Below are 57671 nucleotides of genomic sequence, written 5' to 3'. Positions count from 1 at the left end.
GCGACCGCCTGTGAGGAAGCAGGTATTGAGTTCATTGGCCCACCGGCCAGCGCCATCAACACCATGGGCGACAAAATTTCCGCCCGCGCCGCCGTTGAAGCCCGCGATGTTCCCACCGTGCCGGGACTGTCTCGCCCAGGGCTTAGCGACGAGGACCTCATTGAGGCAGCCCCATCGATTGGCTTCCCGGTACTGATTAAGCCATCGGCAGGCGGTGGCGGCAAGGGTATGCACCGCGTGGAAAACGCGGCTGACCTACCGGCTGCGCTCGCAACGGCTCGTCGTGAAGCGGCGGGTGCCTTCGGCGATGACTCCCTGTTCATCGAGCACTTTGTCGACACCCCGCGACACATCGAGGTGCAGATTCTCGCGGACAAACACGGCAATGTAATCCACTTGGGCGAGCGTGAGTGCTCGCTGCAGCGACGCCATCAGAAGGTCATCGAGGAAGCTCCGAGCCCGCTGCTGGATGAGGAAACGCGCAGCGCGATTGGTGAAGCGGCCTGTGACGCGGCCCGCTCGGTTGGCTACGTCGGCGCGGGCACGGTGGAGTTCATTGTGCCAGCGAAGGACCCGTCGTCGTTCTTCTTCATGGAGATGAATACGCGTCTGCAGGTTGAGCACCCGGTAACTGAGCAGGTCACCGGCCTGGATCTGGTGGCACTGCAGGTTGACATCGCCTCGGGACGCCCACTGCCGGTTACCCAGAAAGACGTAACACTCACCGGTCACTCGATTGAAGCCCGCGTTTATGCCGAAGATCCGGCAGCGGGATTCCTGCCCACCGGTGGCACGGTCACACGTGTCGTCGAGCCGAGTGGGGCGGGTATCCGTGTGGATTCCGGCATTACCGATGGTTCCGAGGTTTCTTCGCTCTATGACCCGATGTTGATGAAGATCATCTCCCATGGTGAAAACCGTGAGCAGGCGCTCGAGCGGCTGGACAAGGCTCTGGGCGACACTGTTGTCGCAGGCGTCGGGGTCAACATCGATTTTTGTCGCTACCTGCTGAACGTCCCCGAGGTTCGCGCCGGCGATCTTGACACCGGTTTGCTCGACCGCGTTGCGGAAGGCTTCGCCACCTCCGGAACACCGGACGATGTCTACCTCGCCGCCGCGATGGACTGGCTGACTTCCCGCTTTGAAGAAGCCACCGACTCGCCGTGGCTGACCCCGGATGGCTGGCGCGCCAGTACTCCTGCCGCGCAGCGCATCCGCTTCGGAACGGGGGAGGACTCACGTCTGATCTCGATTGTGGGCACGCCGTCGAGTGCCGACGTCATCGTCGGTGATGTGGTCGCGGGCCTGTCTGCCGAGGCTGAGAACGAAGAGATCGACGTTCCGAAACCGAGAAATTACAAAGTCTCGGTCTACCGCGACGGAGAACATCTGCGCATCGTCCGCGATGGTGTCGCACAGCATTTCCTGGTCGAGACCATCGACCATGCGGGGGCAGTGAACCATGAAGAATACGTTGTCGCCGGTGCTCACGGCACGTGGGTGCTGCCTCGCACTGAGGTAGTCACCACCGGTGCCGAAGCCGATGCCGGTGGCTCGGGAGTCATCCAAGCACCGATGCCCGGCGCGATTATCGCGTTGTCGGTGGAGGAGGGAGCCCGCGTCGAAGTTGGTGATGCTCTGTTGGTCATGGAGGCCATGAAGATGGAGCACACTCTCACCGCCGAAATTGCGGGTGAGGTCAGCTTCACAGTCGCGCCGGGCGATCAGGTCACCGGTGACCAGCAGTTGGCGGTCATCACTGCGGCCGAGGACTAACAGACCACACAAGCACACAGACTGCACAAGCACTCATACACAGCACACACGATTTTTACCAACCAGGTCCCACACCTACAAAACTTCAAGGAGCACGCACCATGTCTGAAAGCACCAAGATTGCAACCGCCATCCTCGACGACGAGTACGTGGAACTGCAGAAGGTAGTTCGCGAATTCGCCAATGAAGTTGTCGATCCGGTTTCCGCCGAGCACGACCGCAACCACACCTTCCCGTACGAGATTGTCTCCCAGATGGGCGAGATGGGCCTGTTCGGTCTGCCATTCCCTGAGGAAGTCGGTGGCATGGGCGGCGACTACCTGTCCTTCGGTATTGCCCTGGAGGAGCTAGCTAAAATCGATCAGTCGGTCGCTATCACCCTGGAAGCTGGCGTTGGTTTGGGCGCCATGCCAATCTTCCACTTCGGCAATGAGAAGCAGAAGGAGACCTACCTGCCCGAGCTGACTGCTGGTAAGAAGCTCGCTGGCTTTGGTCTCACCGAGCCGGATGCAGGTTCCGACGCCGGTGCCACCCGCACCACAGCCCGCGAAGACGGCGATGATTTCATCATCAACGGCGCCAAGCAGTTCATCACTAACTCCGGCACGGATATTACTTCGCTGGTGACCGTCACCGCAGTCACCGGCCAGAAGGAAGATGGCAAGAAGGAGATTTCCACCATCATCGTGCCGAGTGGCACGGAGGGCTTTGTCGCGGAACCGGCTTATGACAAGGTCGGTTGGAATGCCTCCGACACCCACCCACTGACCTTTACCGATGTCCGCGTTCCGCAGGAGAACCTGCTGGGCACCCGTGGTCGCGGCTTCGCTAACTTCCTGTCCATTCTGGCCGAGGGCCGTGTTGCAATCGCAGCGCTTGCCACCGGTGCCGCGCAGGGCTGTGTTGATGAGTCGGTCCGCCACGCCAAGGAGCGCCACTCCATGGGCCGTGCGATTGGTGAGTACCAGGCCGTCTCCTTCAAGATTGCTCGGATGGAAGCGCGTGCGCATGCCGCACGTATGGCGTGGTACGACGCAGCCGCAAAGATGGCTGCGGGCGCAGATTTCCGTCGTGAAGCGTACATCGCCAAGATGATTGCCTCCGAAGCCGCGATGGACAACGCGCGCGACGCGACGCAGATTTTCGGTGGCTACGGGTTCATGAACGAGTACCGCGTGGCACGCCACTACCGCGACTCCAAGATCCTGGAGATCGGCGAGGGCACCACCGAAGTGCAGCTCATGCTGATCGCACGTGGATTGGGGCTGTAAAAATGTCTGACAACAACGCGACCGAAGTCACCCGCGACGTCGTCCAGCGCGGACTGTGGTTCGAAGAGTACGAGGTCGGGGCGCGTTACCTGCACCGTCCGGGGCGCACCGTCACGGAAACCGATGACGTCCTGTTCACGACGCTGACCATGAACACCCAGCCACTGCATCTGGATGCGCACTGGTCGAGCCAGCAGCCGGGATTCGGGGGCGAGCGCTTGGTCAATTCTATGTGGACGCTGTCGACGGTTGTCGGGCTGTCTGTCGGGCAGCTGACGCTCGGCACCATCGTCGCCAACCTCGGCTTCACCGAAGTGGCGTTTCCCGCACCGATGTTCCACGGCGACACTCTGTATGCAGAGACGGTCTGCCGTAACAAACGACTGTCCAAGTCCCGCCCCAACCAGGGCATTGTCGAGCTCGAGCACATCGGACGCAATCAGGACGGCACTGTCGTCTGCCGCGCAGTCCGCTCCACGCTCGTCCAATGCGCACCGACTTCGCTTGACGACGGCTCCGAGAACGCAGCTTCAGCAGGGAAGTGAGTTGCCCATGTCTACGCATAACCCCTGGCAGCCCCTGGGCCCTGCAATTCTGTTTGCGCCGGCAGACAGGCCGGAACGGTTCGCTAAAGCTGCTGACCGTGCCGACATGGTGATCCTGGACCTGGAGGACGGCTGTCGCGCAGAAAACCGGGAGGCGGCCCGCGAGGCTATCGCCTCCTGTGACCTCGATCCGGCCCGCACCATTGTGCGTGTCAATCCACCGGAGGTTGAGGACTACGCAGCGGATATTGACATGTTGCGTGGCACCGCTTTCCGCCAGGTGATGCTGCCCAAGGCTTCCTCGGCGCAGCAAGTGGATGAGTTGGTAGCAGCACTGGGGGAGAAGACCCAGGTCATTGCCCTTATCGAAACTCCGCTTGGGGTCATGCGCGCCGAAGAGCTGGCGCAGGCCGATGGCGTCGTTGCGCTGTTTTGGGGCGCAGAGGACCTGGTGGCGGGATTGGCGGGAACGTCATCACGCTTTAGCGAAGGAGAGGCGGCACTCGCGCCGGGCCGTATCCATGCGGGTAGCTACCGCAGTGTGGCGGTACATACCCGCAGCCACGTTCACCTGGCGGCAGCGGCGCACGGTAAGGCCAGTCTGGACTCCATCTACGCCAATATCTCCGACGCGGATGGGCTAGCTGCGGAGGCAGCAGATGCCGCTGCGCTGGGATTTGCCGCCACCGTCTGTATCCACCCAGGTCAGGTCCCGACAATCCGCCAGGCTTATCGCCCCAGCGACGAGGAGATCGACTGGGCGCGTCGGCTCTTGGCGGAAGCGGAAAAGAACACCGGCGCCTTCAGCTTTGACGGCCAGATGGTGGATGCGCCGCTCTTCCGCCAAGCAGAAGCCATTGCTCGGCGAGCTGCTGTAACCGGTTAGTCCCACGGCCGGTAACGACCACTGATCTATCCCCCTAAAGAACACATTTCCCCTCTCACACTCCGCACTATGCGGAGTCACTTAAACCAAGGAGATCTCCCCCATGACCGCGACTTTGAAGAACCACGCAGAACAGCGCACTGCTGATCCTTCGAAGCTGCCGGAGGGCTTCACCACTGTGCCGGCACCATACGGCAAGGATGTTGTCGATGCCGATGGCAACAAGATGAGCCACGTGTTCGGCGCCGGTGTCGAGCAAGGTGCCGCTCCACTTCGCGATGAAACTCTCGGTGAGAACCTGCGTGCGATTGTGGAGAAATTCCCGTCCCGCGACGCCGTGGTTGACGTCTACGCGGATGTCTCCTTTACCTTTGAACGTTTCTACAACCGAGTTCTGCGTCTGGCCAGTGCTTTCATCCGCGCGGGCTACCGACCGGGAGACCGCATCGGCATTTGGTCCACCAACCGCTGGGAGTGGACCGTGGTGCAGTACGCGTGCCACCACATCGGCCTGGTGCTGGTCAACATCAACCCGGCTTACCGCCAACACGAGCTGAACTACGTGCTGGAAAAGGCAGGTGTGCGTATGGTGTTTGCCGCCCGCCGCTACAAGGACTCCGATTACCGAACCATGCTGATCGAGGCCTCCAAGCAGCGCGGTGTGCGCCTGGACAAGGTCATCTACTTCGGCTCCTCCGAGTGGTACGAGCACATGCACAGCGAAATCGACGACCTGAGCGAGTACACCTCCCAGCTGAAGCCGGATGATCCGATCAACATCCAGTTCACCTCGGGCACGACAGGCTTTCCCAAGGGCGCTACGCTGACGCACCGCAACCTGCTGAACAATGGATACTTCATCGGTGAGCTGTTGGGCTACACCGAGACCGACCGCATCTGTGTGCCGGTGCCGTTCTTCCACACCTTCGGCATGGTGATCGGCACATTTGCGGCCTTCACCCACGGTGCCGCTATTGTCATTCCGGCTCCGTCGTTTAAGGCGCGTGAAACCCTCAAGGCTGTGCACTCGGCCAAGGCCACCAGCCTCTACGGCGTGCCGACGATGTTCATCAATGAGCTTGAAGAAGCCCACGACCAGGAGGAATACGGCTCTCCCTACGACCTGTCGATGCTCCGCACAGGTGTGATGGCAGGTACCTCGTGTCCGTCGAAGACCATGCGTGATGTGATGGACAAGCTCAATATGCGCGAGATTGCCATCTGTTACGGCATGACGGAGACCTCGCCGGTGTCCTTCCAGACCCGCGCGGATTCCCCGCTGGAAAAGCGCGTCAACACCGTCGGCCAGATCATGCCGCACCTGGAAGCCCGCATCATTTGTGAAGAAACCGGCGAGACGTTGCCGCGTGGCGAACAGGGCGAGGTTGTCGTTCGCGGATACTCCGTTATGAAGGAGTACTGGGAGCACCCGGAAAAGACCGCCGAGGCCATCGACGCCGACGGTTGGATGCATACCGGAGACTTGGGTGTGCTTGACGACGAGGGCTACCTGTCCATCACCGGACGTATTAAGGACATGCTCATCCGCGGTGGTGAGAATATCTACCCGCGCGAGATTGAAGAGTTCCTGTTCACCCACCCGGCTGTCGTTGATGCACAGGTCATCGGTGTGCCGGATGACAAGTACGGCGAAGAGATCATGGCATGGGTCATTCTGCACGACGATGTGGAAGACCTCACCGCCGAGGATGTGGCCGCCTTTGCCCACGGCAAGCTATCGCGCCACAAGATTCCGCGCTACGTCCACGTCGTTGAGGAGTTCCCGATGACCGCGTCGGGCAAGGTACGCAAGGTAGAGATGCGTGAGATGGCTCCGCGAATCCTGGGCTGGGTGTAGAACAATGTCAAAAGCAACTGATCAGACCGGCCGCGAGTTTGTCGCAGGCCTCGTCACTGATGGAATGACCCTGGCAGTCGGCGGTTTCGGCCTGTGTGGTGTGCCGTATACCCTCATCGAGGGCGTGCGTGACTCCGGGGCAAAAGACCTCACCATCGTGTCCAACAACATGGGCATTGACGGCACTGGGCTGGGCATTCTGCTGGAGAACAAGCAGGTGGCAAAGGTCGTGGCCTCCTATGTCGGTGAGAACAAGGAGTTTGCCCGCCAGTACCTCGAAGGCGAAATCGAGGTGGAGTTCACCCCACAGGGCACTCTGGCAGAGCGGCTTCGCGCAGGTGGCGCAGGTATTCCCGCGTTCTACACCGCAACCGGCGTCGGCACGCTCGTTGCAGAGGGCAAGCCTCACGCCGACTTCGACGGACAGACCTACGTGCAGGAGCGTGGCATCGTTGCCGACATCGGCCTGGTGCACGCCTACCACGGCGATATTGACGGCAACCTTGTCTATCGCCGGACCGCGCAGAACTTCAACCCGCTGTGCGCAGCATCCGGCAAGGTGACCGTCGCGGAGGTGGAGCACTTGCTTGGCCGCGGTGAGATCGACCCGGATCGGGTGATGACTCCGGGTGTGTATATCCAGCACATCGTTCGCGGTGACGGCCGCGAGAAGCTCATTGAAAAGCGCACAACTCGGCCACGCAATACCGCTTCCAGCCACGATGCCGGTGACGCGGCAGCAGGGGAGGAGATTTAAATGGCACCTGCGAAGACAATTATGGACAAAGGCTGGAGCCGTGACGAGATGGCACAGCAGGCCGCTGAAGAGCTGCGCGATGGCGACTATGTGAATCTGGGTATCGGCATTCCGACACTGGTGGCAAACCATATTCCCGAAGGCGTGCGCGTTCTGCTGCAGAGTGAAAACGGAATTCTGGGAATGGGCGCCTTCCCATACGAAGGTGAAGAGGACGCTGACCTCATCAATGCGGGTAAGCAGACCGTGACATTGGTGCCGGGCGCGGCAATCTTCGACTCCGCCACCAGCTTCGGCATGATTCGCGGCGGTGCCGTGAAAATGGCCGTGTTGGGTGCGATGGAGGTTAGCCAGTGCGGTGACCTGGCCAACTGGATGATTCCGGGAAAGATGGTCAAAGGCATGGGCGGCGCGATGGACTTGGTCGCCGGTACCCCTCGAGTGGTGGTTTTGACCGATCATGTTTCCAAAGATGGCAAACCAAAATTGGTAAAAGCCTGCGAACTGCCCCTCACAGGTGCAAAAGTAGTGAAAAGGATTATTAGCAACCTGGGAAGCTTCGATGTCGCTGATGATCACCTGGTGCTACGCAGGCTGGCACCTGGGGTGACGCTGGCCGATATCGAGGCCAACACCGAAGCCGCATACGTGGTTGACCTCGAGAATTAAATACGCAGCAATCATGGTCAGTCCACACTCATCAGTTTTGACTTAGGAGAAAACCATCCATGAGTAACCTTCCAGCTCCCAGCCCGAATGATGTCGTTATCCTCGCCGGTGCCCGTACCCCGCAGGGCAAGCTGCTCGGCCAGCTGGCACCGCTTACTTCCGTCGAACTCGGCGCACATGCTGTCAAGCACGCTGTCCAGCGTTCCGGCGTTGCCCCGGAAGAGGTTCAGCACGTCGTTCTGGGCCAGGTGATTCTCGCAGGCGCTGGCCAGAACCCGGCCCGACAGGTCGCCATTAAGGCAGGTCTGCCATGGAATACGACCGCTGAGATCGTTAACAAAGTCTGCCTCTCGGGCCTAAACGCTGTCATTCACGCCGCTCGCCTGATTCGTCTCGGTGACGCAGACGTCGTTGTTGCAGGTGGTCAGGAGTCCATGACGCACGCTCCGCACGTTGCACGCGGTGTTCGTCAGGGTAAGTCCTTCGGTGCGCTGAAGCTGGAGGACACCTTGGAGCGCGACGGTCTGGTCGACTCATTCGATGGTGTGTCCATGGGTACGCTTACCGACGGTCCGAACAACGACCTCGGCATTAGCCGCGAGCAGCAGGACGAAGTTGCGGCCGCTTCTCACCAGCGTGCAGCCAAGGCGCAGGAAGACGGTATTTTCGCGCAGGAAATCGCTCCAATCGAGATTCCGCAGCGCAAGGGTGACCCGGTAGTTGTCGACACCGACCAGGGCATTCGCCCGGAGACCACTGTGGAGACCCTGGCTAAGCTGCGTCCGGTCTTCCTGAAAGAAAACGGCACCATCACTGCCGGTAACTCCTCGCCGATTTCCGACGGTGCCGCAGCAGTTGTGCTGGCATCGCGTGCCTACGCAGAGAAGCACGGCCTGGACTACCTCGCAGTTGTGGGCAAGGCCGGCCAGACCGCAGGTCCGGATAACTCCCTGCACGCTCAGCCGGCGGACTCTTTGAAGGAGGCCCTGCGTCGCGCTGAGTGGGACGCGCAGGAGCTTGACTTCATCGAGATTAACGAGGCATTTGGTGCGGTGGCTGTCAAGTCCCTGCGTGAGCTGGACTACCCGCTGGAAAAGACCAACATCCACGGTGGCGCGATTGCCCTCGGCCACCCGATTGGCTGCTCCGGTGCCCGCCTGACTCTGACCGCTGCAATGGAGCTGAACCGTCGCGGTTCGGGTCGCGCTGGTGTGTCCCTGTGTGGTGGCGGCGGCCAGGGCGACGCGCTGCTGCTGTACCGCGACTAATCGCTTAGGTTAAAAACTCAGCAAACCCGCGTTGTGGTTTCCGCTCTATGGACCCCACAACGCGGGTTTTGTTGCCTCCTGGGGGAGCCCCTGCGCGAAGGTGATTCGAGTTTTCAATTAGGTTAGGAGCTATGACAGGCTTTAGCTCCCTCGATGGTGAACAGTCCTTCCCTTGGCTTCCCTCTGGCCCGGCGCTACTCTTCGCCCCGGCTGACCGTCCGGAACGTTTCCAGAAAGCTGCTGAACGATCGGACATGGTCATTATTGACCTGGAGGACGGCGCTGCCGTTGACAATCACGAGCAGGCACGTGCGAACATCATCAACAATCCGCTCGACCCGGAGGCGACTATTCTTCGGATTACCGGTCCTGGGACTCCGACCTTCGCGGAGGATGTCGCCTTTGCCCGTACATGTGACTACGACATCGTCATGGTGCCCAAGATTCGAGGCTCCATCCCCGCAGAGCTCGAAGGGTTGAAGATCATCGCGATGATTGAAACCCCGCAGGCCATGATTAATATCCAGCAGATTGCCACGCACCCGGACGTTGTGGGTCTGTTCTGGGGTGCCGAAGACCTGACCGCCGAACTCGGTGGGGTGTCCTCGCGCCAGAGTGTGGATGAAAATCCTCGTCGCCACTACCGCGATCCGCAGCGATTGGCTCGTGCACTCGTTCAGGTGCATGCAGCTGCAGCGGGTATTGCCGCCATTGACGCCGTTCATACTGACTTTCGCGATGAGCGCGGCCAGTACCTAGAGGCTCTCGATGCCGTGGGCTGTGGTTTCTTGGCTACGGCCTGCATCCACCCGGCGATGGTGCCGCCGGTGCGCAAGGCATATAAGCCGTCGGAAGCAACGCTCGCCCGCGCCCGGAAGATTGTCGATCACGCAGGTACGCACACTGGCGCCTTCCAGCTCGATGGCGAGATGATTGACGCGCCCGTCGTAAAGCAAGCCGTGGCAGCGCTTGCGCGTGCGGGGATTTCGGAGTAACTAGCGGCGGGATTTCGCCAGGTTCTCGGTGACTTTCCGGTCGATGCGGCCGAAGTTGTAGTACGCCGCACAAGCGCCTTCGGGGGAGACCATGCAGGTGCCGATGGGGGTCGCCGGGGTGCAGGCGGTGCCGAAGACCGCGCATTGCCACGGCTTGATGTGGCCGGTGAGCACAGATCCGCATTCGCAGGTCACGGGGTCTGGGATACGGCGCCCCGGCACCTGGAAACGGCGCTCGGCATCGAATGCTGCGTATTCCTCAGAGATGCCGAGGCCGGAGTTTTCAATCCAGCCGAGACCGCGCCACTCGAAGGTGTCGCGGAGGGCAAAGACGCGGTCCATGAGCTTCTGCGCGGTGGTGTTGCCGGAGGAGCGCACAACGCGCGCGTACTGGTTGTCCACCCGCGACCTACCGGCAGCAACGTCGCCGCTGACGAATTGATCCAGCAGCATGACGACGGCCTGGAGTACATCCAATGGCTCAAAACCGGTGACCGCCACTGGCAGATTGAACTCGCGCGGCAGGAACTCAAAAGCGTCCGTGCCGGTGGTAGTAGCCACGTGACCTGGGCCGATGAAACCATCGACTTTGGTTTCGCCGCCGTTGACGATGGCGCGCAGTGGCGGCTCGATGAGCACGTGGTTGGAAAATACGGAGAAGTTTTCCACTCCCTGCCGGCGCGCGGCCTCAATGGTCACGGCTGTCGACGGGGCGGTGGTCTCAAACCCAACGGCGAAGAAAACAACCTGCTTATCGGGGTTATCGGTGGCGATCTTCAGCGCGTCGAGAGGCGAGTAGACAAAACGCACATCGGCGCCGCGCGCACGTGCCTGCATCAGCGACGTTTCGGACCCCGGCACACGCATCATGTCGCCGAAGGTCGTGAAAATGACGTCTTCCTGCTGTGCCAGCCAAATGGCATCGTCGACGCGACCCATGGGGATGACGCAGACGGGGCAGCCGGGGCCGTGGATGAGCTCGATGTTATCGGGCAGAAGGTTTTCTAAACCGTAGCGGTAGATGGTGTGCGTATGCCCGCCGCAAACCTCCATGAGCGCAATGGGATTGTTCAGTTTTTTTGCGTCGCGCTCAATGCGCGCGAGCAGCTTCTTGGCAGCAGCGGGATCACGGAATTCGTCGACATATTTCATGATGTCTTATTGCCCTCAGTTGATTTGTGACGATGAGAAGGATTCCAACTCATCTTCATATGTGTCGCCGCCCAGTTGTTTAATCTGCTGGAGGGAGAGTGTGGCCTCTTCCTCATCGATTTTGCTCATGGCGAAACCGACATGTACGAGAACCCAATCACCTTGTGTGAGGTCCTCATCGACGAGTAAATCGGTGGAAATCATGCGTGCGACACCACCAATTTCAACTGTTGCGCGGGCCGCATCGTGGACTTCTGTAATCACTGCAGGGACACCAAGACACATACGCTTCTCCTCGTTTGCAATACTTTTCGAGACTACCATCAGGGTCAGTGCGCCTCGTATTTGGAGTATGAGTTGCGCAATTTGTCATTGTCCGCCTCGTAGCCGTGCAGTTTAAGGATATGTAGCCATGCAGCCGAAGAATCGTCTGAACACCAACGAAGCCAAGGTAAACACCAATATTGGTCGCGTTCGGGCACGTCCGTTCAGGCTTCTCGACGATTACGTCACCCTGCAGCACGGCTCCGGTGGAAAGGCATCCGCAGCTCTGGTTGAACAGGTCTTTTTCGACGCCTATGGCAATGAAATTCTAGGGCAGGGTGGCGACTCCGGGCTCTTCGCCGCTGATGCCGTCGTCGAAGCTGCGGCAGCTTCTGCACATGGCGGGGCGCGGCTGGCAATGTCCACCGACTCCTATGTTGTCAATCCCATCGAGTTCCCGGGCGGCAACATCGGGGATTTGGCCGTCAACGGCACAATCAACGATCTGGCGGTAGCCGGCGCCAGGCCACTGGCGCTGACCGCATCGTTCATTCTGGAAGAGGGGCTGGAGATTGCGACTCTGCGCCGCATCGTGGCGAGTATGCGCACCGCTGCCGATGCCGCAGGGGTGAGCATCGTTGCCGGCGACACCAAGGTTGTGCCGAAGGGCGCAGGTGACCGGGTCTACATCACCACTGCCGGGGTGGGTGTAGTCCGCGGCGACTACGCCGGTGCCGCTACGGAAGGATCTGTCTACGCAAACATCGAGGCCGGAGACCGCATCCTCGTCTCCGGTCCAATCGCCGATCACGGCATGGCCGTCATGCTCGCCCGCGGCGACTTGGCTCTGGCCGCGCCTATCGAGTCCGATACCCGTGCAGTCAACGGTCTGGTCGAAGCGCTACTTGAAGCTGCACCCGGCACTCGCTGGATGCGCGATGCGACCCGCGGCGGCCTCGGAACGGTCGCCAACGAGCTCGCCCGCGGCACCGGTCTCGGCGTCGTGCTTGACGACGAATCCGTTGCGGTCCGCGAAATGACCCGCGGCGCCTGTGACATGCTCGGCATCGATCCGCTCTATGTCGCCAACGAAGGCACCTTCGTCGCCGTTGTCCCCGCCGAGCAATCCGAGGCAGCGCTCAGTGCACTCCACGCAGCCGGAGCTTCCGAGGCTCGTGATATCGGCTCCATCGAGGACGAGCCCGCCGCTTCCGTGGTGCTGGTGACCGGATTCGGCGGCACCCGCATGGTGGACATGTTGGTCGGCGACCCGCTGCCGCGCATCTGCTAGAAATCCATGCCGGTTGCCGCCAGCAGGCGACCGGCCACCGCTTGGCCAAGACTCAAACCGCCATCGCCCGGCGGCACAATTTGATGCTGCAACAGGGTAAAGCCCTCAGTTGCAACTTCATGCCGCAGCAGCTCCATCAACAGCGCATTATTCGCGCAACCCCCGCTGACGCCGACAACATCGGTGCCGGATTTCTCCGCCGCCTGCACCAACCGCTTGCCGACGAGGCCCGCGACCCCACTGTGAAATACAAAGGCGGCCTGCTCAACGTCAGGCGATGCTACCGCCTCCCGGATGACCTCCTGGAGGTGCTCCGACTTGGTTTCTGAACTGACTGCTCCGAGTGCTTCCGCATGTGACCGCACGTAGCGAGTCGCAGCTGCCTCCAACTCCATGGCCGCTTGCGCCTCGTAGCTGATGGCCCCGCCACCGCGCCAGCGAGGAAGCAGCAGTGCTGCGGCGGCATCGAATATGCGGCCGAGAGAAGAAGTTTGCACTGTGCCTACTCCCGTCGCCAACTGGCTTTTAACCAGGGCTACTTCGCGCTCGTTGGAGAGGTTGCGCAGGAGGTGGTCGTCGTCAAGCTCCCATGCGTGAGTGAGACCGAGGGCGAGCCGCCACGGGTGCGTGACGGCACGATCGCCGCCGACCAACGGGAAAGTGGGGCAGTGCCAGGTGCGTTCCCAGTTTGCGGAACTGCGACTGAGCGTGAGGATCTCGCCGCCCCAGATGGAGCCATCGGTGCCATATCCGGTGCCGTCGAGGGTGGCGACGACGGCGCGGTCCGCGTTCGGGGAGAGGAGGCGGTGTTCAGCGAGTAGGGAAAGCGCGTGTGCAAAGTGGTGCTGAACCGCGAGGAGCTCGATGTCGTGCTCGGCGGCGAAGCGTTCGGCGAAGGCGGTAGTGGCGTAGCCCGGATGAAGATCGCAGACGACAAGCTCCGGGGTCGCATCGCGCATGGAAAGGAGCTGGTCAACTGCCCTCTGGTAGGCCTTTTGGCTGGCCCACGAACCCATGTCGCCAATGTGTGCGGAGACGTGAGCGAGGTCCCCATGCGCGATAGCGAAAGTGTTCTTCAGCTCCCCGCCAGTCGCGAAAATGGTGGGTTGGGAGGTACAACGGACGCTGATGCCGGGGCCAGTGGCGGAGCCAGGGCCAGTGCTCGTGTGGCTACGAGAATCGGTGGCCGTGATTGAAACGGGGATGGGAGCGAAGCCGCGGGACCGGCGCGATGGGGCGGTGCCGATGAACACCGAATCTTCAACGGGTACGTGGATTTCGCGGTCGTGGAGGATGAAAGCGTCGGCGATGTGACCGAGCTTCTTCAACGCGTCGGCATTGTCGGTACACACGGGCTCGCCACTGAGGTTGCCGCTAGTGACCACGAGTGGGCGATCACAAAGCAGCAGGTGAATGCCTGAGTACGGAAGCATAATGCCGAAGCTGTCGAGGCCCGGTGCGATGAGATTGGAAAGCGGCCCCGACCGCTGCTTCGGTGCGATCACAATCGGCGCCTCAGGCGAGTCGAGGAAACGCTTCTCCTGTTCAGTTAACTCAACCAGTTGGGCCGCGGTGTCAACAGTGGGAGCCATTACCGCCAATGGCTTGTCGGGTCGACGCTTGCGCAGCCGCAGTTTCTCGCAGGCAGCGTCATTGGTGGCATCGCAGACCAGGTGAAAACCACCAATACCTTTGACGGCGAGCAGGGCGCCGTCGTCAAGCAGCGCGTGTGCGCGACGAAAGAGAGCGAGAACCTCCTCGCGGGAGGTAGCGGTGGTGGTGTCGCCTGCATCGTGCCAGCTCAGACGCGGGCCACAGTCGAAGCAGCTGATTGGCTGGGCGTGATAGCGGCGGTCGGTGGGATCGGTGTATTCGCGCTCACACGGGGTGCACATCGGAAAGGCCGCCATAGTGGTGCGCGGGCGGTCGTAGGGCAGTTCAGTGATGATGGACAGACGCGGCCCGCAGTTGGTGCAGGAGATGAAAGGGTAGAGGTAGCGCGGGTTGGTAGGGTCGAAAAACTCACGGCGGCAGTCCGGGCACAGTGCAGTGTCAGGCGGAAGCAGCGCGCGGCCGGAGTAGCTGTGGCGAGAGGGCACGATGGTGAACTCGTGCTCATGACCGAGCACCGCGACCGGCTCAGCTGAGTGATTGATGATGCGGGCAAGCGCCGGCAGTTCGGTGAAAAGCTGGCTGCAGAAGGCCGCGAGGGCGTCCGACGTGCCTTCTACCTCGATGAATACGCCCTGCTCATCGTTGCCGCAGAAGCCAACGAGACCCGCGCGCCGGGCGATGGTGGCGACAAAAGGGCGGAATCCGACCCCCTGGACGATTCCTTCGATACGCCAGCGAATGCGTTGAATACTCGTACCCATCCCCGCCCCGGTCGTGCCTGCCTTTTCCATGTGCTCAACTTTACGTAAGCGGCTCGGGTCCGTTCGCACTGCTAGTTTGGAGATTGTGCACGAAGTAGCGTTGAGCATGCAGTTGGCGAAGGTTGTCACGAGAGCAGCCGAAGGTCGAACTGTACGCACTGTGCACCTGCGGATAGGCGCTCTACGGCAGGTTGTTCCAGAAACCCTTTCATATGCGTGGGAATTCGTTAGTCGCGATACCGGTTTGGGGCACGCGAAGTTGGAGATCGACTGGGTACCTGCGGTTGTCGAATGCGCGCACGGGCATCGCGAACAAGTGGGGCCACTCGACGGGCTGCTGTGCCCCACGTGTGGAAAGCCGGGACGCGTAATCTCGGGGGAAGAGTTCACAATCGTCGACATCGACGTCGACACGCACAAGTAGGAAAGACGGTTTTATCATGGGACGTTTCCACCGGCATGACGGCGATGACGCACACCACCATCACCACCATCATCATGACCACGACCACCACCACGGCCATGACCACCACCACGGCCATGACCATGTTCATCTTGCCGACCCCGATGACACTAGCCACGGTGACCACTCGGGTTATGAAACCGGCGTGGAACGCGTGACCATCCTCGAGGACATCTTCAGCGAAAACGATCACCGCGCCGAGCACAATCGCGAGCTGCTCGCCGACCATGGCGTGGAAGCCATCAACCTGATGAGCTCCCCGGGCTCGGGCAAGACCGCATTGCTGGAGAAGACGCTGGCGGCTGCACAGGGCAAGTTGCGCGTCGGCATTATCGAAGGCGATATTGAGACTGCGCTCGACGCCAACCGCCTGGAGGGCTACGGGGCACAGATTTCGCTGCTGAACACGGGCAATGGATTCGGTGGCGAATGTCACTTGGACGCCCCGATGGTCTCCCGCGCACTCGAGGGGCTGGATCTGTCCACGCTCGACCTGGTCATGATTGAAAATGTGGGAAACCTCGTCTGTCCGGCCGAGTTTGAGGTCGGTGAGACTCGCAAGGCAATGGTCTACTCCCTCACAGAGGGGGAGGATAAGCCGGTCAAGTACCCGGTGATGTTCCGCTCTGTGCAGGTAGTGGTTATCAACAAGATGGATCTTGCCCCGTACCTCGACTTCGATATGGAGCTCTTCCGCGCCAATCTGGAGAAGGTCAATCCAGGGGTGAAGGTGATTGAGGTCTCCGCTAAGACCGGGGAGGGCATCGACGAATGGCTCCGTTGGGTCAACCCTGCGCTGGTTGATTAAGCGCGCTGGGGTCGTCGTGAAGCAATGGGGGGCATTACGGCATGCTTGACGACGACCCCGCTACCCCTCGTTTCGCTCCACCTTAGTGGGGGATAGGCGATATCCCGCTGTAATCTGCGGCGGTTTTCACGTTCATTCCCTGTACCTGGAACAATATTTACGCAACATTTATCTTGCATATTATTTTGTTATAACCGCAGCGCAGCACCATTATTCAGGTTGTTCTTAGGTCGCTATACTTGGCCATGTATAGGCAATGGGCCTGGGTAGTTGTAAAACCTCGAAACCAATATTCCTAATAACTAAGCAGAAGGCGCAGCGAAAAATGATTAGTGGCGCGAATTGGCAGGAAGGGACCCTCGGCGAAAACCTCGCTAGAGCTGGTGTCTCACGGCGCAGTTTCATGAAGTTTTGTGGCACTATGGCGGCAATTTTTGCCGCCGGAACTCCAAATGTCGGTGAGGCCGCAGCGCAGTCACTGACTCCCTCGGCGGAGGAAATCGCAGATAAGCTCTCGGCTGTAAAGAAGCCGAAGGTGGCTTGGCTGCAGTTGCAGGAATGTACCGGATGTATGGAATCCGTATTGCGTTCCGGAGGCACTACTGCTGAAGACGTGGTGCTGAATCTGGTTTCAATGGACTACAACGAGCTGCTCATGGCACCGTCCGGGCACGCGGCCGAAAAAGCTTTGGATGACATGAATGCCGAGGATCACATTCTGGTGGTCAATGGCTCGATTCCGACCGGCGAGAACGGTGCTTACTGCACCATTGGTGGTAAGTCGGCAGAACAGGTGCTGCTCGAGGCTGCTGAGAAGGCCACGGCAATCCTGGCCGTTGGTGCCTGCGCAGTCTGGGGTTCTGTCCAGGCTGCTAAGCCGAATCCGACCGGCGCCAAGGGGGTCGATGAGATTATCAAGGACAAACCGGTGATTAACGTCTCCGGTTGTCCGCCGATTGGTGAGGTGATTACGGCCACCCTGACGTACGTACTTACTTATGGCAAGGCTCCGGAGGTCGACGCCGAGGGGCGTCCAAAGTTCGCCTATGACCAGCGTATTCACGACTCCTGTCCGCGTCGCGCGCATTTCGATGCCGGTCAGTTCGTGAAAACGTTCGACGACGAGGGTGCACGCAACGGCTGGTGCCTTTACGAGGTCGGCTGTAAGGGGCCATCCACGTTTAGCCCATGCCCAATCGTGCAGTGGAACCTTAAGTCCGGTTGGCCAATCGGTGCTGGTCACCCGTGCATTGGCTGTACTGAGAAGGACTTCTTCGACCAGTTCACTCCGTTCTACGACAAGTTGCCGGGAATCCCGGGTGTTGGGGTGGAGTCCAGCGTGAACAAGGTCGGCGTTGGGCTGTTGGCTGCCACTGCCGCGGGTGCCGCGGTCCATGGCGGACTCACGCTGGTGAAGGAACTGAAGATAAGGCGCTCCAACGGCGAAGAAAAGGTGTTGGCTGCGTTTGGCGGTGTGGAAGGACGGAAGCCACCGATGGTCGACCTTCCTCCAAACTCACCAGGCGCGCAGAGCGAGACAGCATCCGATTCGAAGGACAACTAAGGGCATAGGACATGGCTACGGAAAAAGTTGTAATCGACCCGATTACCCGAATCGAGGGACACCTTCGCATTGAGCTGGAACGCGAAGGAAACCAGATCAAAACCGCGTGGAGTGAGACTACTCAGTTCCGCGGTATCGAAACCATTGTGAAAAACCGCGATCCTCGCGATGTCTGGGCGTTCGTTGGTCGTATCTGTGGTGTGTGCACCGGTACTCACTCGGTGGCATCCATTGCCGCGGTCGAAGATGCCATCGGTTCGACACCGCCCCCGCAGGCACGTCGTATTCGCGACCTGGTGATTGGCTCGCAGGAGATTCACGACCACGTCGTGCACTTCTACCATCTTCACGGTCTGGACTGGATTGATGTCACGAAGGCTCTCGAGGCAGATCCGAAGAAGACCGTTGAGTTCGCGCAGTCGATCGGCTCGACGTGGAAGGGCAATAACGAAGAAACCTTTGCCCGGGTCAAGGAGACCGTGAAGGGCATTGTGGACTCCGGCCAGCTGTCCATCTTCACCGGCGGCTACTGGGGGCACGAGGACTACCGCTTGCCGCCCGAGGCCAACCTGATGGCAGTGTCGCACTACCTCGACGCCTTGGCTTTCCAGCGCTCTATCATCCGGATTAATACCGTCTTCGGCGGTAAGAATCCGCACCCGAACTTCCTGGTCGGCGGTATGGCGTGCTCCATCGACCCGGAACGCTCGGAGACTGTCAACCAAGTCGGCATTGATCAGATCAAGTCCTGGATTGACGAGATTGTGGAGTTCGTCAATGACTGCTTCTACCCAGATGCAGTTGCCATCATGAGCGTTTACAAGGACTACTTCGACATCGGTCGCTCCTCTGACAGCTTCTTGGCGGTAGGCATGGCTGGCGCCACTTACTCCGGCGACCCGGCTAAGTCCCGTGTCCAGACCGTGCATCCAAACATCAAGCCCGGTGTCATTCTCGATGGTGACTACACCAAGCTCCACCCATTCCAGCCGGAAAAGATCGAGGAATTCATCAACTCCGCCTGGTACACGCAGGAAGCCGGCGATGATGTCGGCCTCAAGCCGTACGACGGCGAAACAACTGTGAACTACACCGGCCCGAAGCCGCCGTATGAGTGGCTGTCGGACAACGAAAAGTACACCTGGTCGAAGGCGCCGCGGTACGACGGTCGCGCTGTTCAAGTTGGCCCAGTTGCACGTGTGCTGTTGGCATACCTGCAGAAGGAGCCGGAGACAATGCGCCTGGTCGACGGGGTCATGGATAAGCTCGACCTGCGCATTGAGCAGATGAACTCCACTGCGGGACGCACCTACGCACGCGCTGTGGAGTCTGTGACCACCGCCAATTACTTGGCAGACCACATCTTCCCGGAGTTCGTTGAGGCCTTGAAGAACGGCGACATCGATGTCTTCGACAACAGCCGTTGGGAGCCGACTTCATGGCCGGAAAAGTGCCAGGGCGTGGGTTTCCTCGAGGTAGCTCGTGGCATGCTCAGCCACTGGGTCAAGATTGAAAATGGCAAGGTGACCAACTACCAAGCCGTGGTTCCCACCACGTGGCTGGCCGGTGGACGTGACCCGAAGGGGCAGCTTGGCCCATACGAGCACGCGCTGGCTGGTGATGGCACACATCCGCTGGTTGATCCCGAGCAGCCGCTTGAACCACTTCGCACGATTCATTCCTTCGATCCATGTATGGCCTGCGCAGTCCACATTTTGGATCCGGCTGGTCAGGAAATGTTTAAGGTGACGACGGCATGACACCCTCAGTGAGTGAAAATCCGGAACTGCGACTAAAAGATTCCAAGGGCAACCCCCTGGTTATTGCGGTTATTGACGCACACACCAGCCACTGGTTGTCGCCATCTGAGGTCATTCAGGCCGCAGCAATTGTCCCGGACGACTCCCGCGATCCTGTCGACCTTGCGCTGAAGGTCAGCTTGCGTCGTCGTCGTGACGATCTTTTCCATCTCGACGGCACGCCACTGATGAAACTGACTCCGGATTCCTACGACCCGGCAACGCCTGATCGCCGTTACTCCATCGCCAAGGTGCATGGCCTCAACATTGCGGATCAGACGGTCGATGTCGCCATCATGCGCGGTGAATTGAATGCGGTCGTCGAGGCATCCACAATGTCCCGTGAGGAAGGCGTTCTACTTCGTCGTAACGCGAACATGCACCATGGTCGCGGGCACCGAAGCATGGGCGTCGCGCTTGCGCCCATTGACAAAGACGGAAATATCATCGGAGAGTTCATCTTCGAAGGATTCGTGGCAATGGGGCTGCGGAAACTCGACGAGGCCATTGCGGAAAACAAAAAGGGTTCCGGTTCGTGGGTCGAGGTTCACCTGTGGGGATGGGCGCTGCGCGTTCAGCATTGGTTGAACCTGGCGCTGATGTTGGTGATGACCTTTACCGGATGGTATATCATGCAGCCCTATTTGACCGAGCGCACCTATGACGGCTCGGCCGCGGGATTCGCGATGGGATATGTCCGTTTCGCGCACTTCTTAGCCGGATTCCTATGGATCGCGGTGGGGCTGTGGCGTGTCATTCTGCTGTTTGTTACCCACGACCGACAAACACGATGGCGTGCGCTATGGCCGATTTATAACAAGCAGGATGTTAAAGACCTCTGGCACACGATGCAGTACTACCTCTTCCTGCGCAAGGAAGGGCCGTTCTACTTCGCACACAATCCGCTGCAGCAGCTGGCGTACACCGGCATTTATGTGATGTGTTTCATTCAGATGCTCACAGGTTTGTCGCTATACGCGATGATGGATCAGTCCAACTGGTTCTTCCAGCTGTTGGCTATGCCCACGCACTGGATTGGCATCGGCTATTTCCGCCTGATTCACACAATCATCATGTACCTGATTTGGCTCTTCGCCATCATTCACGTCTACCTGGTCATCCGCTCCGATACGGTGCACAACCACGGTGGTCTGTCCTCGATGATTGGTGGCTCTGTCTGGCTACCGCGCGGCACGCAACCGGTTGACTCTCCACGCATTGGATAGGAGATCATTGGGTAGCGATAAGACGTCCGACGCAGTCACCGGTGCTGATGCTGGCACCCCGTTGGTGACGGTTCTTGGCATCGGCAACCCCGTCATGGGCGACGACGGCATTGGTCTCGAGCTGCTGAGGCGTCTCGCCCCAGAACTGGAATCTGCAGGCATGGGGCAGACGACGCAGGCCGGAGATTCCGCGCATCTGGTCTGGTCGCCCTCCAGCCTCGATGATCCTGCGAACATCGCCGGGCGAGGGGACGAATGGACGGGTGCGGTTGCCTACATCGATGGCGGTACCTGCGGTATGGAGTTGCTGCCCATCGTGCAGGAGGCCAAGAACTTATTGTTGCTCGACGCTCTCGCTGGTCCGGGGGATCCCGGTACCGTCGTCAAGCTCGTCGGTGACCAGATCCCTCGACTATTGGCGGCAAAGCTGTCCGCGCATCAGGTTGGTTTGCTGGATTTGCTCACCGCGGCGCGCCTGTTGGGGCAGGAGCCTGAGCGCGTCGGTGTGGTGGGAGTGGTCTACGAGTCAGCTGACATGGCGGTGGGGCTCAGCAACACGGCACTTGGCGGCATTGAGGAGGCGACTGAGGTTGCGCGCGAGCTCATTGACAGTTGGCTTGCCGACGAGCGCGACAGCGAGGTCTAACTCTCGCCCTCAGCTTTGACCTCAATACTGGAGATTTCAAACTCGCGGCCGTGCCGTAGATCCGCAGTTGGTGTGCCACAGACAGGGCAGGTTAGAGCATAGAATTCATCAATTTCATGCTCGGCCTCGCAGGTGGGGCAGTAGACCGTCGAGACAATAAGCTCGGCATCTAACTCGGCGCCCTCACACTGCGTCGCGGCACTGGCCACGGGCCATGCGGCGATGAGGGAATCGTAGACGACCCCGGAGCGGTCGCCCACACGCATTGACACCTTTGTCACAGTGCGTCCCGGGCAGACCTCAGCAATCTTTTTCACCACGCTGGTCAACAATCCAAGCTCATGCACAGATACCATTATGGCGAAGCACTCAGCGCGAAGGAGGCGCAGACGGACAATGCCATCGGAATCCGTCCCGGTCACTCAACACATCCAACTTGATGAACTCGTTGACCCATTCGAGGCGCGACTGGATGTCTATCGCGATGACAACGGCGCTATTACACAGGTGTCCTTCGACCTCTCAGGGCTGCCGCGTATCGACGGGATGCTGGTCGGGAAGCGGGCGTTGGATGTGCCAGATATCACCAAGCGGCTATGTGGCCTTTGTCCGGTTGTGCATCACCTTGCAGGCGTGCGAGCGGTGGAGGACCTCTACGGGATTTCCGACATTCCCCGAACTGCACAGTTGATTCGAGAGCTGCTGGCGGCCGGGTCGACCTTGGATAATCTAGCGACCAAGTTTGTGGCCGTCGACCGCGAGGGGGCGCGGGCAATGAAGCGTGCCGGAAAAGCTCTGATGCGTGCAGCGGGGGCACCGTCGCACTTCCCGGATGTCGCAGTCCCCGGAGGCGTGCGCGCGGCAGTGGATAAGACGCTGGTTTCTGAGGCAGAAGGTGCTCTGGAAGCGCTGGCTGAGACGGCGGTAATCAAGGAAGTGGAGCTTCTTGCCGCCCCCGATGCTCCTGATGCTCCTGATGCTTGGACGGATACTTTTGACGGCCTCGACGTCGCAGTTGTCGATGCTGACGGTGAGCTTGCTCCGCTGGGAAATTACCTGGCAGTCGCGCGGCATCACACCGATACCGCGGCGCAGATTTTCCCGGCTGCTGATTGGCCTACACGCGTTCGTGAGTCCCGTCCGGGCGATGCTGCTCCCAGACCGATGTTTGATGCCTCAAAGGAGCTGGTCAAGGATGGCTGTGCAGGCCAGCGGGAAGATTTCTACCGGGTGGGGCCGGTCTCCAGACAGGTTGTCGTCGATAAGCGTGGAATCAGCCCACGCGACGCCCAACGCCAGCTTCTCGCTGACACCGTGGCTTGGGCAAAGCGGGTGCTTGCCGACGGGGAACTGCTCGGCGACCATGTGTGCGATCCGAAGGCTGTGACAGCGATTGAGAATGCTGACTTTGAAGGGCATCGCAGTGGTGTCGGGATGATTGACGGGCCGCGCGGGCTGTTAGTGCATCGCTATACGGCAGGGGCTGACGGCATCATCACGGATTGTCAGATCATGACGCCAACTGCGCAGAATGAGCCCTGGCTGACTCGTATGCTCACCGAGCAGCTGTGCGATGGCGGGGAGACTGCGGGGGTCGAGAAGTCCATCTGGGCCGCTGATCCGTGCCTACCGTGTAGCTCGGCACCCGCGGGAGTGATGACATTCACGATGCAGGAACATGCCGGTGCACCTGCGGGCAATATGACAGCGGATAGCCGTGGTTCGGCGGACGCCCCGACTGAAGTGGAGAGGACGAAGTAACACGATGTGTCTTGGAATTCCTGCCCGGGTTTTGGCAATAGCCGATGGTCCACTGCCGATGGCGACAGTGGATATGGCGGGGCAAAAGCGGCAATGCTCGGCAATGTACGTGCCTGAGCTGGTGGTAGGTGATTGGGTGTTCGTCCAGAACGGGTTCATCATGAACGTGCTGGACGAGCAGGAGGCCAAGGAGTCCTTAGCCGCAATTGAGGAATATAACCTCATCGAACATGTCGCTGAGGTCTCCCCGAAGGGACGGACCTAGTTCACGCAAGTCACGCCGGCGGCGTCGATAGCGGGGCGATCTTCCTGCGGAATTGCCCCGCCCTCCTGGCCGATGACATCGCCATTGGAACCATCTTCTACTTCAGGCGCGGGTTCGGCACCGTCGCCCGAATCAGCGGCCATTCCCTCTGATGTCAATCCCGGGCCTTCGTAGTCACCGGCAATTGTCACTGAGATGTGGTGCGGATCGAGGTATGGATCGTGGACAATCGGTACGCCACCGAGTGCTTCAGAGATGGCCTGAGCTGCCGGATCCTCTGGGTCAGCCGCATTGATCTGGCTGGAGGCAACGCCGGCGAACTCAGCGTTGCCGACCTCTCCCTGGGTGTAGCCCTTTTCCGTTAAGAAGCCTGAGACGCCGCTGGCCAAACCTTCGATGCCTGTGGCGTTGTAAACGCTGACTGTAGTTTCAGCCGCGTTGGGGTCAGCCTTCTTTTCGTCTTCTTCCTTCGTCGGAGCTTCTTCTTCCTTGGTGCCCAGCAGGGTCTCGAAGTACTGGTGAACCTGGCCCTTATCGATTGTGACCACCGACTCGCCATAGTCACCGACACCGTCAATCGAGGTCACCGGGATAGTTTCAAACTTCACGTTGCCACCACTGAGGCCCTGCATCTGGGTGGCAAATCCGGTGACATCCCAGTTGTCGTCGAGCACCACCGAGCGCTGGACGGCATTGCCCAGTTCAGACAGCTTCGCGGGATTAGACAGTGTGCCAGCGCCGAGCAGCTTATTGGTGAACGAGGCCATGAAGACCTGCTGGCGAGTAATTCGGTCGAGGTCACCACGGGGCAGACCGTGGCGCTGGCGGACGAATGAGAGCGCGTCGGCACCCTTCAATGTCTGTGAGCCCGCTGGGAAATCTGCACCCGAGAACTCGTCGTAGACAGCCTCATTCAGACATACATCGACACCGCCGATGGCATCGGTGAGCAGGACGAAGCCGAGCAGGCCAACTTCTGCGTAGTGGTCAACGGTGATACCGCTGAGGTCGCTAATGGTTTCAATTAGAGCTCTACGTCCGGCCTCGGTCGAGCGACGCTCAATGTCTTCCGGCGAGGCCCCGCTTCCTGCGAGTTCCTCTTCCACCATCTGCTTTGTGTTGCCGTAGACACCATTAATCTTTGTGTTGCCTAGTCGATTGGTGTGGACATAGGTATCGCGCGGAATGGAAATAGCCGTCGCTGAAGAACCATCGGCAGGAACACGAATCACAATAATCGTGTCTGTATTTGTGGCTTCTTCGTCGCCGGCACGCAGAAGCTCAACTTCTTCCGGAGTCAGCGGGTTGCCCTGGGCATCGGTGCGGGAGTCGGAGCCGACGAGCAGAATATCGGTTGCGCCGTCCTTCTCGTTGCCCAGCCCGAAGTCGCCACCCGAACCCAAGTTGTCGGTGGTCCTACCAAGTGTCCACCAGCCAACTGCGGAAATAACAAGGATAATGGCCGATAGCAGCACAAGCGCATTGCGTAGCATCGGCGGCCAAGCTTGGGCGGTACTCTCTGCAGAGGACGGTGGCGCTTGAATATCGCGTGCGTGACGCGCGCGTGGCGTGTGGCTGCTCAAACCGGGGCTCCTCTTAAACCGTTTTCGAAAATATAATTTGTGCTGCATGTCTGCGAGGGCATTCCACACATCGTGGAGGGCAGTAAGCAGCTGCAGAAACTACATAAACCTTAACCGTCCAACCGTGTGCGGTTACACCTCAACACAGTGTCAATCCGTATCCGGTTGCACCTCAACACAGTGTCAATCGTATCTACGATAGTGATAAAGAAGAATATGTCTGAAATTTCAGTCTCGCATTTCGCCACCCATGGACCAACCTGCAGCAACTCGCGGCGTCCCATTATCGCCATAACTGGTGCGGCTGGACAGCTGGGTACTGCGCTTCAGCGTGATTCTTTCGCCGCCGATGTTGAGGTGCGCGCTCTCACTCGGGCACAGTTGGATATCACTGATTCGGCTGCTGTGGAGGCAACGCCTCTGCTTGACGACGTCGACATCATCATTAGCGCGGCAGCGGCGACCGATGTCGATGGTGCAGAATCCGATCCCGGTTCAGCGCACCTAATCAATGCACTTGGACCGAAGTACTTGGCGGCTCGGGCGAAAAAGGAAGACGCGTATCTCATTCACATCTCCACCGACTATGTCTTCGGTGATGTAGCAATCGATGAGATGACGGGGCAGCGCCGAGCGCTGCGAGTTGATGATTTCACCGCGCCTCAGACTATGTACGGACGTACCAAGTTAGTTGGGGAGAATAATGTGCGTGATTCGGGGGCGCGTTTCGCTATTTTGCGCACAGCGTGGGTCTGGTCGGGGCCCACGCAGCCGGAGGCCAAGGACTTCGTTTCCACGATGATGCGTCTGGCGGAGACGGCGACTGATGACAAGGGCAACCCGGCAATTATTAAGGTCGTTGACGATCAGCACGGCAACCCCACCTTTGTCGGTGCCCTCGCCGGGGCTATCTGGGAGTTGTCCGAACGCGTGTTGTCCGAACCGAACAGTGCACCGACCGGCACCTTCCATGTCACGGGCAGCGGTCAGGCGACATGGTTCGAAGTGGCTCGCGAAGTATTTCGGCTCACCGGTCACGATCCACAGCGTGTGGTGGCTTGTACCAGCAGTGAGTTCCCGCGTCCGGCCCCGCGTCCGGCCTGGTCCGTGTTGGATGGCTCCGCATGGAGTGAGGTAGGTCTACATTCACTTCCGGAGTGGCAGGACACTTTGCGTGCAGTCCTGACCTAGGGTCTAGGTTTGTGAATGAAACCTCGAATTCCCCGCAACCCTCGCAGCTTCCGCTCGGTGTGGTCACCGTGACCTTTTCGCCCGGTGAGCACCTGAGCAAGCTGGTGGATTCGCTGGGCCCCGCCGCCAGTGCCTCCACGCGTCTGATTATGGCCGACAACGGCTCGACGGATGGTTCCGTGGAGAAGGAAGAAGCTCGGGCCAAGAAGACCGGAGCGGATGTTCAGCTTCTGCGCACTGGCGGCAACATTGGCTATGGCGCGGCAGCTAACCGTGGCATTGCGGAGCTGGGACGGGCTCGCCGTGCCGGTGAGATTAATCCTGATTACGTCATGCTGGTCAATCCTGACGTGGTGTTTGCCCCTGGCGCAATTGATGCTCTGTTGGAATGCGCGCAGCGCAATCCCAAAGCCGGAGCGATTGGTCCGCTGATTCGCGAAGCGGATGGCAGCGTGTACCCGTCGGCACGCGCGGTTCCTAAACTTGTCAGCGGTATCGGACACGCGCTGCTCGCCGATATCTGGCCTACTAACCCGTTCTCACGTCACTACCGGGATGACACGGATATGGATTGTGAGCGATCGGCGGGATGGTTGTCGGGCGCATGCCTGCTGTTGCGGTGGGATGCGTTCGACCAGATTGATGGCTTTGATACCCGCTACTTCATGTACATGGAGGACGTGGATCTGGGTGACCGACTGGGCAAGGCCGGTTGGAGCAATGTTTTCTGTCCCCGTGCAGAGATTCGTCACGCGCAGGGGCATTCTGCCAATAAGCACCCAGAAATTACCGTAAAGGCCCATCACGAGTCGGCATACCGTTTTATGTCAGATCGCCTGCCGGGGCCGGCGCTGGCACCTGTGCGACTGGCATTGCGTTTGGGGCTGTTCCTGCGTGGCAAAGTCATAATCGCGGCCAAAAAGCGTAGGAATTAATTAACTGTTGGAATGATCCATCGAAGAAAGTTACCGATTTCATGACTACCGAAGTTCGTCCGAGTGCTGGGCATGGCTCCGCTTTCCAGCCGGGAACGGATGCTGCACAGCAGGCGGGAGCCACGTTAGCTGAACAGACTGACGCTGTTATTCTGGTCGGCGGGCAAGGTACGCGTTTGCGTCCCCTTACTGTGAATACGCCGAAGCCGATGCTGCCCACGGCAGGGCATCCATTCCTGGAGCATCTGCTTGGCCGCATTCGTGCAGCAGGTATGAAGCACGTGGTATTGGGCACCTCCTACCGAGCTGAAGTATTTGAAGAACACTTCGGCGACGGTTCGGATTTGGGTCTCGAAATTGAATACGTCTTTGAGGCTGAGCCTCTGGGGACCGGTGGCGGTATCCGAAACGTCCTAGACAAGCTGCGCTATGACACCGCGATGATTTTCAACGGCGATGTCCTCGGCGGTACCGACTTGCGCGCGGTGTTGGGTACACACGCGGAGAAGGACGCGGACGTCACGATGCACCTCGTCCGTGTGCCGGATCCACGCGCGTTCGGCTGTGTTCCGACCGATGAGGATGGGCGCGTCCTGGAGTTCCTGGAGAAGACCCAGGATCCGCCAACCGATCAGATTAACGCCGGTATCTACGTGTTCCGCCGCGAGATTATCGAATCGATTCCGGCTGGTCGCCCCATCAGCGTCGAGCGTGAAATCTTCCCAGCGCTGCTTGACCGCGGTATGAACGTCTACGGTCACGTTGATTACGCCTACTGGCGTGACATGGGGACTCCGGGTGACTTCGTCCGCGGCTCCTCCGATTTGGTCCGCGGTATCGCGCCGTCACCACTTCTAGAAGGTAAGCACGGCGAAGCGCTTGTCGACGAATCAGCGTCGGTCGGTGGCGGCGCTCTTCTCTACGGTGGCTCTGTTGTCGGCCGTGGGGCGGAGATTGGTGCGGGCGCTCGGATTGATCAATCGGTGATTTTCGACGGCGCACGCATCGGTGCCGGTGCTGTGATTGAGCGCTCTGTGATTGCCGATGGCGCCGATATTGGCCCGCGAACGGTCATCAGTGATGCCATTATTGGCGAGGGTGCCGTCGTTGGTGCGCGCTGTGAATTGATTAACGGTATCCGTGTGTGGCCGGGCGTCCAGATTCCCGATCACGGAGTACGTTTTTCGACGGATGTCTAGTCTGCAGCCTTCGGCGTGTCAGACTTTTGTCGGCAATATTTGATTAGAGTTGCCGAAGTGTCGCCAAAGTTGCTGGTGAGAGGCATGCGGCGAATGTGATTGAGTTCAGGTGGCAGGTTTAGGGTTCAGGCGCCATCCTTCAACCTGAACTTAATCCCCAACGCGGGGGGAGGTGCTTCAGGGGCAATGAAAAGTATTGGGGCAAATTCTCTATTCGGCTTGACCGATGGTGGGTTACACGTGTGTAATCACAAATGTGTGTTTCGCACACTAAGCCCAATTTAAAGACCCACAGTTTTTAAAGACCCACAGCAACAACCATCAGGAGGCCCTCGGCATGGAAAAGTCCAGCATGTTTGATGGCGGCTCTGCTGTGGATAGTGAGACGAATGCGGGTGACATCGCTGTGAATGATAGCTCCTCTGAAAACCAGCCTCGGCCGTTGACAGAGTGGGCAGATGACCTCTCGGGGTTGTTTGAAGCCGTCGATCAGGACTGGCAGGAGCAGGCTCTGTGTGCCCAGACTGATCCAGAAGCTTTCTTCCCTGAGAAGGGTGGATCCACTCGCGAAGCAAAGCGTATTTGTCGTGCTTGTGGTGTGCGAGATGAATGTCTGGAGTTTGCTCTCGAGCATGATGAGCGCTTCGGTATTTGGGGTGGCCTCTCTGAGCGTGAGCGTCGCCGTTTGAAGCGGCAGATTGGCTAGAACCGCGCGGCTAGTTTTTCGTGTGCACGCAATGCCACAGTCTCCCCTTGGGGTAAACCCCTGGGGGATTTTTCGTTGAACGAGTTTTTCTCTGCTCTCCAAAGAGCTCCTTAGAAGAAAGCTTTCTACAGGAAGTTCTCGTCGAAACTAGGGTCCACCTCAACCGGATCAATGCCCAGATATACCGCTACCAGGCGGGTCAGTACATTTTGCAGCATCTGGTCCAGTTCCACTCGGCCCGAGACACGGCGCTCAATGGGGCGGCGGAACACTACTACGCAGGGGCGGGTGGGGTTGCCTACGCGGTCAATGCCAGCGGGGATAAGCCGTCCCAGTGGTACAGGTCCGTCAGCGACAATCTCTTCCGGGAAGTACATGTCCGGGCGTAGCTGCATGCGAGGAATCGTATCGATGGCGATGTCCAGGTGTGACAGTTGTCGGGACCAGCGCTGATCCAATGGGGCGTAGGCATCAATAACCGCCTGGTCAAAAGCTTCTGAGCGGCTCTTCCAGCGAGGTACTTCCGGCGGCAACAGAGGTCCCCGAGGTCCGCGGCCGCGTCGCAGTGAGCGTCGCAATGAGCGCGGAGTATAAGCCGATGAATTCATATTTGTTGAGCATAATCGGTCGGCTCGTCAACGTGGGTGAGGCCAGCTTCCGGCCATGTCGCAGGTTTACTGGGTAAGGCTGGGGTGTCTGGGGGCGCGTCGGAAAGCGAAAAACGCCCGGGGTGGGAGAAAAACTATCGAAACTTAAAGTTAGGGTCTAGACTTTGATGCCGTGAGTGTTTTTAGACGTTGTTGCCGGCCCGGCTGTGGCAAACCTGCCGTAGCTACGTTGACGTATGCCTACGCGGAGTCGACGGCTGTGGTGGGGCCGCTCGCCGCCGCGTCCGAACCGCATAGCTGGGATCTCTGTGAGAAGCACGCGCGTTCCATCACCGCACCGCTGGGTTGGGAGCTCGTGCGTTACGACGTGCCGACGCCCGCCCAGGACGATGATGATTTGACGGCACTGGCGGAAGCCGTCCGTGAAGCTGGCCGCAACGCGACTGGCCTGGTGCTGCGGGATGAGGTCGACAACCGCCCTCAGACCTACAAGATTGATTCCAGCCGTCACCCGTCGACGCGGAAATCCGCGCGCGGTCACCTGCATGTAGTTCGCGATCCGGAGGATTCGGACGACTAACAGGTCGGGCGCCGTGCCCTAGCTCATGCCATCTTGCCGCGGCATTTCTTTGTGAGAGCCTCTCTGTGGCTAGTATCATTTTTCACAAAACTGATACTTACCCAGAGAGGTTTTTCGTGGGCACTTACAATCGTTCCGATTTGGATGCCGTCATCAAGGCCTATGACGTGCGCGGTGTTGTCGGTGAGGGCATCGACGCGGACCTTGTCGGAGCCATCGGCGCCGCTTTTGGACACATCATGCGTTCAGAGGGCGCAACACGTGCCGTAGTCGGCCACGATATGCGTGAGTCCTCGCCGGAGTTGGCGGCTAGTTTCGCCGATGGCGCGGCAGCACAGGGGCTCAATGTCACCCTGCTCGGCCTGACCTCTACGGACGAGCTGTATTTCGCCTCCGGAGTAAAGGGATGCCCGGGCGCGATGTTCACTGCCAGCCACAACCCAGCTGAATACAACGGCATCAAGATGTGCCGTTCGCTCGCCCGCCCAATCGGGCAGGAGACAGGGCTTGCTCAGATAAAGGATCTGCTTGTCGACGGAATCCCGGAGTACACCGGCACTCCGGGCGAAATTGATCACGAGGATGTTCTGCAGGATTACGCGGCGTTCCTTCATGGGCTGGTCGACATCCGCTCTGGCCGTCGCCTGAAGGTCGCAGTCGATGCCGGTAACGGTATGGGGGGACTGACAGTCCCGGCAGTGCTCGGAGAAGACATGGATGTTGCTGACCTCTACTTTGAGCTCGACGGCAACTTCCCGAATCACGAGGCCAACCCATTGGAGCCCGCCAACCTCGTTGACCTACAAAAGTTCACGGTGGAGCAGGGCGCAGACATCGGTATTGCCTTCGATGGCGACGCTGACCGCTGCTTCGTCGTCGACGAGAAGGGTAACCCGGTCAGCCCATCGGCCATCTGTGCGTTGGTGGCCACCCGCTACCTGGAGCAGAACCCGGGCGCGGCTATCATCCATAACCTGATCACCTCGCACGTCGTGCCGGAGATGATTGTGGAAAACGGCGGAACCCCGGTTCGTACCCGTGTTGGGCACTCCTTTATTAAAGCGCAAATGGCCGAGCACAGTGCTGTTTTTGGCGGCGAGCATTCGGCACACTACTACTTCAAGGAATTCTTCAACGCTGACTCCGGCATGCTCGCCGCCATGCATGTCCTGGCCGCACTGGCAGAGCAGGATAAGCCACTGAGCGAATTCATGGCCGAGTACAACCGCTACGAGGCCTCCGGTGAGATTAATTCCCGCCTGGGCAGCGCAGAGGAGCAGCAGGCCAAGCAGAAGGAAATCGAGGCTGCGTTTGCCGATCGGACCGAGTCCTCGGACTGGATGGATGGCCTGACCATTGAGCTGGCGGACTCCAAGGCGTGGTTCAACGTCCGGGCCTCCAATACGGAGCCGCTGCTGCGTCTGAACGTCGAGGCGCCGACGTGTGCTGAGGTTGACGCTCTTGTCGACGAAGTTCTCGGCATCATCCGCGGTTAATCAACCCCACACGCCCGTTTTCAGGCATGCTTGGGAGTATGACCTCGTCATTCGACTCCTCCCATAACCCGCGCCAAGAGGCCCTGTTCTACCGTATGGCCACTGCCGGCGCAGGTCTCAGAGCTGCTGCCTCCGCAACTCGCGGGGGAGCATTTGCTCAACTTCCACTGCCGCGCAGCGCGGTCATCCTCGTGGGAAATCGTCGGGCGCAGCTCGCCGCCGAGTCCGTGCGCGCGCTTGCCGACGACATCCGCTGCCCGGTCGTAATTGCGCATCAGTTGCCCAGTTATGTCGGAGCCCTCGACTTGGTCATCGTCTGTGACGACAACCCCGGCAGTCCACTGGGTGCAGCTCTGGCTGAAGCTGATAGGCGAGGAGCAGCCACGGTCGTGGTGGATCCCGGTGAAGGGCCATTGCGTGCCGCCGGTAGTCCCGATACGGTTGTGGTTCCGCGCCCGGCGATGGCGGAGTCCGCGTCCTTTACCGCCTATGTTGGTGCCATCGCCAGCGCGCTCACTGAATGTGGCGCCACCGCTCTGGCTCCGGCCGGGGTAGTCGAGGAAGTCGCCGATGCGGTGGACACCGATATTGCGGCTTGTGCTCCGCAGCGAGATGAAACAGTTAACCCCGCGCGGCAGGCAGCGCAGTGGTTGGCAGGCCGCAGAATGCTTGCAGTGTCGACAACCTCGGCGCTGGCGCCGGTAGCGGAGCTGGCATCGTTACAGATGCTCGAGGCAGGCGTGGTCTCGGCAGCGTCGTCGATAAGCGAGTTGTCTCTTAGCGTGGGCGCGTTGCTCGCTGCAGAACCCCAGGCAAGCCGAGATATTTTCTATGACCCGTTCATTGATGGTGGGGATGAAGGGGCGACAGTGCTACCGTTGGGGGCGATTGTTTTAGCAGCGCCGAACAACGTGGGCCACTACCGGGACCACTACGGCGAGGCTGGATGGGCTCGTGTGGAGTGCCCTGCGCTCGATGCGGAGACTCATCATCCACTGGTTGAAGTATGTGTTACTGCAGCCAGAGTTGGTGCGATTGCGGCGTTTTCTGCGTAATCGCCGGGTGTCACCGAAGGCTTTTGGGTCTTCGGTGAGATTGGCGTGCTTGCGCCAGTAGCGACTATTAGAGGAGTGATACGGGCATGGAGCTGTTGGACCCCGTGCTGCAGTCGTACCCCTGGGGGTCTCGTACACATTTGGCGAGAATCACCGGTGCGGACGCTCCCACATCGAAGCCCTGGGCGGAACTGTGGTTTGGTGCGCATGCACTGGCATCGGCCACAGTGGCCGGCACGCCGCTGGATGAGCTCATTGCGCAGGACCCGGCGGCTGCGCTCGGATACGCAATTGACACCGACAACGGCAGGCTGCCGTTCCTGTTGAAGCTGCTCGCAGCCGATGAGCCGCTATCGCTGCAGGCACACCCCACCTTGGCAGAAGCTCAGGAGGGATTTGCACGCGAAAATGCGGAGGGAATTCCGGCCACTGCACATTTCCGCAATTACCGGGACAACAACCACAAGCCAGAACTCATTGTCGCCCTGACTACCTTCGACGCGTTGGCCGGATTCCGCCCGGTGGAGCGCACGAAGGAGCTGCTCGCAGCGCTGGCGGTACCGGAGCTCGACCACTACATGGGACTGCTCGATGCCGCCGATGACGAGAGTGCTCTGCGGGCATTGTTTACAACGTGGTTGACGTTGCCCCAGGATGTCCTCGATGAGCTGGTCGAGGCCGTGGCTGCCAAGTGCGCGGATTACAGAGGCGAGGATGAGGAGTTCTCGCGAGTAGCCGAGACCACCTGCGAACTGGCTCGAAAGTATCCGGGGGACCCGGGAGTCCTGGGGTCGATGCTGCTTAATCGCCTTCGCTTACAGCCGGGCGAAGCCATCTACCTTGGTGCGGGACAGCTGCACGCTTACCTCAATGGCATGGGCGTGGAAATCATGGCCAACTCCGACAACGTGCTGCGCGGAGGCCTGACCTCTAAGCACGTCGATGTCGTGGAGCTACTGCGTGTGCTCTCTTTCCGCCCGCTGCCGGATCCGGTGCTGCAGTCGCGGCTGACCGATGATGGCTGGAATGACTATGACGCGCCGGTGCGCGAGTTCCGCCTTCGTTCGCGGGACCTGGAGCCTGGCGAACATGTTCTGCTCGACGAAGAATCCGCCACGGTTGTGTTGTCTACGGCGGGCACGGTGGTGTTGCGTCACGACGACTCCGTGGTTGAGGTTCCCAGCGGCCATGCGGCCTGGGTTCCGGCTGTTGACGCTGTCGATATTGAGCTGACTGCGCGCCAAGGCGGGGCAACCGTCTTTGTCGCGACCGTCCCGCGGGTGGGTTAGTCCTCGTCGTTATTGAAGAGATTTCCCAGGAATCCGAAGTCCTTCGGCTTTTCCGGGATTGGGGAAATCTTGCTATTGCTAGCCCCATTGCCGCCAGCGTTGTCCTTCTCCTTCGAAGAGGCCTGGCTCTGCGGGGGTGTCGGCTCCTTTGGGGACTCCGTCCACTTCGGGGGCATCGGCTCCTTCGAAGGAGTCTTCTGAGGAGTCTCGGACGGAGTTGTGGTTTGCGTACCCGACTGGGACTGCGGCTGCGATGAAGGCGGCTTCGGCTCAGCTGCTGCGCCACCGTCGCCTTCCGGAATACTGTCGTTCGGCTTTTCCGAGTCATCGTCCGGTAGCAGTGGCACCGGCTTGCTGGGCGTCGGCGAAGAAACGTCGCCAGAAGTGGGCTCTGTGGTCTCCGTGGTCGTCGGAGGCGTTGATGTCGTCGACGTCGGAGTTGTCGTACTTGAGCTTGTGGAAGTCGGCGGGATGTACGCCTGCGGTGGCAGGTACGGATCCTCAACAATCTCGGTGCTCGATGGCGTGGTCGGGCGAGGTACCAGACTGCCAGTCGTCTCAGTCAGCGAGGAATCTGAATTCGATTCAGTGCTCTGCTGCAGCTCGGCATCACTCGGAACTGGAGGTAGCGGAGCAGAGGTCTCCATTTTCGACTGAGAGCCGGCGTTTTCCGGATTCGCCCCCTCGGCAGCACTGCTATCGGAGCAGCCAACGAGCGAAACGCTCAGGGGAAGGGCTGCGAGCAGAAGAGCTCCAAAAGCCTTCTTCACCATGGTAGGTACTCCTTTCGTGTCATGCGTGTGGTCGCCCTGTAACGAAAAAGATAACAGTTGCATTACGAGGTCTGGGAACTAACTTAACATGCCCGTTATCTTCTCTCTAGGGTGAAAATTGTGTTGGAGGGATTAAATAAGTCTCTCGCACTGTAAAAGTGACGAAAAGTCGGGTAGAACTTCGGTAAGGCCACATGCGGTTTTCCGGCTAGCGGTACGTGCAGGCGACAGCTATTAAGTCGGCGGCCAGATTACCGTGGGCTCGTCGAAAAGCGCTCTTTGGAAAGCGCTCGTCGAAAGACGAAAACTGGCAAATTGGTTCGAAGCGCGAAAGGAGCGTGGCCACCTATCATGTCCATCTGGGAGACTGAGGTTTTTGGAAGCGATTCGGTCATTGAACTCTTCGATGAGGTTCAGGATCTCGACTCACAGGATCGCGTTGGTGCATTGATTGATGCTGGCCGCATTGGGGCGGATTCCGAAAGTAGCGATGAGAAAGCATGCGCACTCGCGGCGGCTGTGATTATTGCAATTTGGAATGGCGCGCCATTTAGCGGCGGTGACATTGTGGAGGACTACAGCTTCATCCGGGAGGGAATCTCGGAGGCACACGGCAGCGAGGAGGATGCGTTGGCTATCGCCTCCGAGGTGTTCGATAGTCTTCTGGGGGAACTCAGTGAGTCTGACCAGGCGGCGCTGGAAAACTGCGTCGAAGCGGTAGAGTAATTTCTCGCGTCCCCAGTAGTGATTCTTTAAGAAGAATCTCACGTCAAAGAATCTAGAGAAAGCGTTACATGTCCTCGAAGAACATTGATTTCAAGGTTGCAGACCTCTCCCTGGCTGAGGCCGGTCGTCACCAGATTCGTCTGGCTGAGCACGAGATGCCAGGCCTAATGGCGCTGCGCGAAGAGTACGCAGAGCAGCAGCCGCTGGCCGGTGCCCGTATTTCCGGCTCCATTCACATGACGGTTCAAACCGCAGTGCTCATCGAGACCTTGACGGCGCTGGGCGCACAGGTCCGCTGGGCCTCGTGCAACATCTTCTCCACCCAGGATGAGGCCGCTGCGGCTGTCGTCGTTGGGCGAAACGGTACTCCGGAGGACCCGCAGGGTGTTCCGGTTTTCGCTTGGAAGGGCGAGACGCTGGAGGAGTACTGGTGGTGCCTCGACCGCATCTTCGACTGGGGCGATGAAGATGCCAACATGATTCTGGACGACGGCGGCGACGCCACCATGGCTGTCATTAAGGGCATGGAATTTGAGGATGCTGGCCTGGTGCCGCCTGCAGAAGAGTCGGATTCGGACGAGTTTATTGCCTTCAAGGACATGCTTCGCGCCAGCCTGGAGAAGGATGCCGGCCGTTGGCACCGAATTGCAAAGTCGGTCAAGGGTGTCACAGAGGAGACCACCACTGGTGTCCACCGCCTCTACCACTTCGCAGAGCAGGGCGTGCTGCCATTCCCGGCCATGAATGTCAACGATGCGGTCACCAAGTCCAAGTTCGATAACAAGTATGGCACCCGCCACAGCCTTCTGGACGGCATCAACCGCGGTACCGACATGCTGGTTGGCGGCAAGAATGTGCTGGTTTGCGGTTACGGCGATGTGGGTAAGGGCTGCGCGGAGGCGCTGGCAGGTCAGGGCGCTCGCGTTCAGGTCACCGAGGCCGACCCGATTAACGCATTGCAGGCATTGATGGACGGTTTCGACGTCGTCGCTACTGAGAGCGTCATCGCAGATGTCGATATTGTCATCACCGCCACGGGCAACAAGGGCGTCATTACTTTCGAGCACATGCAGCAGATGAAGAACCACGCGCTGCTGGGCAACATCGGCCACTTTGACAACGAGATTGACATGCACAGCCTGCACCACCGCGACGATGTCCGTCGTGTGGAGATCAAGCCGCAGGTCACCGAGTACATCTTCCCGCATGCTGACGGCGAAGAGCGCTCTCTGATCGTGCTTTCCGAGGGGCGTCTGCTCAACCTGGGCAATGCCACCGGACACCCGTCCTTCGTAATGTCGACCTCCTTCGCCGACCAGACAATCGCGCAGATTGAGCTCTACTGCAACGGTGATAAGTACGACAACACTGTCCACCGTCTGCCGAAGATTCTGGATGAGAAGGTCGCTCGCATTCACGTCGAGGCACTCGGCGGCGAAATCACTCGATTGTCCAAGGAACAGGCCGAGTACATCGGCGTTGATGTCGAGGGCCCGTATAAGCCAGAGCACTACCGCTACTAGTTCTAGCCAAGGCTAGGCCGTAGCCATGTGCGCGAGGAGAAAAATTTGATTATCGCAGTCGAAGGAATCGACGGTGCTGGCAAGAACACGCTTGTCACAGCTGTTAGCAATCAACTCCGAAGTCAAGGGCACTCCGTTTCTTCGATGACCTTTCCGGCGTACCGGCAGACAATCTTCGCTGATTTCGCCGATCAAGCCTTGCACGGTCAGCTCGGCGACACCGCGGACTCCGCTTGGGCAATGGCACTCCTGTTCGCTCTGGACCGCAAGGAACGTCGTCAAGCGATTGTTGATGCAGCGCGCGAGAACGATGTTCTGATTATCGATCGCTACGTCGCGTCCAACGCGGCCTACTCCCTGGCGCGCACACAGGATCCGGCGATCGTCGAGTGGATTGAGAAGACCGAATTCGGAGATTTCCAGCTTCCGCTTCCCGACGTTCAGGTCTGTCTGGCCACGTCGGTAGGAGTGGCAGCCGACCGCGCACGCAAGCGGGAAGCCTCTGATGTGCAGCGAACTAGGGATGCCTACGAAAAGGACTCGGGTTTGCAGGAGCGCACACTGGCGGCGTACCAGAAGTTCGCGGAGGGCTCGTGGCAGTCACCATGGCTGATGCTTACGGGGGACGATGGGGCGGACCGCCTTGTGGAATGGATTAGTGCACGCCTGCGCTAGCCACCTCAACCGGAAACTACAGAACTAGATAGCTTTACGTTTAGAATATGACGCATGAGCTCAAAAATCCTGGTTGTTGATGATGATCCGGCCATCGCCGAAATGCTCACGATGGTGATGGAGCGCGAGGGCTTCGACACAGTAGTAGTCGACGATGGCCTCGAAGCTGTCAAGGCAGCAGAGCGGGAGAATCCAGATTTGATTCTGCTGGATCTCATGTTGCCGGGCATGAGTGGTGTCGATGTCTGTCGCACTGTGCGAGAGACATCGGCGGTGCCGATCATCATGTTGACTGCGAAGACCGACACGGTCGATGTGGTCCTCGGCCTGGAATCCGGTGCGGATGACTATGTCACGAAGCCCTTTAAGCCGAAGGAGCTCGTGGCGCGGGTACGCGCTCGGCTGCGTCGTCAAGAGGACAGCCCGAGTGAGACCCTCGAGGTCGGCGACTTGACCATCGACGTGCCCGGTCACGCCGTGTTCCGTGATGGCAAGGAGATTTCTCTGACCCCGTTGGAGTTTGACCTATTGCACGCTCTTGCATCCCGTCCGAAGCAGGTCTTTTCCCGTGATGAGTTGTTGGAAAAGGTCTGGGGATATCAGCACACCTCGGATACTCGACTCGTCAACGTTCACGTTCAGCGTCTGCGCTCGAAGATTGAACTGGATCCGGAGAACCCCCAGATTGTGCTGACCGTCCGCGGTGTCGGGTACAAGACGGGTGACTAATCAAGGCCAGTCAGCTTTAGTGGGAGCCGATTCTTGCGTCGATTAATAACGAAGCTTCGAGACTTCACCAATAGGGGAGTGACCTGGGCGGTTACGCTCTGGCGCACGTCTATTCAAGCGCGCATTCTGACCTCTGTGGTGGTACTGAGCGCGATGGTGATTGCGGTACTCGGTTTCGCGCTGGCGACTATTGTGACCCAGCGGCTTATCGACGCAAAGGTTACCGCTGCCGACGAGGAAATTGACCGTGCTCGCGCGGTGGTGGAGCAGGCGATAGAGAACTCTTCGTCCAACGAGCTGCAAGCTCTGCTCAACGTGGGACGCGATGCCCTTGTGAACCGTGCAGCCGGTTCCGGTGCTGCGCCACTGACAAGTTATGAACCGCTGCTCTTGGCGCCGGTGCCACGAGGCACGGTGTTGGCTTCATCGCCGATTAAGGCCGATGTACCAGAACGATTGCATGAAGTAGTCCGGCAAGGACAAATTGCGTATCAGGTACGCCAAGTCACTGATAATCGCGGCGATACGTACTCGGCGCTAATTATCGGTAGCCCTACTTCTACCTCGGTTGATGGGCTCGAGCTCTATCTGGTCACCTCTATGGCCGCAGAGGAATCGACTATTAAGTTGGTTCGTGGTCTGCTCGCTGGTGCGACAGTAGTCATCATGGCGCTTCTCGGCGGTATTACTTGGTTCTTCTCCAATCAGGTGACGACACCAGTGCGTTCCGCTGCCCAGATTGCCCAGCGCTTTGCCGACGGTCACTTGCGCGAACGCATGGTCGTGCAGGGTGAAGATGACATGGCGCGACTGGCCATGAGCTTTAACAAGATGGCCGAATCGCTGTCGACGCAGATTAGACAGCTGGAGGAATACGGCAGTCTGCAACGACAGTTCACCTCCGATGTTTCGCATGAGTTGAGGACACCTCTGACCACGGTGCGTATGGCCGCCGATCTTATTGCTGACGGCGCTGAGGACCTCGATCCGGCGACTCGCCGCGCAGCTGAGCTGATGAATGAGGAGCTTGAGCGTTTTGAGATGCTTCTCAATGACCTGCTTGAGATCTCACGCCACGATGCCGGCGTTGCTGACCTGTCCGCAGAAAAGGTCGATGTCCGTCGCTGCGTGGATGCTGCCTATCAGCAGGTAGCGGTCGTGGCTAAGGAGACTGGCACACCCATCCGCTTCCATCTGCCCGATGAACCGGTAATGGCGACAGTCGACTCGCGTCGTATCGAGCGCGTGCTACGCAACCTTATGGCCAACGCTGTTGACCACAGTGAGGGCAATCCGGTGGATATCACAGTGCGGTCGAGCGATTCCGCGGTCTCGTTTACGGTCGTTGACCACGGTGTGGGGCTAAAGCCGGAACAGCAAGAGCTGGTGTTTAACCGTTTCTGGCGTGCTGACCCCTCGCGTGTCCGACGCACCGGCGGTACCGGACTTGGTTTGGCGATCGCGCGTGAGGACGCACAATTGCATGGTGGGGAACTGGAGGCTTTTGGCGTGCCGACGGTCGGTAGCTGTTTCCGTCTGACTGTGCCATTGGAGCCTGAAGCGAGCTTCGGTGAGCATCCGCTCGGACTGGAAGTTCCCCCGCTGCCCGATCAGATTCCGCACCAGCAGGAAATTGGTGCACGGGCGTTGGAATCGGAATCGAATGCACCGCAAGTCAAGAGCCAGGATCAGGGCAAGGGGCAGAGGACTAGCGATAGCGAATCCCGACAGGCACGAGAGGAGGATAGTTAAATGACGGCGCAGCAACAGTCAAAGGCTCGTCGCGTCCTGCGTAAGACAGTGGCGCTTAGCTCAGTGATTATTTTGGGCACGGCCGCAGGATGTACCACCATTCCGCGGAACACCAGCCCCCAGGTGCTGCGTCCGTTTGAACCGCCCCAAGTTCGTATTGAAGTTCCGCAGCCACGTCCGAATGTCAATGCAGACATTGTCCTGCGCGACTTTTTCGCCGCGGCCGCGCATCCGGTTGATGATTTTCAAGCTATGCGTGCCTTCATGACCCCGGAACTTGCGGCCAGTTGGAAACCGCAGGATAGCGCCCGCATTCTCGACGGTGTCAACCTCATCGCCCAGCGGGATGAAGGAGGATCGCGACAGTCCTTTGTTGCCCGAGGTCGCAGCGTTGGTCAATTTGGTACTGATGGTGCTTATGAGCCCCAGTCCGGTGACTATGAGGAAACCGTGGAGATGAAGCTCGGTTCGGATGGGCAGTGGCGCATTTCCTCGCTGCCCGACGGTGTTGTCATGGAGCGCCAGGCATTCCTGGAAAACAATGTGCCTCGCAATGTCTATTTCCTCGATCCGGCGGGTAATCATTTGGTCACAGATCGTCGTTGGCTCTATCGCGGCGTCACCGATGGCGCGACCAATCTGTTGACAAAGCTGAAGAACGGCCCATCAGCACCACTGCGGCCGGGCGTCACCACCGTGCTCAAACCCAATGCCTCAATTGCGGTGGAAGCAGGACCTGTGTCCAACACGGACGGTCGCAGGGTCGAAATCACCGGATTGGGTGAAGTTTCCGAGGAACTGCGTGTCATGCTCGCGGCGCAGATTATCTGGACTCTCGACTCGGCAGATTTCCGTGGTCCGTGGATTCTCATGGCCGACGGCGAACCGCTAGTTGCCAGCCACGACGAGCCGTGGACGAAGGACACCGACACAATCCAGCTCTACGACCCGAATCATCTACCGGCTGATAACGCACCGTTGCGGACGGTCGACCGCAGCGGAATCTACGAGATCGCTGACGGCCACGCCACACCTGTGGGACGCGGCTGGACCGCCAGCGGCAGCACTGCGGTGTTTTCCGCGGCAGTGGGCATCAACCCCAATGGCAGCGAGCTTATTGCCGCCGTGTTCCGCTCGGCCGTGGATGGTCGTGCCGGTTCGTATGACCTCGGGGAGTCCACATTGATGCTCGGCGGGATACAAGATCAGCCGGTTCCTGTGCTGACTGGCGAGAGCCTCACCCGTCCGACATGGTCGCCAGACGCCGAGGCGGTATGGACGGTGAAGGACGGTACAACCGTCGTACGCCTGGTTCGGCAGTCGACGTCATCCCGGATTCAGCAGGAGGAGGTTGATACCTCTGAGCTCAATCACCTTCTTGACGGCGGCGAAGGCACGGGGCGTCCGAGCGCCGGTATTTCTGAATTCCGCGTCGATTCTTCAGGCACGCAGGTAGCGATGATTATCGCTGGTGAGGTCTATATTGCCACCATCGAAAGGCATGACGATAAGCCGTGGAAGTTGACGCATCCGCGCGCTCTGCCGCTCCCTGAAAACGTTTCCCCGGTGTCGCTGACGTGGTCGCCGAATCAAACGGTCACGGTGGGCGGTTACAGCGGAGACACCCCGATGTGGAGTGCCTTCCCGGACGGTGCGACCAGCTCCGTTCTGCCGAAGCTCAACCTGACACCGCCAATTCCTGTGGTTACCGCGACCTCGTCGAAGCGTTACGCATTGGATGCCACCGGTGTTATGGAGCTGATCTCCAGCGAGGGACAGCAGCAGTTCTGGCGCCAGGTTCCGGGTGCGCGTGGTCGAATGGCTCCGGTGTCTGTGGAGTAAGCGCAAATCGGGGAGGGGATCAATGGCGCAGGGGAGATCATCGCAGGATGTACTGCGCGTGCTTTACGACGTCACCCGCGATGCAATCGGCCTCGTGATACCGGAAACCTGTCCGGTGTGCGGCTGCTCCGGGACGCTGTGTCGCGATTGTAGGGACGATCTTCAGCAACCTCCAGTGCGGTTTTCACCGCGGGCTGCGTTACGCGCAGCAGCGTGGACCTGCGGTCCGTACTCGGGTGCGAGGAGACATCTCATTTTGTCGGCCAAAGAACGGGGTAGTGGTGAAGCCAGACGAATCATGGGGGCCGTGTTCGCCGCTGCGGTGCGAAGGCTGGCCTCTGACGGCCATATAATACCCCCGGAAATTACCCCCGTCATTTTGATTCCCGCGCCGACAAGATCGTCATCCCGTCGACAACGGGGTGGGGATCCGGTAACAATTGCCTGCGACTTTGCCTGTAGCCAGCTCCCCTCTAGTTCGGTATTGCCCCTGGTGCGCATTGGTGGGCGCACGCGGGATTCCGCGGAACTTGGGGCTTCTCAACGCAGACGAAATCTTTCTGGCCACATTGTGCCGCTGACGCAATTCAGGCGCGGAATTAGTGACAAGCTGCGACAACGGTGTGCCCAGGCGACAGTGATTCTGGTTGATGATGTGGCCACCACTGGTGCCACTGCAGCGGAAACCGAGTTGGTGGCAGCGTCATTGGGGATTCGCATCGACATGGTATTGGTACTCGCCAGGGCGTAGACGCAGGGGTGTCGTCGGCAAGCGAAAAATAAACGAGGGGAACGTGGCATTGGTTACCCCCGGAACTGTATCCTGGGGGTGCAGAAAGACTCGTCACCGTAGACGCCGTGAGTAATCCCGCTCACGGAAGGGCGGTGGCCATACCGGGAGGTAGGTAGCAAGTGTCCACACCTGCTGACAACAACGAGGTACTCAGCCCGAACGCTCAGGTGACCATCACCGGGCGCAATGTTGAGGTCCCAGAGCACTTCGCAGATCGTGTTAAGGCGAAGCTGGCGAAGATTGAGCGCCTCGACCCGACTTTGACCTTCTTCCACGTGGAGCTCCAGCACGAGCCGAATCCGCGCCGTGCAGACCGCTCTGACCGTATTCAGATCACCGCTACTGGCAAGGGGCACCTGGCTCGTGCGGAAGCGAAGGAGGATAGCTTCTACGCTGCACTGGAGTCTGCTCTGGGTAAGATGGAGCGCTCCCTGCGTAAGGTGAAGGCTCGCCGCAAGATTAGCCGTTCTGGCCACCGTGCACCGATGTCCGTCGGCGAGGCAACTGCTTCGCTGGTTGCAGAGGCTGAGGCAGCGGCTCCGGAAAAGGCTGATCCGTACGAGGATCTGGTTGAGGACGTGACCCCGGGCCAGGTTGTGCGTACCAAGCAGCACTCCGCAACTCCGATGACGGTGGAAGATGCTCTGTCTGAGATGGAGCTCGTCGGTCACGACTTCTACCTCTTCGTTAACGAGGCAACCTCTCGTCCGTCCGTGGTCTACCGTCGTCACGCATACGACTACGGTCTGATTGAGCTGGCAGAGGAAGACGAGAAGTAAGTCTTCACCAAAAAGAGCACGCAATACCGCGCAGAGCTGAGTATTGGTAAGTAATTGCTCACATGAGCCCGTCTTCTCTTAGAAGGGAAGGCGGGTTCGTCGTATAATCAACCGTTGCACATTAAAGTTCGACGTGAATCGGCCGGAAAGGTCCCAATTTAGTGTTTTCGCTCAGCAAGTTGCTCCGCATTGGTGAAGGCCGCGCTGTCAAGAGGCTTGGCAATATTGCAGATCAGGTCATCGCCAAGGAAGACGAGTACGCAGCTCTTTCAGACGATGAACTCCGTGCCAAGACCGAGGAGTTTAAGAAGCAGCTGGCTGACGGTGCCGATGTAGACGATTTGCTGCTGGATGCTTTCGCCACGGCACGCGAGGCATCCTGGCGCGTGCTGGGGCAGAAGCACTTCCGCGTCCAGGTTATGGGCGGTGCGGCACTGCACTTCGGTAACGTTGCCGAGATGGGTACTGGTGAAGGTAAGACCCTGACCTGTGTGCTGCCCGCATACCTCAATGCGTTGGCAGGCAAGGGCGTTCATGTCGTTACGGTTAATGACTATCTGGCTAAGCGTGACGCGGAGTGGATGGGTCGAGTCCACCGCTTCCTGGGGCTTGAGACTTCCGTGATTCTCTCTGAGCTGAGCCCGGACCAGCGCCGCAAGGCCTATGCTGCCGACATCACCTACGGTACGAACAACGAGTTCGGCTTTGACTACCTGCGCGATAACATGGCGCATTCGCTCGACGATTTGGTGCAGCGTGGGCATCACTTCGCCATCGTCGATGAGGTTGACTCGATCCTGATTGACGAGGCCCGTACTCCGTTAATTATTTCCGGTCCGGCGGATGGCGATCCGCACTGGTACCTGGCGTTCTCCAAGATCGTGCCGCGTATGAAGCGCGACATTCACTACGAAGTCGATGAGCGTAAGCGCACCATCGGTATTCGTGAAGAGGGTGTTGAATTCGTTGAGGATCAGCTGGGTATTGCCAACCTGTATGCTCCTGAAAATTCCTCGCTGGTCAGCTACCTTAACAATGCCCTGAAGGCCAAGGAGCTATTCACCCGCGACAAGGATTACATTATCCGCAATGGTGAGATTCTCATTGTCGACGAGTTCACCGGTCGTGTGCTGGCAGGTCGTCGCTATAACGAGGGCATGCACCAGGCAATTGAGGCCAAGGAAGGGGTGGAGATTAAAAACGAGAACCAGACGCTGGCAACCGTTACGCTCCAGAACTACTTCCGCCTCTACGACAAGCTGTCCGGTATGACCGGTACGGCTGAGACTGAAGCGGCTGAGCTGCACCAGATTTACAAGCTGAACGTCATGGCGATCCCGCCGAATCGCCCGAAGCAGCGTGAGGATCTGCCCGACTTGATTTACAAGACGCAGGAGGCAAAGTTCGCCGCAGTTGTCGAGGACATCCGCGAATGCCATGAAAAGGGCCAGCCAGTTCTCGTTGGTACGACGTCAGTTGAGAAATCGGAGTACCTTTCCAAGCTCCTGCAGCGCGAAGGTATTCCTCACTCTGTGCTGAACGCTAAGCACCACGAGAAGGAAGCTGAGATTGTCGCAGTGGCGGGTCGTCTCGGAGGCGTTACCGTGGCAACTAACATGGCCGGTCGCGGTACTGACATTGTGCTGGGCGGTAACCCGGACATCATCGCTGACCTGAATCTGCGCTCTCGTGGTCTGGACCCGGTGGAAACTCCGGAAGAGTACGAAGAGGCGTGGGACGCTGAGATTGAGCGTGTTCGTCAGCAGTCGAAGGAAGAAGCTGACAAGGTACGTGAGGCCGGTGGCCTCTACGTCCTGGGTACTGAGCGCCATGAGTCGCGCCGCATTGACAACCAGTTGCGTGGCCGTACCGGTCGTCAGGGTGACCCGGGTGTTACCCGCTTCTACCTGTCCATGCGCGATGATCTCATGGTCCGCTTCAACGGTCAGCGCATGGAAGCGCTGATGAACACTCTGAATGTCCCGGATGACGTTCCTATTGACTCCAAGGTTGTGTCCAACTCCATTAAGAGCGTTCAGGCTCAGGTGGAAAGCCAGAACTTCGAAATCCGTAAGAATGTTCTGAAGTATGACGAGGTTATGAACCAGCAGCGTAAGGTCATCTACGCTGAGCGCCGTCGCATCCTCGAAGGTGAGGATTTGAAGACTCAGGTCCGTGACATGCAGGACGACGTTGTCGATGCGTATGTCAACGGTGCTACCGCTGACGGTTACGTGGAGGATTGGGACCTCGACGAGCTGTGGAATGCCCTTGAGCAGCTCTACAGCCCGACGTTTACGGCGCAGGAGCTCATCGATGGCTCTGACTTCGGTACCCCGGGTGACCTCTCAGCCGATGAGCTGTCCAAGGCTCTGCACACGGACATCTCGGCCAGCTACGACCAGCTTGAGGATGCGGTCTCCGCAATTGGCGGCGACGACCAGATGCGCAACATCGAGCGCTTCACCATCCTGAACGTCATGGACCAGAAGTGGCGCGAGCACCTCTACGAGATGGACTACCTCAAGGAGGGCATTGGCTTGCGCGCCATGGCCCAGGCTGACCCACTGGTGGAATACCAGCGTGAGGGCTACGACATGTTCACCGCGATGATGGACGGCATCAAGGAAGAATCGGTTCGTCAGCTGTTCCTAATCCGTAAGCAGGTTATGCCCGCAGTGGAAAACACTGAGGGGCAGGAAAACCAGACTCCAGCTCTGCCAACGGAAGCTGCTGAGCAAAATCAGCAGATGACCTACTCCGGTCCCAGCGAGGACGGCAGTGCAGAGCAGCAGCGCGTGGATCAAGAGGCTGAGGGTAACCGAGCGCAGCGTCGGAAGGCGGCTCGCAAGCGCCGTCGCTAAGCACTAAAGCACACGAAACGCGGTCATGGTCCATGGCCGCGTTTTTGCTGTTCCGCGGCGGAAAGTGCCCGTGAACGCGCGAACGCGCGGACCGACACGGCAACTACCCAGGAACTCGACCTTTTTGCCGTCTGCGGAAGCGCTGGCGTGGAAGGATTGCAACGCGACACCCTTGAGGCTGGTGTTCTTCGACAGCGTGAGTATCGCAGCGTGAATAATCGGGTCGATATTGATGCGGCGCAGATCGTTGACTCGCCTGCGACCCGCGATGATGTCGAATACGCGGCGAGTAATCGTGCCAAGCTCCTGCCTCAGATTCTGCTCACAGTGCTGGACGACGTGCGGTGTTTGCGGCGTCTTTTTCGCAGCAGGAGTGGCCGCGGCGGGCGGTAATGCCGTTATGACAGCGGTCCCGGTGGCAGCCGAGCATCCGCTATAGGTCGGTGCCACTTTTGCGGTTTGAGAGGCGGCGGCATTAGCTGACTGGCCAAGTTGAATTGTGTGGAGAAGCGAAAAGCCCGTTGCTGGTTCGATGATTTCCCTGCCACTGGATCGGTGCTCAGCGGCGTTCGACAGCGCGTATGGCATCGGCGCCTGCGATGTTGGTACGTGAGACGTAGGTGCCATGGATTAATCCCCCTAAAAACTCTCCATTGGCAAGTTCCCCCTTGCTGAAGACCATTGTCCTACAAGTGCTTTAAGTGTGCAGCTTGTGAAGGGGAATTCATGGCTGGCATGGGGGGGGGTGGGGAGAAGATGCAGTCGCGAGTTGGTCTGAGTGTCTCGTAGTTAATAGCCCTATCGGTTTCCGTCAAGGCCGTTCTGCTCGTCTATAAATGGGCGTAACGAACAGCCAATTAACACGCTGAACTGGAAAAAAGGCAAACGTGCAGGTCATGCGATAAACTACAGGCCATGCGCGGAATGATTATCGATTACTGTGGTGTCCTCGACGGCACGGATGAAGACCAGGCACGTTGGCGTAATTTGCTGGTAGAGGCGCGTGCAAATGGTGTTGGCCTGGCAGTCCTGTCGAATGACCCAGGTGGCCCATCGGCGGACCCGATTCGCAAGCTCGAAGATGAGGGCCTGGTAGACGCAGTTGTGCTCTCTGGTGAAATTGGCCATGAGAAGCCTTCGGCAGAGGCTTTTAATGCAGCTGCTGCGGCTATTGAACTGCCGGCACGGGACTGCGTGTTGGTAGATGATTCGATTGAGAACATCCATGCTGCCGTCTCTAACGGCATGGTGGGAGTCTTCTACCAACAGTTCGACCGCGCAGTGGTCGAGATTGCCGGTCTACTGGGCCTCGAGGGCGAGTTCTAATGCGTGTCTATATCCCAGCGACTTTCTCCATGCTTGAGGCGCTGAAGGAGAATGAGCTCTTCCACGCCCGCGGTGGTTGGGGCTTTGCTGTCACTGAAGCGCTGCGCGAATTCTTTACTGAGGGCGATGACGAGGAACTGGCAGATGTAGCCTTTGATGAGGCTGCGCGTGCGTCGCTCCGTCTGCTCGATGCCGCAGAAGAGAAGTTCCCGCACCGCCGAGTGGTCATTTCCGTCGATGTTGAGGCGGAGCCGCAGTCGGACATGGGAGATGCTGTGGTTAAGGTCGGCGGCCCAATTTCGCTTGCCGACGTTGCAGCGCTCCACATTGATGTGGAAGAGGCGGAAAGCAAGGTTGAGGCTGCGATTGATGCCGTCGATAAGGCAGATCTCGGTGACGAGGATGCGGAGCTCACTGTCGGCGATGCGCTGGAGATCCCGCTGGCGTGGTACGACGTAGCTGAGCTCGGCATGGTGGTCGACTTCCTGTAGTAGCGCGTGCTTGGCGTTGATGAAGGGGACTGGGTTAGGAACCCAGTCCCTTTTTGTATGACACAAGTTTTTAATGCGGGGGTATGAGAGGCGGGATTGTTTTGTGTGGATAAGCTCCATGTCAAAGGGGTACTTCGCACGGGAGTGGGGGTAATGACAATTTCACTATTTGTGTCAAAATCATTTGTTTCTCTTGACCAATAACTTACCGCTCCGTAGTCTACGTCTAAGTAACCTACGGACACGTAATAATGAATCGGTTGGGGCATGGCCGCTGATGAACAGTGTTATTACTAGTTCGTCCGTGACAGTCAGGAGGGCTAAGAATGGGGCTTAAGACCAAAGTTTCCCGGGTATTCAAGCATTTATCCACGCCACTTTTGCCCGATGACTACACGCATTTGCTAAATCCGCTGTGGTCAAGTCGCGAGCTGCGCGGCCAGATTGAGGCCATTAATCCCACATCTCCGACTTCAGCAGAGTTGATAATCCGTCCGGGTTGGGGGATGCCAACAGACTTCAAACCAGGCCAGTTCATCGGACTCGGCGTAGAGGTCAAGGGGAAATACCTGTGGCGTTCCTACTCGCTGACAAATGCACCGCGGCCTCATGACGGGCTGCTGACTATCAACATCCGTGCGCTCAACGACGGGTACGTGTCCCAACACCTCGTCGCCAATGTAAAGCCGGGTACTGTCGTCCGCCTGGCTGCCCCGGCTGGGGATTTCCATCTTCCGGAGCCGCTCCCAGCCCGCATTGCGTTTGTTACCGCAGGCTCCGGCGTAACTCCTGTGATTTCCATGCTGCGTGATCTATCAGCTCGCAATGCTTCAGTGGAAGTCGAGCACATCCACTCCTACCGCGGCGAGGCAGAAGCTGTGTTTGTCAATGAGCTTCGCGAGCTGGAACAGCGCAGTACTACTAGCGCGTTGAAGTATCGCTTGCATGCCCGGAATACGGAGACGCAGCCGCGGATTGACGCTGCGGCGGTTACCGACATCATTGCCGACTTTGGAGCGCTGGCATCGTCGGCAAGCGCCTATGCCTGTGGTCCGGTTGAACTGCTGAAAAATCTTGAGCCGGAGTTTCCCGGGCTGCGGACGGAACATTTCACCGTTGACCGCTCGGCGGCGGAAGATGTCGGTGGCACGGTGAGTCTCGGCAGTCGAGGCGATATCGACGTAGATGGTGCAACCACCATCCTGGAGGCGGCCGAGAGCGTCGGGGTCGACCTGCCGTACGGCTGTCGGATGGGAATTTGTGCGACGTGCGTGCAGCAACTCTCCGACGGCGCAGCGCGGGACATCCGCACCGGTGCGACGTTTGTGGCGGGGGAGCGGGTCCGAACGTGCGTCTGTGCGCCGGCGGGGCACGCGCGTATCGAACTGTAAGGTCGCCCCACATCTATCTCAACCTGCATTAACCAGGAGAAACTACCTAAAGGAGTTGGGACTCTTCCCATGGCAATTTCCGATATCGCATCGTATGCGCACTTAAGCGAAGAAGATGTCGCAGAGATTGGGCGTCGGTTTGCGGAAATCGAAAAGCAACACCGCGATTCACTGGGGCAAAAGGATGCTCGCTACATCCGCACGCTCATCCGCATTCAGCGCACCCTTGAGGTGACTGGTCGAGGTCTGCTGATGGTGCCGACCGCAGGCATGGCCCTGAACAAATTGGGGATGCTGCCGAAGTCGTGGAAGAACACCGCACACTGGGGTTTCAAATGGGCGGGTGCCTCAGCGCTGGGGCTGGCAAAGATTTTGGAAAACCTCGAAATCGGCCACAACACCATGCACGGTCAGTGGGACTGGATGAATGACCCCGAGATTCACTCGGCCACCTGGGAGTGGGACAATTCCTGCCCATCCAGCGGGTGGAAGCACTCCCACAACTTTGTCCACCACAAGTACACCAACGTGCTCGGTATGGACAACGATGTGGGATATGGCATTCTCCGTGTGACTCGTGACCGCCGTTGGAAGCCATCGACGCTGCTGCAGCCGATGTCAAACGTGGTGTTGGCCAGCCTTTTCCAATGGGCAGTGGCCTTCTACGACGTCGAGCTCGGGCGCGTGTTCGCAGGCAAGAAATCCTGGGATGAGGCCCGACCGCAGCTCATGGAGGTTCTCAACAAGTCGGGGCGCCAGGTGCTCAAGGACTACGTTCTCTTCCCGGCGATGGCGGGTCCGCGTTACCGCGAAGTGGCATTTGCGAACATGATGGCCAACCTCGCCCGTAATCTGTGGGCCTACGCTGTAATCTTCTGTGGGCACTTCCCGGATGATGCCGAGACTTTCACCAAGGAGCAGTACAACACCGAGGACAAGAGCGAGTGGTATTTGCGCCAAATGCTGGGCTCGGCGAACTTCCACGGTGGGCTGGCGTTGTCGGTGCTTTCGGGAAATCTGAATTACCAGATTGAGCACCACCTCTTCCCGGACATGCCATCCAACAGGCTCGCGCAGATTTCGAAGCAGGTTCAGCAGATTTGCCGGGAATACGACCTGCCATACAACACGGGGTCGTTCCCGAAGCAGTTCTTCCAGGTCCAGCGCACGCTGTTGAAGTTGTCGCTGCCGGATCGTTTCTTAATCGCTGACCCGGACAACGCCCCAGAGGTCCGTTCGGAGGCGGCGTTCAAGAAGTATCCGCAGGTTGAAGCGGAGCTCCAGTCCGGTTCCACGCAACGCAAGGGCTTAGCGACGGGCCTGCGAATGCTCCGCCGTCTTCGCCCAGGCGTCCGGGACATTGTCCGGGCCTACACAGGTCGCTCAACGCACACTACTGCGCGCGGTTAGTCCTCAATCCTCTTGCGGACCGCAGCTGCGACTGCCGGTTCGCGGTTCCATGGCATTGATTGCTTGTGGGGGAGCCGCAGCCAGGCGCGAATCATGGTCACGGTCAGCGCTGCCGTGGCCGCAGCGAGGAAGAGAGCCAGATAAGCCGAAGAGTTCTGGCCGGTGAACTCCACGGTCACGATTAGTGCGAATAGTGGGGCGGCCATGGATGCCGATAGGAACGCGGCTGCACCGAGAATTGCGAAGTCGCTGAGCGGGATTGAGGGCATTAATGGCTGCACGAAGCAGCCGATGATGAAACCGCTGAGTGCGCCGAGGGCAAAGCCCGGAGTCAATAGACCGCCGACGGCACCGGAACGGAAGGTCACCAGCACTGCGACGGTTTTGGCAATCAGTAGCATGACCGCAAACCCCAGCAGTGGACGATCCATGAGAACTGTGGTCGCAGCGATGCGGCCATTGCCCAACACTTCTGGAACCCACAGCGACATCACACCAACGAGAGTGAACGCGAGGGGAATGGCCCAGGCAGAATGCCAGCCGGTTGGCGCCTTGTCCATCACCCGTGAAGTGACAATGCGGAATGCGTAGCCGATGGCACCGCAGATAACGCCGAGTAGTAGTGCCGCCCCGAGATTTCCCCAGCCGTCAGAGAGATTGATTGGACTGTAGAGCGGGCTGCTGCCGACCACGATGCCCGAAGTCACTGTGGCAATGGCCGAACACGCCAGTACTACCATCACGGCAGTAATGCTCAGTGAGCCCAGTAGAATCTCCAAGGAGAAAACCGCCCCGGCCAGCGGGATGTGGTAAATCGCGCCGAGTCCAGCGCCGGCTGCCGCTGCGACTAAAAATCGGCGGTGTAGCGGATCGATATGCAGTCGATGCGACATCTGTGAAGCCACCATCGCACCGAGTTCCCGCGGGGCATTCTCACGTCCCATCGACGCACCCGCGGCCACAGTCCCCATCTGCAAAAACACATTGACCAGGGTTGACCACACCGGCATGAGTCGACCGTTCATGCCTGCCTCAACGCTCTCAATGGGCGTGGCCTTTTTGCGCAGCGCTGCCCACATCGGTCCTGCAATCAGTCCCGCCAACACAATTCCGACAAAGCGTTGGAGGCCAGTGGTGCCATCGGTCACGACGGCTACGTCGCCCTCATGTTGTCCGTAAACTGCGTACTCGATCCCGTGCATTATTAGTGCGAGGCCGGCTGCACCGAGACCCGTGGCAAGTCCGACAATCAGTGTATAGATGCACAGCCGAATCCAACTGCCGGGAGCGGGGTAGAGACCGGAGTTATCCTTCGCCGGGGTAGAATTTTCCGAGGCTTCAGCGGGCGTTTCCGGAGAATCAGCGCGGCTAGTCCCTTTCAATGTCCAGCTCCCAGTCCTCGTTGTCGCCGATGGCGCTGAGTAGACGACGCACGGCCATCGCTCGACGATGCTGAACTCCCTCCAGCTTGTCGAGGGCACACTCCGGATCCGCAGGAGGCCCCAGATGCGTACAGCCACGCGGACACTCGTCTGTCGCCGCCTGAATATCTGGAAATGCCGCCAGCAGCGTCTCCGGGGTCACATGCGCCAGTCCAAAGGAACGAATACCTGGGGTATCAATAATCCACGATGTCGCGTCCCCTGCGCTTTCCGACGGCAACATCAGCGCCACCGACTGCGTGGAGGTATGGCGCCCCTTGCCCACACCACTGACTTCGCCAGTCTCACGGTTGGCTTCGGGAACAATCCGGTTGACGAGGGTGGATTTACCCACACCGGAATGCCCAACCAAAGCTGTCACACGCCCTGGAACATCGATGAGCTCTAACAGGGGAGCCAAGTCATCGTTGATACCGCAGACAACGACATCCACTCCGAGCGCTGAGAACTCCCCGGCAAATTCCTGTGGGTCAGCCAGATCGGACTTAGTCAGACAGAGCACGGGACGGACACCGCCGGCGTAGGCCGCGACCAGCGCGCGTTCGACAAAACCGGTGCGGGGCTCAGGATCAGCGACTGCGCAGACAATGAGCAGCAGGCCGGCATTGGCGACGACAATGCGCTCATACGGGTCGTTGTCATCGGCGGTGCGACGCAAAACCGTGCTGCGTTCTGCCAGCTTGACGATGCGAGCCAGCGTGCCCTCACGGCCGCTGACATCGCCTACGACACCGACGCGGTCACCGACAACGATATTGGTACGGCCGAGCTCGCGGGCACGCATGCATGTCACTGCAATATCTGGGGTGTTGTCGAGGACTACACCCCAACGACCACGATCCTTGGTCACCACCATGCCCCACTGGGCATCGGCGTGGCTGGGGCGATCCTTCGTCCGTGGCCGTGACCCTTTACCGGGGCGGATGCGTACATCGGACTCGTCCCATTGCCGTCCACGCCTGCGTGCCGCCACTGTTATTTCCCTGCCTCGGTTCCGTTGTCCACACCATCAAGTCGAGCTTCGACTGACTTTTCCAACGAGCTAGGGCTGGGGGAGGCCAGTCCGAGCATCTCCAGCCAGCGCAGGTCGAATCCAGGCATGGTCTTAGCAGTGGTACCGATATTTTCGACTTCCACGCCCTCCGTGCGCAGGCCAACAATGGCACCAGCGGTGGCCATTCGATGATCGGCGTAGCTGTGCCAGAGGCCACCGTGGAGCGGAACGGGGTCGATCGCAATGCCGTCGTCAAGCTCGGTCGCGCGACCGCCGAGGCCGTTGATTTCCGTGGTGAGCGCGGCAAGACGGTTGGTCTCGTGACCGCGCAGGTGTGCGATACCCGTCAGCTCGGTGCGGGTAGTGGCCAGCGCTGCGATGGCGGCGACCGTCGGGGTCAGCTCGCCAATCTCGGACATGTCCATCGTGATTCCGCGGAGCTCCGACGGCTTTGGGCCCACGACGGTGAGGCTGGTGCGACCGCCCTCGTGACGGTTGAACGTCACGGTAGCGCCCATAGCGGTGAAGATCTCGCGGATGCGGTCGCCCGGCTGCGTGGTGTGCTCTGGCCAGTCGGGCACGGTGACGCTGCCACCAGTGACAGCCGCAGCGGCCAGGAAGGCGGCGGCGTTAGACAGGTCGGGTTCGACCTGCCAGGTGCGACCGATCATTTCGGTGGGGTGAATGGAGAACGTTGTGCGTGGTCCCTCAGGTGTGTCGGCCGTGGTCTCCTCGATCTGTACACCGGCCTCGCGAAGCATGTCCAGGGTCATGTCAATGTGCGGGCGGGAAGGAATCTCACCGGTCGGGCGAAGTACCAGGCCACGGCCATAGCGCGGTGCTGACAGTAACAGGCCAGAGACGAACTGGCTCGAAGCCGAAGCATCAATTTCCACTTCGCCGCCGATGTCCGGCAGATCTTGCTCTTGGACCGAGTCACCGAGGCGGTTGCCCTGATTCGGCCCCTGCGGATTGACCGTGAAGGGAAGCCCATTGCCCGCGATGTTCACACCGAGGCTGCGCAGCGCATCCAGCACGGCCGACATCGGGCGAGCCTTGGCCTCTACGTCGCCTTCGAAGAACACCGAACCCTGCGCAAGAGCTGCGATAGGGGGCACGAAGCGCATAACCGTACCTGCGAGACCACATTCCACAACACCACCGCGGAGCATGCGTGGAGTGACGCGAAGCGTGTGGTTCGGGGCACCCGAATATGTCGAGTCGGCACTGATGTCAGTTCCCAGGGCTTGCAGTGCGCGAATCATAAGATCGGTATCGCGAGAGCGCAGAGCACCATGGATAACCGATGGTGTCGAAGATAGCGCCGCGATGACAAGGGCACGGTTCGTAATCGACTTCGAGCCGGCAATCTGCACCGTGGCGCTAAAAGGCTGTCGACCGGCTTCGGCCCCGTCGACACTTACAGTAGGGGCGGACCAATTCTGATTTTGGGAACACACACAACCAATTATGGAACACTTTCACTCCATACCTCGACTAGAGGGAGAGTCAACGGCACAATCAGTTGGTATGTGCGGTCGTTTCGTCAATTTCACAGTCGCCGAAGAGCTGCTCAGCACCACGGCTGAGATTCCCGGTTTGGCGCCCGTGCGTGCCGACGGCCCGTTGCCCACCTCCCGCTACAACATCGGCCCAACCATGCCAATAGTTGCTCTTGCCCGCGAGCACCCCGGCCGCACAGGAACCATTGCCGCCACCGTGCGCTGGGGTTTAATTCCACAGTGGGCCCGCGAAGTGCCAACGACACCTTTCTTCAATGCCCGTGCGGAAACCTGGCAGTCCAAACCGACTTTCCGGGATGGTCTGCCCTGCGCAATCCCCATGAACGGTTGGTATGAGTGGAAGAATCGCCAGCCCTACTTCGTCAGCTTTGGCGATGACGCACCGCTTTTCACCGTCGCGGGGCTGTGGGAGCGTTGGGGCGATATCGTCTCCGCCACAATTCTCACCACCGACGCCGTGGGACAGCTCGCGAATCTGCATCATCGTATGCCGCGCGTGCTTGCCGACGACGAAGTCAGCGACTGGTTGGATCTCTCGGCCTGGGCAGCAAACGGAGATGTTGGTATGACCAGCGCAGAGGTGGTGGACAAGCTGACCCTCCGACCGGTCAACCGTGCCGTCGGCAATGTTGCGAATGAAGGGCCGCACCTGCTGGATGAGCCCGATGGCGCGGCACCCGGCCACAACGAGGAGCTGTTTTAAGGCCGTATCAGCGGGGAGGTTGCAGGAGTAGCTGCAGGGTTAGCGGGCGATGTCGGCGACCGTGGCGTCGCAAAGCGAAACCAGATCAGCGGGTGACAGTTCGATGTCCCACCCGCGGCGACCACCGGAGACGAACACAGTGTCGGCGAGAGTGGCTGTCTCATCAATGACTGTGGGGAGCTTGCGGCGACCGCCAAGCGGGGAGATGCCGCCGGGAACGTAGCCGGTGGCAAGTGACGCGTCATGGGGGTCGGCCATCGTGGCCTTGGAAGCCCCGACGGCCGCGGCGGCGGCCTTGAGGTTGAGCATTCCGGTGGCGGGGACGACTGCAATCGCCAGTCCAGTGCGTTTGCCGGATAGCTCGATAATGAGAGTTTTGAAGATGCGTTCGGGCGCCACTCCGAGGTGCTCTAGCAGCCAAGAGGCGGCCTCTTCGCCGAAGTTGTCGCTGCCGTGGGGGAATTGGTGAACGTGGAAGTCGATTCCGGCGTTCTGGCAGACGGCGATGGCCGGGGTGGCGGCAGCGGACTTCTTGGCGGACTTCTTCGACATAATTTCCCATCGTTGCACACCAGTGCAGCCACGCTACGAAATGCCTGGTGACAGGGGTCTGGCCGACTCGTGGGTGCGGATGTTTTAGGATAGGTAGCATGTCAGGTGATCAGACAGGAACATCGGCCATCCGGACTGATGAGTCGGATGAGGAGCTTGCGCAGCGCTTTGAGCGTGATGCCATGCCGCTTTTGGATCAGCTCTATGGAGCGGCGCTTCGGATGACACGCAACCCCGCCGATGCCGAAGACCTGGTGCAGGAGACCTATATCAAGGCTTTTCAGGGCTTCTGCTCCTACAAACCGGGCACGAATCTGAAAGCGTGGCTCTACCGCATTTTGACGAATGCATACATCAACAACTACCGCAAGGCGCAGCGTCGTCCTGCCGAGTACGCCACCGATGACATCACGGATTCACAGATCGCGGAAACCGCGTCGCACACTTCGTTAGGGCTGCGCTCTGCAGAGGTTGAAGCGCTGGAAAAGCTTCCTGACGAGGAAATTCGTGACGCTTTGATGAGTCTCAAAGAGGACTACCGGATGGTGGTCTACTACGCCGATGTCGAAGGATTGCCCTACAAGGAAATCGCCGAAATCATGGGCACGCCCATCGGAACTGTGATGAGTCGGCTCCACCGTGGAAGAAAACAGCTCCGAGACGCGTTGCACAACGTAGCCGTGGAACGTGGATTCTTGAAAGAAGAGAAGGGAGATTCTCCGCGATGAGCCGAGAGTCGAGCCAAGATATGGAGCAGACGCCAGAGCGCGGACACGCCTGTGAAGATGCTTTCTGTCAGGATGTCCACTCGCGCCTACACGCATTTTTAGATGGCGAGTGTGATTCGGAGGAGCGCCGCTTTCTCGAGGAGCACATTCACAAATGCCCTCAGTGTTTGGAAGAGTTCGGTTCCGAGCAAGCTATACGACGGCTGCTGCGCCGGTGCTGCCAGCAACCTGCCCCTGAGGACCTCCGCCAGCGCATAACCACCCGGATTCGTGTGTCCTATACGCGGGTGGAGTACCGCAGGTAACTGCTGGCGGTTAGGTTTTGGTTCGTCATTTTTTGGCGCGTATTCCTTTGATGCGTAATGCGATGTGGG

Annotated in this window: 53 protein-coding genes (1 of these 53 running past the window's edge); 41 read left to right on the top strand and 12 right to left on the bottom strand. The window is 59.3% G+C overall.

From position 1 onward, the window contains the following. The 9 genes from CORAM0001_RS02160 to CORAM0001_RS02120 form a co-directional block, all read left to right on the top strand. Nucleotides 1–1776 carry the 3' portion of an acetyl-CoA carboxylase biotin carboxylase subunit gene (locus CORAM0001_RS02160; protein ID WP_005509749.1) on the top strand. It extends 312 nt beyond the left edge of the window, so 1776 of the gene's 2088 nt are visible here — the last part of the coding sequence; the start codon falls outside the window, past its left edge; the stop codon is at nt 1774–1776. 101 nt (nt 1777–1877) lie between these two features. Beyond that, complete coding sequence (locus tag CORAM0001_RS02155) at nt 1878–3047, top strand: acyl-CoA dehydrogenase family protein (protein ID WP_005509952.1); 1170 nt, start codon at nt 1878–1880, stop codon at nt 3045–3047. 2 nt (nt 3048–3049) lie between these two features. Then, nucleotides 3050–3592: a MaoC family dehydratase gene (locus tag CORAM0001_RS02150; RefSeq protein ID WP_005510006.1), complete on the top strand. Its 543-nt coding sequence runs from the start codon at nt 3050–3052 to the stop codon at nt 3590–3592. A gap of 7 nt (nt 3593–3599) precedes the next feature. Continuing rightward, nucleotides 3600–4478 carry an HpcH/HpaI aldolase/citrate lyase family protein gene (locus tag CORAM0001_RS02145; protein WP_005509930.1) on the top strand — a complete coding sequence of 293 codons (879 nt, stop codon included), beginning with the start codon at nt 3600–3602 and terminating at the stop codon, nt 4476–4478. Nucleotides 4479–4581: 103 nt separating this feature from the next. Continuing rightward, on the top strand, nt 4582–6336 hold the full coding sequence (locus CORAM0001_RS02140; protein ID WP_005510003.1) for an AMP-binding protein: 1755 nt from the start codon (nt 4582–4584) through the stop codon (nt 6334–6336). A gap of 4 nt (nt 6337–6340) precedes the next feature. After that, nucleotides 6341–7093, top strand: a complete 753-nt coding sequence (locus CORAM0001_RS11495; RefSeq protein WP_005509781.1) for a CoA transferase subunit A — start codon at nt 6341–6343, stop codon at nt 7091–7093. Further along, on the top strand, nt 7094–7762 hold the full coding sequence (locus CORAM0001_RS11490; RefSeq protein WP_005509864.1) for a CoA transferase subunit B: 669 nt from the start codon (nt 7094–7096) through the stop codon (nt 7760–7762). 59 nt (nt 7763–7821) lie between these two features. Continuing rightward, the gene (locus tag CORAM0001_RS02125) at nt 7822–9030 is read left to right on the top strand and encodes an acetyl-CoA C-acetyltransferase (protein ID WP_005509978.1); all 1209 of its coding nucleotides are present in this window, start codon (nt 7822–7824) and stop codon (nt 9028–9030) included. 131 nt (nt 9031–9161) lie between these two features. Then, on the top strand, nt 9162–10025 hold the full coding sequence (locus CORAM0001_RS02120; protein WP_005509801.1) for an HpcH/HpaI aldolase/citrate lyase family protein: 864 nt from the start codon (nt 9162–9164) through the stop codon (nt 10023–10025). On the opposite strand, the gene hypD is transcribed toward CORAM0001_RS02120, so the two are convergent. Both hypD and CORAM0001_RS02110 read right to left on the bottom strand, forming a co-directional pair. Beyond that, nucleotides 10026–11177 (bottom strand): hydrogenase formation protein HypD, encoded by a 1152-nt coding sequence (hypD, locus tag CORAM0001_RS02115; RefSeq protein ID WP_005509788.1) that lies wholly within the window; start codon nt 11175–11177, stop codon nt 10026–10028. It lies immediately after the preceding gene. A gap of 15 nt (nt 11178–11192) precedes the next feature. Then, on the bottom strand, nt 11193–11462 hold the full coding sequence (locus tag CORAM0001_RS02110) for a HypC/HybG/HupF family hydrogenase formation chaperone (protein ID WP_005509948.1): 270 nt from the start codon (nt 11460–11462) through the stop codon (nt 11193–11195). 127 nt (nt 11463–11589) lie between these two features. Here CORAM0001_RS02110 and hypE point away from each other — a divergent pair, with 127 nt between their 5' ends. Continuing rightward, nucleotides 11590–12732, top strand: a complete 1143-nt coding sequence (hypE, locus tag CORAM0001_RS02105; protein ID WP_005509839.1) for a hydrogenase expression/formation protein HypE — start codon at nt 11590–11592, stop codon at nt 12730–12732. On the opposite strand, the gene hypF is transcribed toward hypE, so the two are convergent. Continuing rightward, nucleotides 12729–15137, bottom strand: coding sequence for a carbamoyltransferase HypF (gene hypF / locus CORAM0001_RS02100; RefSeq protein ID WP_005509994.1), 2409 nt, complete (start codon nt 15135–15137; stop codon nt 12729–12731). The two genes, hypE and hypF, sit on opposite strands and share 4 nt — an antisense overlap. Between hypF and CORAM0001_RS02095 the strand changes: the two genes are divergently transcribed. The 6 genes from CORAM0001_RS02095 to CORAM0001_RS02070 all read left to right on the top strand — a co-directional run bounded on the left by CORAM0001_RS02095 (nt 15136) and on the right by CORAM0001_RS02070 (nt 21613). Then, nucleotides 15136–15531, top strand: a complete 396-nt coding sequence (locus tag CORAM0001_RS02095; protein WP_050773582.1) for a hydrogenase maturation nickel metallochaperone HypA — start codon at nt 15136–15138, stop codon at nt 15529–15531. The two genes, hypF and CORAM0001_RS02095, sit on opposite strands and share 2 nt — an antisense overlap. Nucleotides 15532–15547: 16 nt before the next feature. After that, complete coding sequence (hypB, locus tag CORAM0001_RS02090; protein ID WP_005509960.1) at nt 15548–16378, top strand: hydrogenase nickel incorporation protein HypB; 831 nt, start codon at nt 15548–15550, stop codon at nt 16376–16378. A 325-nt stretch (nt 16379–16703) separates the two neighbouring features. Then, nucleotides 16704–17942 carry a hydrogenase small subunit gene (locus tag CORAM0001_RS02085; protein ID WP_005509923.1) on the top strand — a complete coding sequence of 413 codons (1239 nt, stop codon included), beginning with the start codon at nt 16704–16706 and terminating at the stop codon, nt 17940–17942. Nucleotides 17943–17953: 11 nt separating this feature from the next. Continuing rightward, nucleotides 17954–19702 (top strand): nickel-dependent hydrogenase large subunit, encoded by a 1749-nt coding sequence (locus tag CORAM0001_RS02080; RefSeq protein ID WP_005509950.1) that lies wholly within the window; start codon nt 17954–17956, stop codon nt 19700–19702. After that, entirely contained in the window at nt 19699–20967 is a 1269-nt protein-coding gene (gene cybH / locus CORAM0001_RS02075) for a Ni/Fe-hydrogenase, b-type cytochrome subunit (RefSeq protein WP_050773577.1), read from the top strand. The genes CORAM0001_RS02080 and cybH overlap by 4 nt, the downstream gene beginning before the upstream one ends. Nucleotides 20968–21028: 61 nt before the next feature. Continuing rightward, nucleotides 21029–21613, top strand: a complete 585-nt coding sequence (locus CORAM0001_RS02070; RefSeq protein ID WP_040360968.1) for a hydrogenase maturation protease — start codon at nt 21029–21031, stop codon at nt 21611–21613. On the opposite strand, the gene CORAM0001_RS02065 is transcribed toward CORAM0001_RS02070, so the two are convergent. After that, complete coding sequence (locus tag CORAM0001_RS02065; protein ID WP_100066774.1) at nt 21610–21969, bottom strand: hydrogenase maturation nickel metallochaperone HypA/HybF; 360 nt, start codon at nt 21967–21969, stop codon at nt 21610–21612. The genes CORAM0001_RS02070 and CORAM0001_RS02065 overlap by 4 nt on opposite strands. Nucleotides 21970–22009: 40 nt before the next feature. Here CORAM0001_RS02065 and CORAM0001_RS02060 point away from each other — a divergent pair, with 40 nt between their 5' ends. Together CORAM0001_RS02060 and CORAM0001_RS02055 are read left to right on the top strand one after the other, a co-directional pair. Next, on the top strand, nt 22010–23374 hold the full coding sequence (locus CORAM0001_RS02060; protein WP_005509915.1) for a nickel-dependent hydrogenase large subunit: 1365 nt from the start codon (nt 22010–22012) through the stop codon (nt 23372–23374). A 4-nt stretch (nt 23375–23378) separates the two neighbouring features. Continuing rightward, nucleotides 23379–23639 (top strand): HypC/HybG/HupF family hydrogenase formation chaperone, encoded by a 261-nt coding sequence (locus CORAM0001_RS02055; protein WP_040360872.1) that lies wholly within the window; start codon nt 23379–23381, stop codon nt 23637–23639. Here the strand turns inward: CORAM0001_RS02055 and CORAM0001_RS02050 are convergent. Beyond that, the gene (locus CORAM0001_RS02050) at nt 23636–25270 is read right to left on the bottom strand and encodes an LCP family protein (protein WP_425265855.1); all 1635 of its coding nucleotides are present in this window, start codon (nt 25268–25270) and stop codon (nt 23636–23638) included. The genes CORAM0001_RS02055 and CORAM0001_RS02050 overlap by 4 nt on opposite strands. Before the next feature lie 168 nt (nt 25271–25438). Between CORAM0001_RS02050 and rfbD the strand changes: the two genes are divergently transcribed. The 4 genes from rfbD (at nt 25439) to CORAM0001_RS02030 (ending at nt 29253) form a co-directional block, all read left to right on the top strand. After that, the gene (gene rfbD, locus CORAM0001_RS02045) at nt 25439–26413 is read left to right on the top strand and encodes a dTDP-4-dehydrorhamnose reductase (protein WP_005509826.1); all 975 of its coding nucleotides are present in this window, start codon (nt 25439–25441) and stop codon (nt 26411–26413) included. A gap of 11 nt (nt 26414–26424) precedes the next feature. Then, nucleotides 26425–27348 (top strand): glycosyltransferase family 2 protein, encoded by a 924-nt coding sequence (locus tag CORAM0001_RS02040; protein WP_005509772.1) that lies wholly within the window; start codon nt 26425–26427, stop codon nt 27346–27348. A 41-nt stretch (nt 27349–27389) separates the two neighbouring features. Continuing rightward, nucleotides 27390–28547: a mannose-1-phosphate guanylyltransferase gene (gene manB / locus CORAM0001_RS02035; protein ID WP_005509961.1), complete on the top strand. Its 1158-nt coding sequence runs from the start codon at nt 27390–27392 to the stop codon at nt 28545–28547. A gap of 337 nt (nt 28548–28884) precedes the next feature. Then, entirely contained in the window at nt 28885–29253 is a 369-nt protein-coding gene (locus CORAM0001_RS02030) for a WhiB family transcriptional regulator (RefSeq protein ID WP_005510060.1), read from the top strand. 125 nt (nt 29254–29378) lie between these two features. On the opposite strand, the gene CORAM0001_RS02025 is transcribed toward CORAM0001_RS02030, so the two are convergent. Further along, nucleotides 29379–29861, bottom strand: a complete 483-nt coding sequence (locus tag CORAM0001_RS02025; RefSeq protein WP_005509746.1) for a metallopeptidase family protein — start codon at nt 29859–29861, stop codon at nt 29379–29381. A 172-nt stretch (nt 29862–30033) separates the two neighbouring features. Here CORAM0001_RS02025 and CORAM0001_RS02020 point away from each other — a divergent pair, with 172 nt between their 5' ends. The 4 genes from CORAM0001_RS02020 to manA all read left to right on the top strand — a co-directional run bounded on the left by CORAM0001_RS02020 (nt 30034) and on the right by manA (nt 34281). Further along, nucleotides 30034–30441, top strand: a complete 408-nt coding sequence (locus tag CORAM0001_RS02020) for a DUF3499 domain-containing protein (protein WP_005509890.1) — start codon at nt 30034–30036, stop codon at nt 30439–30441. A gap of 116 nt (nt 30442–30557) precedes the next feature. After that, nucleotides 30558–31937 carry a phosphomannomutase/phosphoglucomutase gene (locus CORAM0001_RS02015; RefSeq protein ID WP_005509920.1) on the top strand — a complete coding sequence of 460 codons (1380 nt, stop codon included), beginning with the start codon at nt 30558–30560 and terminating at the stop codon, nt 31935–31937. Nucleotides 31938–31975: 38 nt separating this feature from the next. After that, nucleotides 31976–32992, top strand: coding sequence for a hypothetical protein (locus CORAM0001_RS02010; RefSeq protein ID WP_005510072.1), 1017 nt, complete (start codon nt 31976–31978; stop codon nt 32990–32992). 86 nt (nt 32993–33078) lie between these two features. Next, entirely contained in the window at nt 33079–34281 is a 1203-nt protein-coding gene (gene manA / locus CORAM0001_RS02005) for a mannose-6-phosphate isomerase, class I (RefSeq protein WP_005509842.1), read from the top strand. Here the strand turns inward: manA and CORAM0001_RS02000 are convergent. Beyond that, entirely contained in the window at nt 34278–35054 is a 777-nt protein-coding gene (locus CORAM0001_RS02000; RefSeq protein WP_040360868.1) for a hypothetical protein, read from the bottom strand. The genes manA and CORAM0001_RS02000 overlap by 4 nt on opposite strands. Before the next feature lie 351 nt (nt 35055–35405). Between CORAM0001_RS02000 and CORAM0001_RS01995 the strand changes: the two genes are divergently transcribed. The 8 genes from CORAM0001_RS01995 (at nt 35406) to secA (ending at nt 46737) form a co-directional block, all read left to right on the top strand. Further along, entirely contained in the window at nt 35406–35780 is a 375-nt protein-coding gene (locus CORAM0001_RS01995) for a DUF4259 domain-containing protein (RefSeq protein ID WP_005509766.1), read from the top strand. 68 nt (nt 35781–35848) lie between these two features. Beyond that, a complete protein-coding gene (gene ahcY, locus CORAM0001_RS01990) occupies nt 35849–37303 on the top strand; it encodes an adenosylhomocysteinase (protein WP_005509849.1) in 1455 nt (484 codons plus the stop codon). 45 nt (nt 37304–37348) lie between these two features. Next, nucleotides 37349–37978, top strand: a complete 630-nt coding sequence (locus CORAM0001_RS01985) for a dTMP kinase (protein WP_040360959.1) — start codon at nt 37349–37351, stop codon at nt 37976–37978. A gap of 54 nt (nt 37979–38032) precedes the next feature. Continuing rightward, a complete protein-coding gene (gene mtrA, locus CORAM0001_RS01980; protein ID WP_005509787.1) occupies nt 38033–38707 on the top strand; it encodes an MtrAB system response regulator MtrA in 675 nt (224 codons plus the stop codon). Between the two features lie 78 nt (nt 38708–38785). Further along, nucleotides 38786–40459: an MtrAB system histidine kinase MtrB gene (gene mtrB / locus CORAM0001_RS01975; protein WP_208854620.1), complete on the top strand. Its 1674-nt coding sequence runs from the start codon at nt 38786–38788 to the stop codon at nt 40457–40459. Next, nucleotides 40460–42301: an LpqB family beta-propeller domain-containing protein gene (locus CORAM0001_RS01970; RefSeq protein ID WP_005509927.1), complete on the top strand. Its 1842-nt coding sequence runs from the start codon at nt 40460–40462 to the stop codon at nt 42299–42301. A 912-nt stretch (nt 42302–43213) separates the two neighbouring features. After that, nucleotides 43214–43873, top strand: coding sequence for a ribosome hibernation-promoting factor, HPF/YfiA family (gene hpf, locus CORAM0001_RS01960; RefSeq protein WP_005509929.1), 660 nt, complete (start codon nt 43214–43216; stop codon nt 43871–43873). 161 nt (nt 43874–44034) lie between these two features. Beyond that, the gene (secA, locus tag CORAM0001_RS01955) at nt 44035–46737 is read left to right on the top strand and encodes a preprotein translocase subunit SecA (protein ID WP_005509981.1); all 2703 of its coding nucleotides are present in this window, start codon (nt 44035–44037) and stop codon (nt 46735–46737) included. Nucleotides 46738–46740: 3 nt separating this feature from the next. Here secA and CORAM0001_RS01950 read toward each other — a convergent pair whose 3' ends face one another. Next, the gene (locus tag CORAM0001_RS01950; RefSeq protein WP_040360865.1) at nt 46741–47364 is read right to left on the bottom strand and encodes a hypothetical protein; all 624 of its coding nucleotides are present in this window, start codon (nt 47362–47364) and stop codon (nt 46741–46743) included. Between the two features lie 288 nt (nt 47365–47652). Between CORAM0001_RS01950 and CORAM0001_RS01945 the strand changes: the two genes are divergently transcribed. The 4 genes from CORAM0001_RS01945 to CORAM0001_RS01930 all read left to right on the top strand — a co-directional run bounded on the left by CORAM0001_RS01945 (nt 47653) and on the right by CORAM0001_RS01930 (nt 51355). Next, nucleotides 47653–48063 carry an HAD-IA family hydrolase gene (locus CORAM0001_RS01945; RefSeq protein ID WP_038627918.1) on the top strand — a complete coding sequence of 137 codons (411 nt, stop codon included), beginning with the start codon at nt 47653–47655 and terminating at the stop codon, nt 48061–48063. Further along, the gene (locus tag CORAM0001_RS01940) at nt 48063–48554 is read left to right on the top strand and encodes a DUF6912 family protein (protein WP_005510062.1); all 492 of its coding nucleotides are present in this window, start codon (nt 48063–48065) and stop codon (nt 48552–48554) included. The genes CORAM0001_RS01945 and CORAM0001_RS01940 overlap by 1 nt, the downstream gene beginning before the upstream one ends. Before the next feature lie 326 nt (nt 48555–48880). Next, nucleotides 48881–49945, top strand: coding sequence for a flavin reductase family protein (locus tag CORAM0001_RS01935; RefSeq protein WP_005510047.1), 1065 nt, complete (start codon nt 48881–48883; stop codon nt 49943–49945). A gap of 69 nt (nt 49946–50014) precedes the next feature. After that, entirely contained in the window at nt 50015–51355 is a 1341-nt protein-coding gene (locus CORAM0001_RS01930; RefSeq protein ID WP_005509965.1) for a fatty acid desaturase family protein, read from the top strand. Here CORAM0001_RS01930 and CORAM0001_RS01925 read toward each other — a convergent pair. The 3 genes from CORAM0001_RS01925 to aroA are packed head-to-tail and all read right to left on the bottom strand — an operon-like array spanning nt 51352 to nt 55251. Beyond that, nucleotides 51352–52737, bottom strand: a complete 1386-nt coding sequence (locus CORAM0001_RS01925; RefSeq protein ID WP_005509949.1) for a chloride channel protein — start codon at nt 52735–52737, stop codon at nt 51352–51354. The two genes, CORAM0001_RS01930 and CORAM0001_RS01925, sit on opposite strands and share 4 nt — an antisense overlap. Beyond that, a complete protein-coding gene (gene rsgA, locus CORAM0001_RS01920) occupies nt 52724–53770 on the bottom strand; it encodes a ribosome small subunit-dependent GTPase A (RefSeq protein ID WP_005510043.1) in 1047 nt (348 codons plus the stop codon). The genes CORAM0001_RS01925 and rsgA overlap by 14 nt, the downstream gene beginning before the upstream one ends. Before the next feature lie 2 nt (nt 53771–53772). Further along, on the bottom strand, nt 53773–55251 hold the full coding sequence (gene aroA / locus CORAM0001_RS01915) for a 3-phosphoshikimate 1-carboxyvinyltransferase (RefSeq protein ID WP_081451083.1): 1479 nt from the start codon (nt 55249–55251) through the stop codon (nt 53773–53775). Nucleotides 55252–55321: 70 nt separating this feature from the next. On the opposite strand from aroA, the gene CORAM0001_RS01910 reads away from it, so the two are divergent. Beyond that, nucleotides 55322–56017, top strand: a complete 696-nt coding sequence (locus tag CORAM0001_RS01910) for an SOS response-associated peptidase (RefSeq protein ID WP_005510001.1) — start codon at nt 55322–55324, stop codon at nt 56015–56017. 39 nt (nt 56018–56056) lie between these two features. Here CORAM0001_RS01910 and ybaK read toward each other — a convergent pair whose 3' ends face one another. After that, on the bottom strand, nt 56057–56569 hold the full coding sequence (gene ybaK, locus CORAM0001_RS01905; protein ID WP_005509928.1) for a Cys-tRNA(Pro) deacylase: 513 nt from the start codon (nt 56567–56569) through the stop codon (nt 56057–56059). Between the two features lie 98 nt (nt 56570–56667). On the opposite strand from ybaK, the gene CORAM0001_RS01900 reads away from it, so the two are divergent. Both CORAM0001_RS01900 and rsrA read left to right on the top strand, forming a co-directional pair. Continuing rightward, nucleotides 56668–57297, top strand: coding sequence for a sigma-70 family RNA polymerase sigma factor (locus CORAM0001_RS01900; protein ID WP_005509844.1), 630 nt, complete (start codon nt 56668–56670; stop codon nt 57295–57297). Then, a complete protein-coding gene (gene rsrA, locus CORAM0001_RS11645) occupies nt 57294–57602 on the top strand; it encodes a mycothiol system anti-sigma-R factor (protein ID WP_016422222.1) in 309 nt (102 codons plus the stop codon). Before CORAM0001_RS01900 ends, rsrA begins: the two co-directional genes overlap by 4 nt. The last annotated feature ends 69 nt before the right edge of the window (nt 57603–57671 follow it).

The organism is Corynebacterium amycolatum SK46, assembly GCF_000173655.1.
In the GTDB taxonomy this organism is placed as follows: Bacteria; Actinomycetota; Actinomycetes; order Mycobacteriales; family Mycobacteriaceae; genus Corynebacterium; species Corynebacterium amycolatum_A.
Note: the sequence above shows the minus strand (reverse complement) of the source record. Positions and strands in the feature narration are given on the sequence as shown.

Excerpts from the sequence above, each read along its gene's own strand:
- CORAM0001_RS02155 (WP_005509952.1), top strand. The coding sequence starts at position 1,878 with ATGTCTGAAAGCACCAAGATTGCAACCGCCATCCTCGACGACGAGTAC.
- CORAM0001_RS02150 (WP_005510006.1), top strand. The coding sequence starts at position 3,050 with ATGTCTGACAACAACGCGACCGAAGTCACCCGCGACGTCGTCCAGCGC.
- CORAM0001_RS02145 (WP_005509930.1), top strand. The coding sequence starts at position 3,600 with ATGTCTACGCATAACCCCTGGCAGCCCCTGGGCCCTGCAATTCTGTTT.
- CORAM0001_RS02140 (WP_005510003.1), top strand. The coding sequence starts at position 4,582 with ATGACCGCGACTTTGAAGAACCACGCAGAACAGCGCACTGCTGATCCT.
- CORAM0001_RS11495 (WP_005509781.1), top strand. The coding sequence starts at position 6,341 with ATGTCAAAAGCAACTGATCAGACCGGCCGCGAGTTTGTCGCAGGCCTC.
- CORAM0001_RS11490 (WP_005509864.1), top strand. The coding sequence starts at position 7,094 with ATGGCACCTGCGAAGACAATTATGGACAAAGGCTGGAGCCGTGACGAG.
- CORAM0001_RS02125 (WP_005509978.1), top strand. The coding sequence starts at position 7,822 with ATGAGTAACCTTCCAGCTCCCAGCCCGAATGATGTCGTTATCCTCGCC.
- CORAM0001_RS02120 (WP_005509801.1), top strand. The coding sequence starts at position 9,162 with ATGACAGGCTTTAGCTCCCTCGATGGTGAACAGTCCTTCCCTTGGCTT.
- hypD (WP_005509788.1), bottom strand. The coding sequence starts at position 11,177 with ATGAAATATGTCGACGAATTCCGTGATCCCGCTGCTGCCAAGAAGCTG.
- CORAM0001_RS02110 (WP_005509948.1), bottom strand. The coding sequence starts at position 11,462 with ATGTGTCTTGGTGTCCCTGCAGTGATTACAGAAGTCCACGATGCGGCC.
- hypE (WP_005509839.1), top strand. The coding sequence starts at position 11,590 with ATGCAGCCGAAGAATCGTCTGAACACCAACGAAGCCAAGGTAAACACC.
- CORAM0001_RS02095 (WP_050773582.1), top strand. The coding sequence starts at position 15,136 with ATGTGCTCAACTTTACGTAAGCGGCTCGGGTCCGTTCGCACTGCTAGT.
- hypF (WP_005509994.1), bottom strand. The coding sequence starts at position 15,137 with ATGGAAAAGGCAGGCACGACCGGGGCGGGGATGGGTACGAGTATTCAA.
- hypB (WP_005509960.1), top strand. The coding sequence starts at position 15,548 with ATGGGACGTTTCCACCGGCATGACGGCGATGACGCACACCACCATCAC.
- CORAM0001_RS02085 (WP_005509923.1), top strand. The coding sequence starts at position 16,704 with ATGATTAGTGGCGCGAATTGGCAGGAAGGGACCCTCGGCGAAAACCTC.
- CORAM0001_RS02080 (WP_005509950.1), top strand. The coding sequence starts at position 17,954 with ATGGCTACGGAAAAAGTTGTAATCGACCCGATTACCCGAATCGAGGGA.
- cybH (WP_050773577.1), top strand. The coding sequence starts at position 19,699 with ATGACACCCTCAGTGAGTGAAAATCCGGAACTGCGACTAAAAGATTCC.
- CORAM0001_RS02065 (WP_100066774.1), bottom strand. The coding sequence starts at position 21,969 with ATGGTATCTGTGCATGAGCTTGGATTGTTGACCAGCGTGGTGAAAAAG.
- CORAM0001_RS02060 (WP_005509915.1), top strand. The coding sequence starts at position 22,010 with ATGCCATCGGAATCCGTCCCGGTCACTCAACACATCCAACTTGATGAA.
- CORAM0001_RS02055 (WP_040360872.1), top strand. The coding sequence starts at position 23,379 with ATGTGTCTTGGAATTCCTGCCCGGGTTTTGGCAATAGCCGATGGTCCA.
- CORAM0001_RS02050 (WP_425265855.1), bottom strand. The coding sequence starts at position 25,270 with ATGCAGCACAAATTATATTTTCGAAAACGGTTTAAGAGGAGCCCCGGT.
- rfbD (WP_005509826.1), top strand. The coding sequence starts at position 25,439 with ATGTCTGAAATTTCAGTCTCGCATTTCGCCACCCATGGACCAACCTGC.
- manB (WP_005509961.1), top strand. The coding sequence starts at position 27,390 with ATGACTACCGAAGTTCGTCCGAGTGCTGGGCATGGCTCCGCTTTCCAG.
- CORAM0001_RS02030 (WP_005510060.1), top strand. The coding sequence starts at position 28,885 with ATGGAAAAGTCCAGCATGTTTGATGGCGGCTCTGCTGTGGATAGTGAG.
- CORAM0001_RS02025 (WP_005509746.1), bottom strand. The coding sequence starts at position 29,861 with ATGAATTCATCGGCTTATACTCCGCGCTCATTGCGACGCTCACTGCGA.
- CORAM0001_RS02010 (WP_005510072.1), top strand. The coding sequence starts at position 31,976 with ATGACCTCGTCATTCGACTCCTCCCATAACCCGCGCCAAGAGGCCCTG.
- manA (WP_005509842.1), top strand. The coding sequence starts at position 33,079 with ATGGAGCTGTTGGACCCCGTGCTGCAGTCGTACCCCTGGGGGTCTCGT.
- CORAM0001_RS02000 (WP_040360868.1), bottom strand. The coding sequence starts at position 35,054 with ATGGTGAAGAAGGCTTTTGGAGCTCTTCTGCTCGCAGCCCTTCCCCTG.
- CORAM0001_RS01995 (WP_005509766.1), top strand. The coding sequence starts at position 35,406 with ATGTCCATCTGGGAGACTGAGGTTTTTGGAAGCGATTCGGTCATTGAA.
- ahcY (WP_005509849.1), top strand. The coding sequence starts at position 35,849 with ATGTCCTCGAAGAACATTGATTTCAAGGTTGCAGACCTCTCCCTGGCT.
- mtrA (WP_005509787.1), top strand. The coding sequence starts at position 38,033 with ATGAGCTCAAAAATCCTGGTTGTTGATGATGATCCGGCCATCGCCGAA.
- CORAM0001_RS01970 (WP_005509927.1), top strand. The coding sequence starts at position 40,460 with ATGACGGCGCAGCAACAGTCAAAGGCTCGTCGCGTCCTGCGTAAGACA.
- CORAM0001_RS01950 (WP_040360865.1), bottom strand. The coding sequence starts at position 47,364 with ATGGCACCTACGTCTCACGTACCAACATCGCAGGCGCCGATGCCATAC.
- CORAM0001_RS01945 (WP_038627918.1), top strand. The coding sequence starts at position 47,653 with ATGCGCGGAATGATTATCGATTACTGTGGTGTCCTCGACGGCACGGAT.
- CORAM0001_RS01940 (WP_005510062.1), top strand. The coding sequence starts at position 48,063 with ATGCGTGTCTATATCCCAGCGACTTTCTCCATGCTTGAGGCGCTGAAG.
- CORAM0001_RS01935 (WP_005510047.1), top strand. The coding sequence starts at position 48,881 with ATGGGGCTTAAGACCAAAGTTTCCCGGGTATTCAAGCATTTATCCACG.
- CORAM0001_RS01930 (WP_005509965.1), top strand. The coding sequence starts at position 50,015 with ATGGCAATTTCCGATATCGCATCGTATGCGCACTTAAGCGAAGAAGAT.
- CORAM0001_RS01910 (WP_005510001.1), top strand. The coding sequence starts at position 55,322 with ATGTGCGGTCGTTTCGTCAATTTCACAGTCGCCGAAGAGCTGCTCAGC.
- ybaK (WP_005509928.1), bottom strand. The coding sequence starts at position 56,569 with ATGTCGAAGAAGTCCGCCAAGAAGTCCGCTGCCGCCACCCCGGCCATC.
- CORAM0001_RS01900 (WP_005509844.1), top strand. The coding sequence starts at position 56,668 with ATGTCAGGTGATCAGACAGGAACATCGGCCATCCGGACTGATGAGTCG.
- rsrA (WP_016422222.1), top strand. The coding sequence starts at position 57,294 with ATGAGCCGAGAGTCGAGCCAAGATATGGAGCAGACGCCAGAGCGCGGA.